This window comes from Streptomyces sp. NPDC007907 (assembly GCF_042959365.1).
In the GTDB taxonomy this organism is placed as follows: Bacteria; Actinomycetota; Actinomycetes; order Streptomycetales; family Streptomycetaceae; genus Streptomyces; species Streptomyces indiaensis.
The window spans coordinates 1-57,369 of the sequence record NZ_JBIBKR010000002.1 but is presented as its reverse complement, the minus strand read 5'-3'; the positions used below and the strand labels follow the sequence as shown (position 1 = coordinate 57,369).

Below are 57,369 nucleotides of genomic sequence, written 5' to 3'. Positions count from 1 at the left end.
CTGAGACACCGCGTCACACCCTCCGGTGTGCGCTGCGTGCGACCTCGGCGTTCGAGCCGTCCTCCCGGTGCAGGGCATCTCTCATGTCCGTGACGTGCCCACGGAGCCTCCTCCTCCCCTGGTCGCAGGTGTCTCGACACGCGTTTGCCCCTGACCGCTTCGAGCAACCGCGAGCGAGGCCCCCATGTCCGCTTCCATCACCGTTACGTCCCTTGCGTTCGCCTGGCCCGACGGCAGTCCCGTCTTCGAGGGCCTGGACGTCGCGTTCGGCCCCGGCCGGACCGGCCTGGTCGGCGTCAACGGCTCGGGAAAGTCCACCCTGCTCAAGCTGATCGCCGGTGAACTCGCACCGGCCGACGGCACCGTCCGCGTGGCCGGCGAGGTCGGATACCTCCCGCAGAACGTCACGCTCGACACCACCCTGCGCGTCGACGAAGCCCTCGGCATCGCCGCACAGCGCGCCGCCCTGCACGCCATCGAGTCGGGCGACGCCTGCGAGGCGCATTTCGACACCGTCGGCGACGACTGGGACGTCGAGGAGCGCGCCCTCGCCACCCTGGGCGAACTCGGCCTGGGCCACGTGGAGTTGGACCGCACCATCGGCGAGGTGTCCGGCGGCGAGTCGGTCCTGCTGCGCCTGGCCGCGCTGCTGCTGCGCCGGCCCGACGTGCTGCTGCTGGACGAGCCGACCAACAACCTCGACCTGTACGCCCGGAGGCGGCTGTACGCGGCCGTCCAGTCCTGGCCGGGCGTGATGGTCGTGGTCAGCCACGACCGTGAACTGCTGGATCTCGTCGACCAGATCGCCGACCTGCGCTCCGGCGACATCACCTGGTACGGCGGCAACTACACCGATTACGAGGAGGCGCTGGAGATCGAGCAGGAGGCGGCGGAGCGCATGGTGCGCGTCGCCGAGTCCGACTTCCGCAAGCAGAAGCGCGAACTGGCCGACGCCCAGGTCAAACTGGCCCGCCGCAAGCGGTACGGGCAGAAGATGTGGGATCAGAAGCGCGAGCCGAAGATCGTCATGGGGGCGCGCAAGCGCGCGGCGCAGGAGTCCGCGGGCAAGCACCGCATCATGCACGAGGAGAAGCTCGCCGAGGCCAGGGAGCGGCTCGACGAGGCGGTGGAGGCCGTACGGGACGACGACGAGATCCGCGTCGACCTGCCGTACACGGCCGTGCCGCCGGGGCGGACCGTCCTCACCCTCCAGGATCTCGGGCTCCGCTGGGGCGCCCGGGTGAAGGGCGGCGTCGAGCTGCGCGGACCGGAGCGGGTCGCGTTGATCGGGCGCAACGGCGCGGGCAAGACCACGCTGCTGCGCACGATCACCGGCGAGCTCGCCCCGGAGTCGGGCGAGGTGCGGGCGCACGTCCCGCTGCGGTTCCTGCCGCAGCGGCTCGACGTCCTCGACGGGGAGCTGTCCGTCGCCGAGAACGTGGCCCGGTTCGCGCCGGGCGCGACCAACAACCGGGTCCGGGCGCGGCTGGCGCGCTTCCTGTTCCGGGGCGCCCGCGCCGACCAGAAGGCGGCGACGCTGTCCGGCGGCGAGCGCTTCCGGGCCGCGCTGGCCGCGCTGATGCTGGCCGAGCCCGCCCCGCAGCTGCTCCTGCTGGACGAGCCGACCAACAACCTCGACATGGCGAGCGTCCGGCAGCTCACCACGGCACTGGAGTCGTACGAGGGAGCGCTGGTCGTGGCCAGTCACGACCTGCCGTTCCTGGAGTCCGTCGGCATCACGCGCTGGCTGCTGCTGGAGGAGGGAGAACTGAAGGAAATCACGCCAGAGGCTGTCGGGATTCCCTCCTAGCGTCGGAGGCATGACCGACTTCGCACACGATGCCATCACCCTGACCGGAGCACGCGAGAACAACCTCAAGGACGTCACCCTCCGCATCCCGAAAGGCCGGCTGACGGTGTTCACCGGCGTTTCGGGGTCGGGGAAGTCGTCCGTCGTCTTCGACACGATCGCGGTGGAGTCGCAGCGCCAGCTGAACGAGACGTACCCGTGGTTCGTCCGCAACCGGCTGCCCAAGTTCGAGCGGCCGCACGCGGACGGCCTGGAGCACCTCACCCCGGCCATCGTCGTCGACCAGCGGCAGATCGGCGGCCATTCCCGGTCGACCGTCGGCACCATGACGGACGTCTACTCCGTGATCCGGGTGCTGTTCTCCCGGCACGGCACGCCGAGCGCCGGGCCGGCGACGGCGTACTCGTTCAACGACCCGTCGGGCATGTGCCCCGAGTGCGACGGTCTCGGCCGGACGGTGCGGCCCGACTGGGACCGGATCCTGGACCCGGACCGTTCCCTCGCCGACGGGGCGGTCCGCTTCCCGCCGTTCGCCGCCGGCACCTGGCAGGGGCAGGCCTACACCAACAGCACCGACCTGGACCCGCACAAGCCGGTCGGACGGTTCACGGCCGCCGAGCGGGAATTCCTCATGCGTGGGCGGCCGGGCAGCAAGGTCACCGTCAACGGCACCGGCGGCACCTGGACCACCGAGTACGAGGGGCTGGCCGTCCGCTTCGAGCGGCTGTACCTGAAGCGGGACCTGTCGGCCATGAGCCAGAAGACCCGGGACCTGGTGCGCGCGTACCTGGTGGAGGGCGCCTGCCCGACGTGCCCGGGAGCCCGGCTGAACGCGGCGGCGCTCGCGACCCGCGTCAACGGCCGGTCGATCGCCGACTGCACCCGCATGCAGGTCACGGACCTGATCGCCGTGCTGAAGGAGATCGACGACCCGGTGGCCGGGCCGATCGCCTCGGCCGCCGTCACCGCGCTGGAGCGCATCGAGGCGATCGGCCTCGGCTACCTCAGCCTCGACCGGGAGACGGCCACGCTCAGCGGCGGGGAGGGACAGCGTCTGAAGACGGTGCGGCACCTGGGCTCCAGCCTGACCGGGATGACGTACATCTTCGACGAGCCGAGCGTCGGACTGCACCCGCGGGACGTGGGCCGCCTCGGCGACCTGCTGCTGCGGCTGCGCGACAAGGGCAACACCGTGCTGGTCGTCGAGCACGACCCGGACGTGATCGCGCTGGCCGATCATGTCGTCGACATGGGTCCGGGGGCCGGGGCGGGCGGCGGCACGGTGGTGTTCGAGGGGACGGCACGGGAGCTGGCGGCGTCCGGCACGCTCACCGGACGGTGCCTGCGCCGCGGTACGGCGGTCAAGGACGAGGTGCGGGAGCCCACCGGGGAGTTGTGGGTGAAGGGCGCCCGCCGTCACAACCTGCGGGACGTGACCGTACGGTTCCCGGTCGGTGTGCTCACGGCGGTGACCGGGGTCGCCGGGTCCGGGAAGAGCACCCTGGCCGGGGAGTTCACCGCGGCGCACGACGAGGCCGTGGTCGTCGACCAGTCGTCGATCGGCATCTCGGGCCGTTCCACCCCGGCGACCTACCTGGGCATCATGGACACGGTCCGCAAGGTCTTCGCCCGTGAGACGGGGACCGAGGCGGGCCTGTTCAGCTTCAACTCCGGCGGAGCCTGTGACACCTGCGAGGGCCGGGGCCTCCTCTACACCGACCTGGCCTTCATGGACCCGGTGACGACGACCTGCCACGCCTGCGAGGGGCGGCGCTTCAAGGAGGAGGTGCTACGGCTGACCGTGCGGGGCAGGTCCGTCGCGGACGTCCTGGAGATGACCGCCGAGCAGGCGCTCGACTTCTTCGACGACCCGGGCGCAGAGCGCCGGCTGCGCGCCCTGCGGGACGTAGGACTGACGTATCTGACGCTCGGGCAGCCCCTCTCCACCCTCTCCGGCGGCGAGAGGCAGCGGATCAAGCTGGCCACACGACTGCACCGGACCGGGGCGGTCTACGTCCTCGACGAACCGACGACCGGCCTGCACATGGCGGACGTGGAAGGACTTGTCACCCTGCTGGACCGGCTGGTGGACTCGGGCAACACGGTCGTCGTGGTCGAGCACAACCTGGACGTGGTCGCCCGCGCCGACTGGGTCGTCGACCTCGGCCCGGACGGCGGCCGGGACGGCGGCGCGATCGTCTTCGAGGGGACGCCGCGCCGGCTGCTGGAGGCGAAGGGGTCGTTCACGGCGGAGCATCTGCGGCGGGCGGTACGGCACCACCGGTGAGCCGGCGACGCGCCCCCGTACCACGCGACACCGGCCCGGCGGCGGGGGTGGAGGGGGCAGGGTCCGTGGGCTGAGCCGGTGTGCGGACGGGGTGCCGGGTCGCGGGGTGCGTTGCCGGGGCGTGCGGCGGGGTACCCGCAGGGGCGGTGGGTCGGTGGCCCGGCCCGCTCCGGCCGTCCTCGGGGCTGTCCTCTCCCCCGTTCGCCCTGCATGATGGTCGGCCGACGCCCCGATGGGCTCCGGTCGATCCCAGGGGCTCCGTCGGTGCGGTCCCGACACGTCCCATCCGATACGGAGTCACGCTCGTGCCCAGCAAGAAGGCCCTCGTCCGCCGCCCCGGTCCCCGTCTCGCCGAGGGGCTGGTGACGCACATCGAGCGGGAGCAGGTCGACGCCGGCCTCGCCGTCGAGCAGTGGTCGGCGTACGTGGAGGCCCTGCGCACGCACGGCTGGGACATCGTCGAGGTGGACCCGGCGGACGACTGCCCGGACGCGGTGTTCGTCGAGGACACGGTCGTGATGTACAAGAACGTGGCCCTGATCGCGCGTCCCGGCGCCGACTCCCGGCGGGACGAGACCGCCGCGGTCGAGGAGACCGTGGCCGGTCTCGGCTGCTCGGTGAACTGGATCTGGGAGCCGGGCACCCTGGAGGGCGGGGACGTCCTGAAGATCGGCGACACGGTCTACGTGGGACGGGGCGGCCGCACCAACGCCGCCGGCGTCCGGCAGCTGCGCGCCGCGTTCGAGCCGCTCGGCGCGCGGGTCGTATCGGTGCCGGTGAGCAAGGTGCTGCACCTGAAGTCGGCGGTCACGGCACTGCCCGACGGCACGGTCATCGGACACATCCCGAAGATGGACACGCCCTCGCTGTTCGGGCGCTTCCTGCCGGTCCCGGAGGAGGCCGGGTCGCACGTGGTGCTGCTCGGCGGTGACAAGCTGCTGATGGCGGCGAGCGCGCCGAAGACCGCCGAGCTGTTCGCCGACCTCGGGTACGAACCGGTCGTCGTGGACATCAGCGAGTTCGAGAAGCTCGAGGGATGTGTGACGTGCCTCTCGGTGCGGCTGCGGGATCTGTACGTCTGAGCGGACCGTGCCCCTCCTCTTCGCCCCCTCGACCTGCGGGTCCGGGGAGCCGGCGCGCGCTCCAGGGCGACCCCGCTGCTCAGCGGCCTTTACAGCACCCTTAACCTACGGCTTCGTAACCTACGCAGACGTAGCCTACGATGCCGTAGGTTGACCGCTCACCGCTCGAACGCTTGTCCCCTGGAGAGTCCATGACGATCACCACTCCCCACCTCGGCAGCCCGGCCGGCGCCTGGACCGACGCTCAGCTGCTGTACGCCCTGGAGGAAGTGGTCGAGAAGGAACTCAACCGGCATCTGAAGGTCGCCAAGGACTGGATGCCGCACGAGTACGTGCCGTGGACCGACGGTCGCAACTTCCCCGGCCTCTTCGAGGACGGCCAGGCCTGGGAGAAGGAGCAGTCCAAGGTCACCGAGATCGGCCGCATCGCGCTCGTCGTCAACCTTCTGACCGAGGACAATCTTCCCAGCTACCACCACGAGATCGCCTCGCTGTTCGGCCGCGACGGCGCCTGGGGCACCTGGGTGCACCGCTGGACCGCGGAGGAGGGCCGGCACGGCATCGTGATGCGCGACTACCTGCTCACCTCGCGCGCGGTGGACCCGGACAAGCTGGAGGAGTTCCGGATGTCCCACATGAGCGAGGGCTTCGAGTCGGACAACCGGCACTCGATGCTGCACTCGGTCGCCTACGTGGCCTTCCAGGAGCTCGCGACCCGCGTCTCGCACCGCAACACCGGACACCAGTCCGGGGACCCGGTCTGCGACCGCATGCTGGCGCGCATCGCCACCGACGAGAACCTGCACATGGTCTTCTACCGGAACCTGCTGAAGGCGGCCTTCGAGCTGGCGCCCGACCTGACCATGATGGCGGTGCGCGACGTCATCGTGAACTTCCGGATGCCCGGCCACGGTATGCCCGGCTTCGAGCGGGCCGCCGCGCAGATGGCGATCGGTGAGATCTACAACATGCGCATCCACCACGACGACGTGCTCCAGCCCGTGCTGCGGTTCCTGAAGATCATGGAGATCGACGGCCTGGGTCCCGAGGGCCGCAAGGCGCAGGAGGAGCTGGGCCTGTTCATGGGCGGTCTGGACGCCGAGGCGTCGAAGTTCGACGAGAAGCTGGCCGCCCGCAAGGCCCGCATGGCGGCCCGGGCCGGCGCCTGACGCCGACCGGCACCCCCGGAGACAGGGCCCCGGCCGCGACGAGCGGCCGGGGCCCTGTGCGTTCCGGCAGCGGACAGGGCGAACCCGGCCCCCGCTCCCGTGGCGGGGCCCCACGCCCGTGGTGGCTACCGCACGCGTCGCAGTTCCAGCCGCTCCTTCTCCGAAAGGCCGCCCCAGACGCCGAAGCGCTCGTCGTGGTCCAGCGCGTACTCCAGGCAGGCCGCGCGGATCGGGCACATACCGCAGATCCGCTTCGCCTCCCGCACCGAACTGCCGGGCTCGGGGAAGAAGAAGTCCGCCCCCGTCTGCGCGCACAACGCCTCTTGCTGCCATTCGAGTTCGGGCGAGGTGATGGTGTGGATGTGCATGACCGAGAGCGTCGCGGGCAGCGAAAAACGTTCGATCAACGCGCGATCAACAGCGCGTTCACGGCCCTCCGGCCGCTCGATGATCGCCCGCCGGACGGGACGGCGCACGGCGGCGCGCGGAAACCTCCCCCCTCACGTCCCGGCGGCGCTCCGGCGGCGTTCGTCACCGGGCGGTGCCAGACTCGGCAGTGCAGACGACGGGCCCCTGCGCGAGGAGGGCGACGATGCTCACCACCCGTTATGTCACCGGTGCTCCGAACTGGATCGATGTCGGCGCCCCCGACATCGACGGCGCCGCCGCCTTCTACGGAGCACTGTTCGGCTGGCGGTTCCAGCCGGGCGGCCCGGAGGTCGGGGGGTACGGCCTGTTCCGGCTCGGCGGCCGGACGGCCGCCGGAGGCATGCAGGCCACGCCGGAGCAGGGCCCGCCCTCCTGGACGGTGTACTTCCAGTCGCCGGACGCGGACGCCACGTCGCGGGCGGCCGAGCAGGCGCGCGGCGCGGTGAGGGTGCAGCCCATGGACGTCCAGGACCTGGGCCGGATGGCGATCCTCGCCGACCGGGCCGGGGTGACCTTCGGCCTGTGGCAGCCGGGCCGCAACAAGGGGCTGGAGGTCGTCCAGGAGCACGGCTCGCTGTGCTGGGTCGAGCTGTACACGGCGGACGTCCCGGCCGCGGCGGCCTTCTACCACTCCGTGCTGGGCCTGGAGACCTTCGGCGCGGACTTCGCCGGCGGTGCGTACACCACGTTCAACCCCGCCGGGCAGAGCGAGGGCGCCATGTTCGGCGGGGTCGTGCCCCTGGCGGACGACCCGGTGGAGGACGAGGCCTACTGGCTGCCGTACTTCGAGGTCGCCGACACGGACGCGACGGTCGCCAGGGCCGCGGAGCTGGGCGGCACGGTCCGCCTCCCGGCCACCGATGTGCCGTCCGTCGGCCGCCTCGCCAAACTCGCCGACCCCTACGGTGCCCGTTTCGCGGTGATCCACAGCGAGCCGCAGCAGGGCTGAGCCGACCCGGCGTGCCGTCCGGATCGCCCCGGCGGCCCCCGGGCCGGCCGGGGAGCGGGCCTCGCGCGAATGTCCGGGGGCAGAGCGGGGCGCCTGAGAACTCGGGTGTCCTCAGCCGTCGTGCGAGTGCCGCGGCGGGGGGCTTGTCGCGCAGATCCCCGCGCCCCTCAGGAGCCCGACGACGGCGCCACGGCACGGCGGAGCGCAGGCACCTCAGGCCGATCCGCGTCGCACCAGCGTCGTCGGCAGCACCACGCTGGACTGAGGTGCCCCGACGCCCTCCCGCGGGGCGTCGCGGTCGAGGCCGCGCAGCAGCAGGCGGGCCATCAGGCGGCCCATCTCCTCGATGTCCTGACGCACCGTCGTCAGCGGCGGGTCGGTCTGTTCGGCGACGGGCCGCATGTCGTCGAAGCCGATCACGGCCACGTCGTCGGGGACGCGGCGGCCCGATGCGCGCAGGACGCGCAGCGCTCCGGAGGCCATGAGGTCGTTGGCGGCGAACACCGCGTCCACGTCCGGGCACCGGCCGAGGAGCTCGCGCATCGCCTGCTCGCCGCCGGCCGGGGTGAAGTCGGACTCGGCGATCAGCCGTGGGTCGGCGTCCACCATGACGTCCCGGTAGCCGTCGAGGCGGTCCACGGCGGAGGTCTGGTCGAGGGGGCCGGTGATGTGCGCGATCCGGGTGCGGCCGAGCCCTGCCAGGTGCCGTACGGCGTCACGGGCGCCGCCGCGGTTGTCGCTGTCGACGTAGACGACGTCACGCCGGTCGCCGCTCCAGCCGGGACGGCCCCCGAAGACCGTGGGGATGCCTGCCCGCTGCGTCAGCTCCGGCAGCGGGTCGTCGAGGTGCAGGGAGAAGACGAGGGCGCCGTCGACGTGCCCGCCGGCGAGGTACCGCCCGACCCGAGCGTGGTCGTCCCGGCCCTCCGTGAGCAGCAGCACGAGCTGATTGTCGTGGGCGGTGAGCTCCTTACTGATGCCGCGCAGCTGGAGCGCGAAGAACGGGTCGGCGAAGACCCTGGTCTCCGGTTCGGCGACGACGACCGCGATGGCGTCGTGCCGTCGGGTCACCAGGGAGCGGGCGGCCTGGTTGGGCACGTACCCCAGTTCCTCCACGGCCTTGCGGACCCGCTCCACGAGGACGTCGCGCACGCCGTCCCCGCCGTTGACCACGCGGGAGACGGTGGCCCGCGAGACCCCGGCCCGGGCGGCCACGGCCTCCAGCGTGGGGCGTGGCGCTGTGTCGGTCACTTCGGGGCTCCTCACCTGCGGCTGCCGCTCAGGATAGCCCCGGCACGCAGCGCGGTGAGAGCGCTCTCGCCCCCCTCTGGGCAGCGCCCCTCAATGCTCACCCCCTCCGGGCAGCGCCCCTCAATGCTCCTGGCCGCCGTCCGTCGGCGCCGTCAGTGCTCGTGGCCTCCGCCCGCCGACGCCTCCCCGTGCTCGTGGCCGCCGCCCGCCGGCTCGTCGCCGTGCTCGTGCGGGTCGTGTCCCGGGATGGTCCCGTCCGGCTTCTTCACGAGGAACAGTCCCACCATCCCCATGTCGGAGTGGCTCTGCACGTGGCAGTGGTACATCCAGGCGCCGGCGCCGACCCCCTCCCCCGCGATCACCTGGAAGCCGAAGGAGTCGGCCGGGCCGGTGATCTTGTTGTCGATGACCTGGCTGGGGTCCTCGGGGCCGGTAAGGATGCCGGTGCGGTTGTCCGCCCAGCGGTGACCGTGCATGTGGAACGTGTGGTAGAACTCGCCGTGCGTGATCACCACGAACTCGACGCGGTCGCCCACCGTCGCCTCGAAGTTGGGCCCCGAGTGCGGCGGTCGGTTGTTGATGCGCATGTCGTTGAAGACGACGGTGTGCGTGCGGTCGGGCAGGACGTCGCCCTTGCGGCGGACGATGACCGCGCCGAAGAGGCCCTTCTGGAGCCCCACGGTGCCGTGTTCGGTGCCGACGACGTGGTCGTGGTAGTGCCAGTAGCCCGCGCTGCCCGAGCGCCAGGTGCCGTCCTTGCGGCGCCCCGGGGCGTGGGTGCGCCAGGTGTAGGTGCGGGTACCGCCCGGCTCCACATGACTGCGGTTCAGTTTCGTGCCGTCGCTGGTGATCTCGTAGTCGAGACCGTGGACGTGCAGGCTGACCTCCACATCCATGGTGTTCTCGAACTCGACGTGCAGGGTGTCGCCCTCGTTGAGCTCGATCAGCGGGCCCGGGACGCTCGCCTTTCCCTTCTCCAGGCCGTAGCCCATCTGCCCGTCGGGGAGCTTCTCGGCGTAGAGCTTGATGCGCTTGACCTCGCCTCCGGCGGGGGCCGTCTTCACCGGTCCGGCGGCGCTCACGGCCTCCGGCGCCACGGACAACGATGTCGCGACGGCCGCGCCGCCCAGCAGGACCCGCCGGTTGAAGCTGCGTCTGTCCATGCGGAACTCCCCACCCTGGTAAGGCATTTACGGAGGCGTACCTGTGATGAACCTGTGCGACGGTACCGGCCGCGCTCTCGTTTATCCACACTCAAGACAAAGTTGGTGCCATCCCGGTCATAGGTATTGGCGAGACATGCAAAGGGGTTTAGCTTCCTTGGCGGTGTTGCTGTGACCGAGGAGGTGCCCATGCACTTACGAGGGTTGAGCAAGTCAAGACGCGTCTGGGCGGCGTCCGTCGCCGCCGGGGTGGTGACCGCCGGGCTGCTGTCGGGCCCCGCCGCGACCGCGCGCCCTTTCCCGGAACCCCCGCTGACAACGATGTCGATCAAGTCGCCGCCGGGCGGCGCGAACGTACGGGTGCTGATCTTCCACGGTTCCGCGGCGGCCGGGGAGGAGTCGCCGGTGGTGGACGCCGGGATCGAGGCCATCGAGGACATCGGCCTGACGGGCCCGGCGAACCGCCGTTTCAAGGTGCAGGCCACCGCCGACGCCTCGGTGTTCACCGACGAGACGCGGCTCGGCCGCTTCAACGCGGTCGTGTTCCTGACCGGCGGGGGCGATGTCCTCGACGCGGAGCAGGAGGCGGGCCTGGAGGCCTACATGGAGGCCGGCGGCGGGTTCGTCGGCATTCATGACGCGGCGCGCGCGGAGCCGTACTCGGACTGGTTCACCGGACTGGTGGGTGCCCGTCCGGCCGCGTCGAGCCCCACGGCCGTCCAGCGGGCGACGGTGGAGGTGGGTGACCGCGGCCACCCCGCCACCAAGGGCCTGCCGATGCAGTGGAAGCGTCCGGACCGGTGGCTGAACTGGGTGAAGAACCCCTCCGGGGACGTGCACACGGTGGCCCGGGTCCGCGAGTCCACGTACCAGCCGGGAACAGGCTCCAACGGCTGGGACCATCCGGTGAGTTGGTGCCGTGACTACGACGGCGGACGCTCCTTCTACACGGGCATGGGCGGGACGGTGTCGTCGTACGACGAGACCGACTTCCGCGAGCATCTGCGCGGCGCGCTGATGTGGACGACCCGGCTGGAGCAGGCCGACTGCAAGGCGACCATCAACGCCAACTACGTGGCGGAGCGGCTGACCAAGCCCAACCAGCCAGGCCGGAACGACCAGATCGGCGAGCCGCACGGCATGGTCACCGCGCCCGACGGCCGGGTGTTCTACATCGGCCGGGGCGGCGCCGACTCCTCGCAGCCGGTGATCACCGACTGGAACAACCCGGACATCGGCAAGGGCAAGGGCGAGATCCACGTCTACGACCCGAAGACCAAGCAGGTCACCCTGGCCGGGGCACTCACCGTCTTCGGCAACAAGGGCGGCGGCGACGAGCTGGTCAAGGTCGAGGAGGGGCTGCTCGGCATCGAGCTGGACCCCGGGTTCGCGCAGAACGGCTGGGTGTACCTGCACTACACGCCGCACGAGCGGATCAACCGCGAGACGCGGATGGCGGAGCGGCGGGTCTCCCGGTTCACGCTCGACCGGGCCACGAACAAGCTGGACCTGTCCAGCGAGAAGGTGCTGCTGAAGTGGCCGGTGCAGATCCACAGTTGCTGCCACGCGGGCGGCGGGATGGCCTGGGACTCCAAGGGCAACCTGTACATCGCCACCGGTGACAACAACTCCAGCGGCTTCAGCTCCGGTTACTCGGGTAACAACCCGGAGCCGAACTACAAGGGCGTGTCCTTCGCGGACGCGCGCCGCACCGCGGGCAACACCAACAACCTCAACGGCAAGATCCTGCGCATCCACCCGGAGCCGGACGGGACGTACACGCTCCCCGCGGGCAATCTCTTCACCGGGAAGGAGCCCGACGAGGGCGGCGGCAAGACGCGCGGTGAGATCTATGTGATGGGCGTCCGCAACCCGGCGCGCATCTCCGTCGACAAGTCGACCGACGTGCTCTACGCAGGCTGGGTCGGACCGGACGCGAGCGCGCCCTCGACGACCTGGGGCCCGGCCAAGTACGACACGTTCGCCGCCATCACCAAGGCGGGCAACCGGGGCTGGCCGTACTGCATGGGCAACAAGCAGCCGTACCGGGACCGCAATCTGCCGGATCCGTCCAAGCCGCTGGGCTGGTACGACTGCGACCACCCGAAGAACGAGTCGCCGAACAACGACGGGCTGGTCAACCTGCCGCCGGTGACCGGCAACAACATCTGGTACGCGCCCTCGGGCGGCGGCCCGGACTACCCGCGCGACGCGAACGGCGTCCCGTCGTACAAGCCCGCGGAGGCCACCTACCGGCTGCCCTGGCTGAAGGGCGGCGGGCAGGCCGCGATGAACGGGCCGGTCTACCGGTACGACGGGGTCGCGGCCGACAGTGCCGTGAAGTGGCCCGCGTACTGGGACGGCAAGTGGTTCGTCGGTGACTTCTACGACGCCGACCAGCCGCGCAACGCGGTGCTCATGGACCCGAAGACGCAAGGAGACGGCGGTCTGCCCGTGCACGCGGAGTCGCTGAAGAAGATCGTGCCGGTCGGCAACGACGGCATCAGGAACCTGATGGACTGGAAGTTCGGTCCGGACGGCGCGCTGTACGTCCTCGACTACGGGCGCGGCTTCTTCACCTCCGACTCCAAGTCGGCGCTGTGGCGGGTCACCTACAAGGGCGGCGGGCCCACCCCGGCCGTCGGCCAGCTGGCGAGGGGGACCGAGTGATCCGGCAACGAAGAGTCTGGGCCGCCCTGCTGGCCGCCCTGCTGCTGATGCTCGGCGTGCAGGCACTGCCCGCCGCCGGGCAGCCAGAGACGAAGGCGGCCGCCGACCAGGTGCTGACCTGGACGGCCGGCAACGACATCGACAAGTACCTCTCGGCGCCGAAGACGGCGGTCGCCGGTGCCGCCACGATCGTCTTCGAGAACAGCGCGGCCACCGGCAACACCACGGGCATGCCGCACACCCTGACGTTCGTGACCAGCGACCCCGAGTTCAACAGCGACGTGCAGCTCAACATCCTGGCCAACCCCAACGACGCCCAGGGCGGCAGGCACACCGCCCAGGTGACGCTCACACCCGGCCGGTACTTCTACCACTGCACGATCCCCGGCCACGGCCAGATGCAGGGCATCCTGACGGTGACCGAGGGGACGGGCGGGGACACCACGGCGCCCGAGACGTCGGCGCACGTCAGCGGTACGCAGAACACGCAGGGCGAGTACGTCGGCTCGGCGAGCGTGGCGCTGCACGCCACCGACGAGGGCGGCTCCGGCGTCGAGCGGATCGAGTACGCGATCGGTGACGCGGGTGCCTGGCAGCCGTACACCGCGCCGGTCGTCGTCGATCGGGTCGGCAGCCACACGGTCCGCTACCGGGCGTTCGACAAGGCGGGGAACGTCTCCGCCGAGAAGAGCGCGCGGTTCACGGTCGTGGCGCCCCAGTCCGACGACACCACCGCGCCGGAGACCTCGGCGACGGTGAGCGGTGAGCGCGACGCCGGCGGGGCGTACATCGACATGGCGACGGTCACCGTCTCGGCCTCCGACACGGGGTCCGGGGTCAACACCGTCGAGTACGCGGTCGGGCCGGGAGCCTGGCAGCTGTACACCGGGCCCGTGATGGTCCACCAGGTGGGTGAACACACCGTCCGCTACCGGGCCACCGACAAGGCGGGCAACGTGGCGGCGGAGAAGAGCGTGCGGTTCACGGTCGTCGCGGCGCCACCCGCGGACACCACCCCGCCGGTGACCGGCGTGACCGTGGAGGGCACGAAGAACGCGAGCGGCGCGTACGTCAACAGCGCCCGGGTGACCGTCACGGCGACCGACGCGCACGGCTCGGGCGTCGACAAGATCGAGTACTCGCTCGACGGCGGGCCCTACCTGGCGTACTCGGCGCCGGTGGTGGTCGACCGGGCGGGTGCGCACACCGTGGCCTACCGGGCGACGGACAAGGCCGGCAACACCGCGGCGGCCCGCACGGTGACCTTCACGGTCGTCTCGGGGCAGGTCCCCGCGCCGGACTGCCCCGAGTACGACGAGCGGCTGACGGTGATCGTCGGCACGGTCGACTCGGGCGTGCGCAACCGCGTCACGGACAACCGGTGCCGGATCGGCGAGCTGATCGAGGACGAGAAGGAGTGGACGTCGCAGGCGCTGTTCCTCAAGCACGTGACCTCCGTCCTGGACGCGCTGCTGAAGGAAGGGGTGGTCGACGAACGGGAGTCCAAGGCGATCCGCAAGGCCGCCCGGCAGTCGGGCATCGGCAAGCCGGGACAGACCGAGGGCTACCGGGCGCTCTTCGACGGCACGGCGGAGTCCCTGGCCAAGTGGCAGCAGGTGGGCGGCGGTTCGTTCGGGCTGAACCCCGACGGGACGATCACCTCCAGCACCACCACGCCCGGCATGGGCATGCTGTGGTTCCCCCAGCGCACGTACGGCGACTTCTCGCTGAAGCTCCAGTGGCGTGACGACGCGCCGGGCACCGGCAACGCCAACTCCGGTGTGTTCGTGCGCTTCCCGTGGGTCCACGACCACCCGGAGGAGTCCCGCCCCGAGTGGGTCGCCATCAAGTACGGGCACGAGGTGCAGGTGCTCGACCGGCCCGACGGCGACATGTACAAGACGGGCTCGGTCTACGGGTTCGACCGCGTCGGTCTCGCCGGTGCCGGTGTCACCCAGAAGGGCACCTGGAACGACTACGAGATCCGGGTGGAGGGCCAGCACTACTCGGTGTTCCGCAACGGCGTGCTGATCAACGAGTTCGACAACACCGGGGGCCAGGAGTTCACCCCGCCTCGCTCGGACGACCCGGGCACGGACGGGCGGCGCTTCGCCTCCGGCTACCTCGGGCTTCAGGTGCACGGCACCACGGACGTGGTCTCGTACCGCGACATCCGGATCAAGGAGCTGTAGGAGGTTCCTTCTCCTTACGGGCCCTGCTCGGCTGTACCCGTCTGGGCTCCCCCGGCATCTTCGGATACTCGGGCGGGTACGGCAGGTCGCCCAGTCCGTGGTCGTGTTCGTCACGGCGGGCGAGGTCGAGCAGGGCTTCCAGGGAGTAGCGCTTGTCGTCCATGTCCGCGTGCACGTCGCCGAGTTCGGCGAAGCGCGCGGGCATGGTCGCGAGGTCGAAGTCCTGGGGGTGCGCGACCCCGACCTCCTCCCAGCGCAGGGGGGCGGAGACGGGAGCGTGCGGGCGGGGGCGTACGGAGTAGGCGGAGGCGATCGTGCGGTCGCGTGCCGTCTGGTTGTAGTCCAGGAAGATGCGCTCGCCCCGCTCCTCCTTCCACCACTTGATGGTCACCTGCTCGGGCATCCGCCGTTCCATCTCGCGGCCGACGGCGATGGCGGCGCGGCGGACCTGGGTGAAGGTCCAGCGCGGCTCGATGGGCACGAAGACATGCAGTCCCCGGCCGCCCGAGGTCTTGGGAAAGCCGCGCAGTCCGCCGAACTCGTCGAGCACCGCCCGCAGTTCGTGGGCGGCGCGGGCGGCGTCGTCGTAGTCCGTGCCGGGCTGCGGGTCGAGGTCGATGCGGAGTTCGTCCGGGTGGTCGACGTCGTCGCGGCGCACCGGCCAGGGGTGGAAGGTGAGGGTGCCGAACTGGGCGGCCCACACCACGGCTCCGGCCTCGGTGGGGCACATCTCGTCGGCGCTGCGGCCGCTGGGGAAGGTGATGTGCGCGGTCGGGATCCAGTCGGGCATGTTCTTGGGCGCCCGCTTCTGGAAGAAGTTCTCACCGGTCACGCCCTCCGGGTAGCGTTCCAGGGTGGTGGGCCGGTCGCGCAGGGCGCGCAGGATGCCGGGGCCGACGGCGATGTAGTAGCGGGCGAGGTCCAGCTTGGTGAAGCCGCGCTCCGGGAAGAAGATCTTGTCCGGGCTGGACAGCCGTACGGTCCGGCCGTCCACCTCCAGTTCCACCGCGTCACCCATGCTGGACACGGTAGGCGCAGCCCACGCACCTCGCATATCGGGCGGACCGGGGTGTATCAGAGCAGAATCGACCCATGGGTCCGCGGAGAATCTCTTATCCGCAGGTCAGGGCGCATTCCGCGTTCCTCTCACGGCGGTTCTCTCACAACTCCAGAGGGCTGTGAGCACGCGCGGTGACCACGTCCAGACGGCCCTCGGGCAGGGGCGCCACCGGATCAGCAATGGCACGTTGCTCAGGCGCGGGCCTGGACGATCAGGGTCCCCACCGTTCGAGGCCCCGACGGTGCTGGCAAGACCATCGCGCGCACGTCCATGTAGCCATGCTCCGCCAGCAGCTGCTCCCACGCGTCGGGCTCGTAGTCCCACCGCTTCACGACGAGCGGGTCCTCATCGTCGCCGCGCGGGATGTACGAGGCCTGGCAGCCGTAGCAGCCCTCCACAGGAGGCCGCTGCGAGAACACCAGCCGACCGCCTGGACGCAGCCGCTCACGTACAACTGGCAGCAACCGGGCCGGGTCGGTGAACCAGACGGCGCCGTACACCGAGTACACCGCGTCGAAGGTCTGCGCCGATTCCCGCAGGTAGCTGACAGCATCGACCTGGCGGAGGTCCAGGCCGGGCAGGTACCCCCAGCGCTCAGCGGCTGCGTGCAGCTGTGCGGGCGAGACGTCGATACCGACGGCGCGCATGCCGATCGCGGCCAAGTGCGCAGCGTTGCCGCCCTTGCCGCACCCGAGGTCCAGTGCGCGCCCCCCGGGCGGCAGGCGCAGAAGCTCAGCTCCCGGCCCATGGTCGGGGTACTGCGTCCAGTTGAACCAGGTGGTTTCGCCGCGGGCGTTCACGGGTCGGCGTTCGGGCCGCTGCCGCGAGTACGTGTCCCAGGCGATCGCCGTGTCCGTCACTCAAGCTCCGCTCGTCGGGCCAGCCGCCCGGTGGAGGCACCGGACGGCTGGAGTCTTGCATGGGTGTGGGGCTACGTGTTGGGGCTGTCGGTGCATCCGGCGTGGCACTGATGGCAGTCGGCCATGTCCGGCCACAGCTCCTCGTCAACGGCGTAGCCAACGGCCGTGATGGCGGCGAGGGTGCGCTCGCGGGTGGCCTGGGGGCCGCCGGGCGTCTCGTCGTTCTCGTCGGTCGGTACGTGGTGGACGAAGCGGCCTACGACCTCCTCGCAGAAGCGGGTGTAGTCGACGGTGTGCAGGATGAACGCATGCCAGCCGTAGTCGACCAGCTTGCTCGGGGCGAGGGACTGGCCGGGCTGGTTGCCGGAAGCGGCGATGAACGCGGCGGCCTGGCCGACGATGCGACGAGCGGTCGCCTCGGTGATCTCCGGGTGGTCGGCGGTGATGCGGCGGGCGAGCCGGTCGGTCACCTCAGGGTCAACCAGGGTGATCGGGTCGGTCGTGCCCACGGGACGTTCCAACGCGATGGTCACGTGCCTACTCCTCGTGTGGGACTGGTGCCTCCGGTTGGAGGCTCTAGACCCGCCCGCCCCAGTGCTCATGGGGTACAGGGCGAGCGGGGGCTTGGGCCGGTCAGGTGCTGCGGCGTGCCTGCCGGTACTCCGCGGTGAGGCGAGCGGCGGTGTCGCAAGGGAGGTTGAGGTTCGCGCCCTGCGCGTCTGTGGCCCGGCACGTCGGGCGCGTCAGGCAGTGATCCCATAGGGCGGCCTGCTCGGGCGTCTCGGCGAGGATCATCCGTGCACCTCCAGCGCGAGACGGCGCAGAGCGCGACGGGTGTCGCACAGGATGGGGTTGTCCACGCACTGCTCGCAGGCGCCGGAGTGCACGCCGTATGTGCGGAGCGCTGCAGCGCGTACGCAGTCAGGGCAGCCGCGGGGGAAGAGGGTCACCCCGTGGGGCCCGGGGCGCTCGCCGAGGTCGACGGCGGTCTCGATGGTGAGCCGGTTCTGGCACCAGACGCAGGCCGCGCCGCGGGCCTGTAACGCCGACAGACTGGCGACCTTGGGGAGCGGTAGCAGGGCAAGCGCGGAAGTCTCTGCGCTGCTGCTGGTGCGCGTCTCCCCTAGCACGAGGGCCTCCACGGTTGCGGTGATCCGACTCACACCAACGACCGTAGGCAGGCATAAACGGGTCGATCCGAGCTGACAGTTCGGGTGAACCAGAGGCTCGGCGGGCTTACACCAGACCGATCCGCACCGCGAGCTGCTCGGCCTGCCGGGCGTGCATGGCCCGGGCCCGGCGGATCACCGTCAGGACCAACTGCCGGGCGAGCGGCGTCCGGGCGAGATCCTCAGGGGCGATCGCCTCCAGGCCGAGGAGCGCGAGGAGCACAGCAGCGTCATCCCGGCGCTGACACGCCGCGACCTCCAGCCCGAACGTGAACTCTCGCTCCAGCGACGGCAGCCCGCTCGTGTCGATGGCGTCCGCTGTGTGGAGAGCCTCGCCCGTCTCGCCCGCCTCCATCTCGATGGAGACGGCGTGCAGCGCCACGTTCGTGGGCCCGAAGACCGTCCGGCCCACGTTGCTGGCGTCCGAGACCTCGCGGGCAGCCGGGGCAGCGTTTTCCCTCAGCCGCTCCCGCGCCTCCCACCACCGGCGCCGACGGGCGGCGGCCACCACCGCGACAAGCTGCAGAGCACCGCCCATCGCCTTTCGATCCGCCTCCGCTACCCGGGCGGCGGTCACCTGCTCGGCGGCCCGTAACGCCAACTCCTCGGCCTCGCCGGGCTGGCCCGCAGCGAGCAGCACATGCCCGAGGTTCCACTGGGCGGCGGCAATGCGCAGCGGGTCGTCGGCGTCCTCGGCGGCGCGCATCGCCCGGTCGGCGGCGAGGGTGGCCAGGTCGACCCGTCCGGTGCGGCGCAGGTACGAGCGGAGCAGGCAGTACAGGTCTGAGGCCGCGCGCAGTACGGCGCGGCGCTCTGCCTGGTCCGCTCCCGCCCGGGCGGCGCGCACGGCGTGCTCGGTGTCAGCGACGAGGGCGGGGAGCGTCTCGGCGGCCCTGGTGAAGCGGTCGCCTGCGGTCTGCCAGCTCTGCCACGCGGCCTCCACTCGGTTCCTCAGCTCGGCTGCCGAGATGGGCGGGGCGCTGAGCGCCGGGCCGTAGCCGAGGAGTGCGCAACCGACCGCGGCCTCGGCAGTGTCCGTCGACTCCTCCTCGGCCGGCGGCTGCTCCGACAGAAGCGCGGCCGTGGGTACCCCCAGCTCCTGCGCGAGGGCGTACAGGATGGGCAGCGACGGCACCTTGAGGCCCCGCTCGATCTGCGACAGGTAGTCGGGCGAGATACCGACCAGGCCGGCGACCGCGTCCTGCCGGCGCCCGCCGCGGTAGTGGCGGATCCTGTCCCCGATGGGGAGGTCTGCTGCAACCATGCGCCTGCTCCTCGCTGCTTGTTCCGAGCGTAGGGTGCCCGCTGCGTGGGGACCGGGAGTTCGTGAAGAGGGGAGGCACTGGTGCCTGAACTGGTGTTGTGGGACATCGACCACACGTTGATGGCGACTCGAGGACTCGGCGGCGAGCTGTGGGCCGAGGCGTTCGAGCAGGTAACCGGCGTGGCGCTGCGCGAGCAGGCCTCTGTGACCGGGTCGACGGAACGCGTGATCCTGCGGGAGACCGCGCGGCTGCACGACATCCTTTACAGCGACGACCTGTTCGGGCGGTTCGCTGACGCGCTCGGTGCCGTGCACGTCCGGCGGGCGGCCGAGATGCGCGAGCGGGGCCACGCGCTGCCGGGCGCTGCCGCGGCGCTCGCTGCTCTCGCGGACCGGGGCGTGCGGCAGTCCGTGGTGACCGGCAACGTCCGCCAGGCCGCCGAGGTGAAGCTGGCTGTGTTCGGTCTCGACGCCTACCTGCGGCTCAACGAAGGGGCGTACGGCGAGGACGGGGACGGGCGGCCCGAGCTGCTGCGTGCGGCCCTTAAGCGGGCGGGTGTGGCCTCGCAGGACGCTGTGTTCCTGGGAGATACCCCGGCGGACGTCGCAGGGGGGCGCGAGGCCGGCGTTCGAGTGGTGGCGGTCGCGACGGGCAAGACCTCGGCGAGCGACCTGCGGGCAGCTGGCGCCCACTTCGTGCTGGAAGGGCTGTCGGACACTGGCCGGGCTCTCGCCGCCATCGGTGTATGACGAACCGCTGCTGCGCGGCCTCGCTGGCTGCGCGGCAGCGATGACAGGTGCTCGATGGAAGGCGACCGCTAGTTCTTGGGAATCGCCCACTCAACGGTGTCGCGGTCTGCTCTGCCGTAGACGACGCTGTCGGGTCGGCTCCCACGCTCGATGTCGAATGTGATCTTGCCTCGGAGGCAGTCACCAGGGTTGACGGTGGCGCCGTTGGTTGCGTACTCGGGCTTGGGCACGCCGGAACCGCTGAAGATGGGGGCGTCCAGGCGCGTGTCATCAGGGAAGCCGAGCGCCCACGGCTCCTGAGAGACCGTCACGGAGCTGCTCTTTGAGTCCACACACACCTTCACTTCCAGCACGGCCCACTCCGGGTTCTTGGAGTCGGCGATGTCTTCCGGTAGGCCGACGTCGTCGGCGGGCTGGGTGTAGCTGAGGACGGTCGTGGTACCGCTGATCGGGCTGCCGTCCTCGTCGGTGTCGGCCCACTTCCAGCCGGAGCCGAACCGGAGCGGTTTGGGAGGCGCCGACGCCTCCGCAGGGGCCTTATAGCTGGCCGCTTGGCTGGGTTTGTCGGCGTTGCTCTGTGTGGTGCTGTCACCGTCGTTGCAGGCAGTGAGGGTGAGCAGCAGGACTGCAATAGCAGTGATGGCGCGGGTACGCATGATCCCCCTGAGGTGCTGTGTGTCGAGAGGGCATCATGCGTCCCGTAAAGAGCGCCGGTGGGGCGTGTAGCCGTGTTGTGACCCGGCGTTCGTATGAGCAGGTATCTACCGGCCTCTCATGCGTGCTCCAACTCGCAGTTCAGGCAGTAGGTGGCGTGCGTCAGGTTCGGGCAGCCAGGCGTAGCGCATACCGTCGACGGCGGGTCGCCGTCCCTGATACTGACCGACGTCTGCCCCCTCATGAGAGCCTCCAGGACGAGCCTCGCGTGACGCTGCTCGCGAGCCACACCGCGGTCTCCGATCAAGTCGTCCAGCGGTACGGGTCTGTCCGCCAGGTAGTCCTCGTGCAAGCTGCGGAGCAGCTTCCAAAGGGGTTCGTCCTCTCCGCCGTTGACCTTCAGGTCGTAGGCGGTGATGAGTGCGTAGATCCGCTCGTAGTCGTGACGTCCGATCGGACGTTCCTCCATGGTCATGCCCTGAGTGTGCCTGCCCGTTTCGGCAGTACCGGAAGGGGGGAGGCGCTGGACACAGCGATGCCCCGCCAGAGTCGGTCAGGCCTTAGCTGCCGTGCGGGTAGCTGCATCGATATCCCGCCTTCCACTCGGCGAGCGAGCGTGGATTCCAGGCCGCGCGTACGGGGCGCCCGGCGAGGGGGAACCAGTCACAGAACACGCCGTCCCACTGATCGGTGAAGTGCTCCCACCCGTACTCGCCGTCGCAGGCTGGCTGACCGCAACTCCCGCACACCACGACTTCGCCAGTGAAGTCTCGGAACCGGCCCCGCCAATGGCCCCCGTCGCACGCGGAGCCGGTCGGCGAGAACGGCAACGGGTACTCCTGCCGCACGCTGTCGAGGGCGAAGGAGCGCTTCCAGTCCATCCGGAGCAGCCCGACAGCGGCCGGGTACGCCGGGCAGAACACGCCCCTGTCTTGTTCGGCGAAGTGGCTTGCCCCCTGCGAACTGCGGTATGCGGGCTGGGCGCAGGCGCTGCAGATGTGGATATCCCCCTGGTAGGCTCCGATGCTCATTCCCGGCGCAGCGAGCTTGGGTGTAGCGGGCGCCGGAGTCGGCTGCGGCAGCGCGGATGTCTTGCTTCCGGCGACGATTTCGGGTCATCGGGGAGTCCTCCCTGGCGCGCCCACGCCCGCGCCGAAGCGAGGAGAAGTTTCAGTGATCGTGCGCGATTCGGAGAACCTTGTCCGCCTGCGGGGCGTGGGTGCTGGTCCGCGGGGATTCCGGCGTGCGCTGCCGCCTCGGCGGGAGCATACAGGCGTGCGGGGCCTTGTGGCGCACGACGCCGGTTGGATGGAGCGAACGAGCACCCCTCTAATCGCATGGGGTATGCGGTTAGAGGGCACTGAACTGCACTTTTGCGGTTGATGGCACTGGCTTGGCACGTCTCTGGATGCGTCTCGCGGGTCGGGGTGGTGCACTCGGTACAGGGGGTTGTCGGCTGGAGGTGCTATGGCTGGCAGCGAGAGAGGCCGTGGCCCGCGCTGGCGGGTGCGGCGACAGTGGGCGCGCATGGGCGTGTTGGGCCGCATCGTGGCCATCGCGCTGGGGTTACTGATTGCGTTCATCGTGTTGGGCGGCGCGCTGGAAGCGTGCGGGGCGACGGAGGACAAGCCCGAAGAGCCGCCTGTGACGAGCAGCGTGGACCCGTCGCCCCCTGCATCGCCAGATGCGACCGGGCTGCCGACCGCGGATACCGAGGTGCCTACGGTGCCCACCGCCACGGATACGGAGACCGAGACGGCGACCGAGGAAGCGACGTCGGATCCGCCAGAGAGCAGTCCGGCCGCGGATGTGTACTACGAGAATTGCGACGAGGCCCGGGCCGCCGGCGCAGCCCCCGTGTTTGCTGGCGATCCCGGGTACGGGCCGCACCTGGACCGTGACGGCGACGGGGTCGCGTGCGAACCCTGATCCGGCGCGGGAGCGGCTCCGAGAGATGCGCCTTTCACCCCCTCTAGGGCCACTACTTCGCAGGTCAGCGGCCACTACACCCCCCTATACGCGGGTAGCGGCCCCCCTCTAGATCCACTGGTGTGGGTAGAGGGGGGCCGCAGGGCGTTCCGGGGTCGGTTGTAGAGGGGGTGGGGGTCTACCGGGCGTCGAGCAGCTCGGGCGGAACGGCGGCCTCGAGGTCCTCGCGGCGGTAGCCCGCAAGGTTCTTCCCGCAGATGTTCACCTGCTTCGTCGTGCGCTTCACGCCCGCGTCCTCGAGCTCGCGGGCGAGACGCTCGGCGTCCCAGCGCCGTAGTCCTCGTCGAGGTTCTCCAGCCGCTGCAGCAGGTCGACGGTGTGCATGCGGGCGGCGTGCCGCATGACGGTGAGGCAGTCGGACAGCACCGCGGCGATGGACACGCCGGCCTGGTCGGCTGCGGCGGTCACGTCCTGGGTGGCGTCGCCGGTCAGCTGGTTGTGCTTCTGCCGCAGCGTGCGGCCGCGCTGGCACAGCTCGGCGAACCCGGGCCCGTCGAGGAAGTCGGCCCGCACGGTGACGAACGAGGCGGGGCCGGTGACCAGCCTGGTGCCCTTGTGCTCCTCGGAGAGGACGGAGGCGTCGGCGCCTTGGGCGGCCTTGCCCTTGCCGAGCACCATGTCGGACGAGGTCTGGTCGACGACCTGCGTCGAGTACCGCAGGGTGATGATCTCCCGCAGCTTGGTGGGCACGCTGTCGGCGTCGGGCCGTTGGGAGGCGAAGTTGCAGATGAACCCGGCCGCCGGGCCGCGCCGGGCGATGCGGCACAGGTCGTTGATGACCTGCTCGCGGTCGTCGCGCTCCATCACCGTGAAGTATTCCTGCAGCTCGTCGATCGTCACGAAGATGACCGGCAGGTTGCACTTCTCGACGATCCCAGGGGTCAGCTTGCCCTCAGGGCACACCGACACGGGCAGGCCGCGCAGCAGGACGAAGCGGCGCTCCATCTCCCCCAGCAGCTCCTTCAGCATGGCTTTCAGGGCGTCGACGGCGTCATCCTCGGCGCCCATCACCAGCCGGTGCGCTACGGCCTTCATGGGCATCCAGTCGGCGCCGCCCTTGCCGTCGGCGACCTAGTGCCGCACGTAGGGGTCGAGCAGACCGGCCGCGGTCATGAGGCGCTGCGTGAACGTCTTGCCCCGGCGCGGGAGGCCGCCGAAGAACAGCGACTGCCACATGACGGGCACGGTGATGCGGCCGGCCGGAGCAGGAGCCGTCAGCTTCTGCCTGAGGATCCCGCCGGGCGTCGTCTCACACTCGTCTCACACTCGTCTCACACACCTGCTCTCAGACGGCGTCGAATAGGCAGGTGACATGGGCTTTTGCGGACGCCACGCATAACAGGCGGACACCATGGACGACTCGTAGAGTCGACCCATGGATCTTCCGGTGATGCCCCCTGTCCTGCCGATGCTCGCCAAGTCCGTGGCGGCGATCCCCGAGGGCATGCAGTACGAGGCGAAGTGGGACGGCTTCCGGGCGATCGTGTTCCGCGACGGGGACGAGGTCGAGCTGGGCAGCCGCACCGGCAAGCCCTTGACCAGGTACTTTCCCGAGCTGGTGACAGCCGTACGGGAGAGGCTGCCGCAGCGTTGCGTGGTGGACGGGGAGATCGTGATCGCGCGCGAGGGGCATCTGGACTTCGACGCGCTGACGGAACGGATTCATCCGGCGGACTCCCGGGTGCGGATGCTGGCGGAGCGGACACCGGCTTCGCTGGTCGTGTTCGACCTGCTCGCACTGGGCGACGAGTCGCTGATGGACGCGCCGCTGACCGAGCGGCGGGAGCGGCTCACCGAGGCGCTGTCCGGGGTGCGGGCACCGGTGCACCTGGCACCGGCGACCACCGACATCGAGGTGGCGCGGCAGTGGTTCGAGGAGTACGAGGGGGCCGGTCTCGACGGCGTCATCGCCAAACCGCCCGCCGTGCGCTACCGGCCGGACGAGCGGGCCATGTTCAAGGTCAAGCACGAGCGGACGGCGGACGTCGTGGTCGCCGGGTACCGCCTGCACAAGAGCGGCCCCGTCGTCGGTTCGCTGCTGCTCGGCCTGTACGACGACCGGGGCACCCTCCAGCACGTGGGGGTGTCCGCCGCCTTCACGATGAAGCGGCGTGCCGAACTCGTGGAGGAGTTGGAGCCGCTGCGCCTGGACGATGCGAGCGGGCACCCGTGGGCCGCCTGGTCGGACGAGACCGCCCACGAGAAGGCCCGGCTGCCCGGGGCACCGAGCCGCTGGTCAGGGCGGAAAGACCTGTCGTGGGTGCCGCTGCGGCCGGACCGGGTGGCCGAGGTGGCGTACGACCACATGGAGAACGGGCAGCGTTTCCGGCACACCGCCCGTTTCCGCCGGTGGCGCCCGGACCGGACCCCCGAGAGCTGCACGTACGCACAACTGGAGGAGCCGGTCCGTTACGACCTGGCGCAGATCCTGGGCGTATAGCGGCGCATAGCCGCGCACAGCGGCTCACACGGCGCCGAGGGCCCGAGCCCTCACGGCTGCATGACGACCTTCACCGCGCCGTCCTGCTTGCGCTGGAACATCTCGTACGCGTGGGGGGCCTCCGACAGCGGCACCCGGTGGGTGGCGAAGTCGTCCACGCCGAGAGGGTCCTCGTCGGTCAGGTAGGGGAGGATCTCGTCGGCCCAGCGGCGGACGTTGGCCTGGCCCATGCGCATCTGGATCTGCTTGTCGAACAGGGTGAGCAACGGCAGCGGGTCCGCCATGCCGCCGTAGACGCCGGACAGCGAGATGGTGCCGCCGCGGCGCACCAGTTCGATCGCGGTGTGGAGCGCGGCGAGACGGTCGACGCTGAAGCGCTCGGCGATCGGGGCGCCCAGCTTGCGGGGGAGGACCGCCGCGGCGTTCTGCACCATGCGCGCGGCGGCGCTGCCGTGCGCCTCGGTGCCGACCGCGTCGATCACGGCGTCGGGGCCGCGGCCGCCCGTCCGGTCGCGGATCGCTTCGACGAGTTCCTTCTCGTCGTCGAAGGACCTCAGGTCGAAGGTCTCCACACCGCGTGCCTTCGCCCGGCGCAACCGGTCCGGGACGAGGTCCACGCCGAACACCTGTTCCGCGCCCTGGAGCCGGGCGACGCGGCAGGCCATGTCGCCGATGGGGCCGAGACCGAGCACGGCGACGCTGCCGCCCTTCGGGACGTCGGCGTAGGCGACCGCCTGCCAGGCGGTGGGCAGGACGTCGGACAGGTAGAGGAAACGGTCGTCTGCCGGGCCCTCGGGGACCTTGATCGGGCCGAACTGCGCCTGGGGGACGCGCAGGTACTCGGCCTGGGCACCCGGCACCGCGCCGTACAGGCGGGTGTAGCCGAACAGGGCGGCACCCATGCCCTCGCCCCGCACCTGGGTGGTCTCGCACTGGGTGGGCAGGCCGGTCAGGCACATCCAGCAGTTGCCGCAGGCGATCTGGAACGGGACGACGACCCTGTCCCCCACCTGGAGGTCCGGGACTCCCGCACCGACCTCCTCGACGATGCCCATGGGTTCATGACCGAGGATGTCGCCCGGGGTCATGAACGGGGTGAGCACTTCATACAGGTGCAGGTCGGACCCGCACAGCCCGGTGGAGGTGATGCGGATGATCGCGTCCGTCGGCTCCTGGAGCGTCGGATCGGGCACGTTCTCCACCCGGACGTCCCGCTTGCCCTGCCAGGTCACTGCCCTCATCGCCTCGCGCTCCCTCCGTCGGCGTGCGCGTCGGTCGTACGGCGCCGTCCGGGTACCCGGCCACCCCGCGCTGAACCTTGAGCCGATCGGCGGACGCGGCAAAGACACCTCCCCACCTGGATCGATCGACTATGGCCATCGATGTTCAGATAAGCGCACAATCAAGACACATCGAGGACATGGGGGCGCGGTGGCGACGGTGAGCATGGGGCGAGGGGCGCACGGGCGGCGCGCCACGAGGGCGGCGGCGCTGCTGGCAGCCGCGGTGACGACCGCCCTGGCGGCGGGCTGCACCGACGGGAGCGGACCGGGCGACGACGGCCGTGGAGCACCGAAGGACTCGCAGCACAGCACGTCCCCCTCGGCGACCGGGCCCTCCGCACTCGCCGTCAAGATCGACAACGCCGCCGCAGCCCGCCCGCACACGGGCGTCGAGGCCGCGGACGTGGTCTACGCGGAGCAGATCGAGGGCGGGCTGAGCCGGCTGATCGCGGTGTACGCGACCCGGCTGCCGAAGTCGGTCGGGCCGGTGCGCAGCGCGCGCGAGTCGGATCTGGAGCTGCTGCGCCAGTTCGACCGGCCCACGCTCGCCTTCTCCGGAGCCCAGAAGAAGTTGCTGCCGCTGGTCGACAAGGCGCCGCTGCGGGCGGAGACGCCGGGAAACGCCGCCGACGCCTTCTTCCGTGACACCGACCGGCCCGCCCCGCACAACCTCTACCTGAAGCCCGGGCGCATCGTGCCCGAGACCCCGGGCGAGGCCGCCCTGACCACCGGTTTCCACTACGGGGCGGCGCCCGCCGGCGGCACGGCGACGGCGTCCCGGACCGTGCGCTACCCGGCGGCCCGCTTCAGCTTCACCTGGTCGGACTCCCGTGACCGCTGGCTGGTCGGCATGGACGGCACACCCGCGACGACGGCCGACGGCGAGCGGATGACGGCGGCGACGGTCGTCGTGCAGTACGTGAAGGTGCGCGCCTCGTCCTTCCGGGACTTCCTCGGCAACAACACGCCGTACACCGAGACGGTCGGCTCGGGGAAGGCGCAGGTGCTGCGCGACGGGCGGGCCTGGGACGTGAACTGGAAGCGGGCGAAGCCCGCGGACGGGACCTCGTTCACCACCGGCGACGGCACACCGGTGAACTTCGCCGAGGGCCAGGTGTGGGTGATGTTCGCCGAGGCGCATTGACCGGCCCCGCCCTCCAGATGCCCCGCATCAGCGGGGCGTCACCACGGGCTCCCCGGGATGACGGAGTCCCTCGGCCGCGTCCGCGACCCGCCGGATGAGATCGAAGAACACCGTCCGCTCGTCGGCGGTCAGCGGGGCGAGGAACACCTGGTTCATCCGGGCGGTGCGCACGGTCAGTTTGCGATGCGTGCGCACCCCCTCGTCCGTCGGACGCAGCAGCGAGCGGCGGCCGTCCTGGGGGTCACGCACCTTGTCGAGCAGCCCGCGCCGGCTCAGCCGGCTGATCACCTCGGCGATGGTGGACCGGTCGAGTCCCACCCGTTCCCCCACCGTGCGCTGGTCAAGGCCGGGTTCGCCGACGAGGGTGTTGAGCACCGCGTACTGGGGCGACGTGATCTCCTCGGAGACCATCGCGTTCCACAGCAGGTAGTGCGCCTGCTGGAGCCGCCGGGCCAGGTGCCCGGGGTGGGTGGTGAGGTCCGCAACCGCCATGGACATTCCTCGCTTGGTTCGTTGGTGCGCTCTGTTCGTTGGTGCACTGAACAATACGCAATACACCAACCTCCGTCTTCCGGTCACACAGAGGTTCACTGCCGGATCCACGGAGGTCTTGACGCCCCTCCGACGTGGTGACAGCGTGAGGAGCAGCTCGCGGAAATGCTCAGTACCCTGATGAATCTGGTTGGGTCGCTCGGAAGAGATGGGGCTTCTCGGATGGACAAGGTGGTCGCCACGGCCCTGGAGGCGGTGGCCGGCGTACCGGACGGCGCGTCGCTCGCGGTGGGCGGTTTCGGGCTGAGCGGTGTGCCGAACGTGCTGATCGGGGCGCTGTACGAGCGCGGCGTGGCCGGATTGTCGGTGGTCTCCAACAACTGCGGGGCGATGGAGTCGGGCCTGGCGGTGCTGCTGGCCGCCGGCCGGATCGCCCGGGTCACGGGTTCCTACATCGGCGCCAACAAGGAGTTCGCGCGGCAGTACCTGGCCGGGGAGCTGGAGGTCGAGCTCATCCCGCAGGGCACACTCGCCGAGCGGTTGCGGGCCGGCGGCGCCGGGATCCCCGCCTTCTACACCCCGGCCGGGGTCGGCACGCAGGTGGCCGACGGCGGACTGCCCTGGCGCTACGACGGTCAGGGCGGGGTCGGCCTCGCCTCACCGCCGAAGGAGGTCCGGGAGTTCGACGGCACCGAGTACGTGCTGGAGCGGGCCATCCGTACCGACTTCGCCCTGGTGCGGGCCGCGCGCGGCGACCGGCACGGCAACCTCGTCTTCAACAAGTCCTCCCGGAACTTCAACCCCCTGGCGGCGATGGCCGGGAGGGTCACGATCGCCGAGGTGGAGGAGCTGGTGGAGCCCGGCGGGATCGACCCGGACGCGGTGCACCTGCCCGGCATCTTCGTGCAGCGGGTGCTCGCGCTCACCCCGGAGCAGGCGGCGGACAAGAGGATCGAGCAGCGGACGGTGAAGTCCTGATGGCCTGGACACGCGAGCAGATGGCGGCCCGGGCCGCGCGGGAGCTGCGGGACGGCCAGTACGTCAATCTCGGCATCGGTCTGCCCACGCTCATCCCGAACTTCCTCCCCGAGGGCGTGGAGGTCGTCCTCGAATCGGAGAACGGCATCCTGGGCACCGGGCCCTACCCCACGGAGGACGCCGTCGACCCGGACCTGATCAACGCCGGGAAGGAGACGGTGACGGTCCTGCCGGGCGCCTCCTTCTTCGACTCGGCGCTGTCCTTCTCGATGATCCGGGGCGGGCACATCGACGTGGCCGTGCTCGGCGCCATGCAGGTGTCCGAGCGGGGCGACCTGGCCAACTGGGCCGTCCCCGGCAAGCTGATCACCGGCATCGGCGGGGCCATGGACCTGGTGCACGGGGCCCGTACGGTCGTCGTCGTCATGAGGCACACCGCCAAGGACGGCTCGCCGAAGATCCTCACCGAGTGCTCCCTGCCGCTGACCGGCAAGGAGTGCGTGAACCGGGTCATCACCGACCTCGGCGTCCTGGACGTCACCGACGACGGGCTCGTGCTGGTGGAGACCGCGCCGGGGGTCACCGCCGGGGAGATCGTCGCCCGGACCGACGCCGGACTGACCGTGCCGGAGGGTTTGCGGTGAAGGACGTCTCCATCGTCGACGCGGTCCGCACAGCGGTGGAGTTGGTGTGGCCGCATGTGCATCGGGGTGGGGCAAGGGCTCGCCCTCGTTCTGGAGCGCTGAGCGATGCGCGCGGCTGCGGGCCGTGCGTGGCCGGTCGCGCAGTTCCCCGCGCTCCAGACGGAGCACGACCCTCAAGAACCTTCAGGGACTCTCATGACTCTCACTCAGCACGACATCGACCAGGCGATCGCGGCCGAGCGGGCCGCGTACGAGAAGCGGCTCGCCGACGGCGGACCCGTCGAGCACCAGCCGCGCCGCGACTACGCGCCGTACCGCTCCTCGGTGCTGCGGCACCCCTGGCAGCCGCCGGTCACCATCGACGTCAGCAAGGACCCCGAGCTGGTGGAGCTGTCCTCCCCCGCCTTCGGGGAACGGGACGTCACCGAGATCGACAACGACCTCACCCGGCAGCACGACGGCGAACCGATCGGAGAGCGCATCACCGTCTCCGGACGGCTGCTGGACCGCGACGGCCGCCCCGTGCGCGGCCAGCTCGTGGAGATCTGGCAGGCCAACTCGGCAGGCCGCTACGCCCACCGGCGCGAGCAGCACGACGCCCCGCTGGACCCCAACTTCACCGGCGTGGGCCGCACCCTCACCGACGACGACGGCCACTACCGCTTCACCACCGTCCAGCCGGGCCCCTACCCCTGGCGCCAGCACGTCAACGCCTGGCGGCCGGCGCACATCCACTTCTCGCTCTTCGGCACGGCGTTCACCCAGCGGCTCGTGACCCAGATGTACTTCCCGGGCGACCCCCTGCTCCCCTACGACCCGATCATCCAGTCCGTGACGGACGACGCGGCCCGGCAGCGGCTGGTCGCGACGTACGACCACAGCCTGTCGGTGCCGGAGTTCTCGATGGGCTACCACTGGGACATCGTGCTGGACGGCCCGCAGGCCACCTGGATCGAAGAAGGGCGCTGACCGGCCATGACGAAGATCGACACCAGCCGGCCCGACAGCGTGCTGCCCACCCCGTCGCACACCGTCGGCCCGTTCTACGGCCACGCCCTGCCGTTCCGCGGCGGCGAGGACATCGCACCCCTCGGGCATCCGGACACCGTCACCGTGCACGGTCACGTCACCGACGGCGGGCGCGCCCCGCTGCCGGACGCCCTGATCGAGCTGTGGGGCCCGGACCCCGACGGCAACCTGCCGACGGCCGACGGTTCGATGCGGCGTGACCCGGCCTCCGGAGGCTTCCTCGGGCGCAACGGCGTGGAGTTCACGGGCTGGGGACGCGTCCAGACCGACGCGAACGGCCACTGGTGCGCCCGCACCCTGCGGCCGGGTGCGCGGGGGCGCAACGCCCCGTACCTGAGCGTGTGCGTGTTGGCTCGCGGGCTGCTCGTGCACCTGTACACGCGGATCTACCTGCCGGACGACGCGAAGGTGCTGGCGGCCGACCCGCTGCTGTCCTCGCTGGAGGACCCCCGCCGCGACACGCTGATCGCGACGGAGGAGGGGAACGGCACATACCGTTTCGACATCCGCCTTCAGGGCGAAGGCGAGACGGTCTTCCTGGAGTTCACGTGACGGCGCATCCCGGTGACACCGGCCTGCTCGCCCCCGGCTGGGCCGACTCGGCGGCCTCCTCGGCCACCGGCGACGAGGCCTACCTGCGGGCCCTGCTCGACGCGGAGGCCGCGCTGACCCGCGCCCAGGCGGCGACCGGGCTCGCCCCGGCCGAGGCGGCCACGGCGGTGACCGAGGCGGCCGGTGCCACCGTCTTCGATGTCCGCTCCCTCGCCGAGCGCGCCCGTGCGGGCGGCAACCCCGTCATCCCCCTGGTCGCCGATCTGACCGAGGCCGTTGGCGAGTTGTACGGCCCCTACGTCCACCGCGGCGCGACCAGCCAGGACATCATGGACACGGCGACGATGCTGGTCGCCGGGCGCACCCTGGACGTGGTGCTGGCCGACCTCGCCCGCACCGAGCAGGCGCTGGCCCGGCTGGCCGCCGAGCACCGCGACACCGCGATGCCGGGGCGGACCCTCACCCAGCACGCGGTGCCGACCACGTTCGGGCTGAAGGCGGCCGGGTGGCGGTCGCTGGTGCTGGACGCCCGGGACCGGGTGCGAGCCGTCCGGGAGTCGCTGCCCGCCCAGCTCGGGGGCGCTGCGGGAACGCTGGCGGCCTTCGGGGCGTACGGCGCGTGCGATCCGGCCGGGCTGCCGGAGGCGTACGCCCGGGAACTCGGCCTGCGGGCACCCGACCTGCCCTGGCACACCCTGCGGACTCCGGTCGCCGACCTCGCCGGATGCCTCGCCTTCACCACGGGCGCGCTCGGCAAGCTCGCCGCGGACGTGCTCACCCTGTCGCGTACCGAGATCGCCGAGCTCGCGGAGGGCAGCGGCGGGGGCTCGTCCGCCATGCCGCACAAGTCCAACCCCGTGCGGTCCACGCTGATCGCCTCCGCCGCGCGGCGGGCGCCGCAGCTCGCGGCGATCCTGTACGGGGCGATGGCCGCGGAGGACGAACGCCCGGCCGGGGCCTGGCACGCCGAGTGGGAGCCGCTGCGGGATCTGCTGCGGCTGGTCGGCGGGGCCGCCCGGGACGCCGCCGAGCTGGCGTGGGGGCTGCGGATCAGTCCGGACGTCATGCGTGAACACCTGGACCTCACCCACGGGTTGATCGTCTCCGAGCGGCTGTCCGCCGAGCTGACCCCGGTACTGGGCCGGGCCCGCGCCAAGGAGCTCCTCACGCGCCTGGCCTGCGAGGGACGACCGCCGGCCGAGGCGCCGGAGTTGGCCGGGGTGGACCTCGACCCTGCTCATTACACGGGCTCCGCCGGAGCCCTCACCGACCGTGCTCTGGAGCGACATTGACCCTCCTGAACCACCGCGCCGAAGGGCCAGCCTCCGCTCCCCCGCTGCTGCTCGGCCCCTCGCTCGGCACGTCGTACGCCCTGTGGGACGGCGTGGCGCCCGAACTGTCCATCACCCACCGCGTGGTGCGCTGGGACCTGCCCGGGCACGGCGGTTCGGCGGCCGGTCTCATCCGCGCGGGCGCGAGCGTCGGTGACCTCGCCGGACGGGTGCTGGCGCTCGCCGACTCGCTCGGCATCGAGCGGTTCACGTACGCGGGTGTCTCGCTGGGCGGGGCCGTGGGGCTGCACCTGGCGGTGCACCATCCGCAGCGGCTGTCGTCGCTCGCCGTGATCTGTTCGTCGGCGCACTTCAACGGTTCCAGGCCCTGGGAGGAGCGGGCCGCGCTGGTCCGGCGCGAAGGGCTCGCCGGGCTGGCCGAGAACGCCGGCGCGCGCTGGTTCGCCGGCGACTTCACCGTGCCCCGCCTGGTCCGGGACCACCGGGACGCCGACCCGGAGGCGTACGCCGCCTGCTGTGACGCGCTGGCCGCGTTCGACCTGCGGGAGCGGCTCCCGGAGATCACCGTGCCGACCCTGCTGGTCGCCGGCCGGGAGGATCCCGCGACTCCACCCGCGCACCTGCGGGAGATCGCCGACGCCGTGCCGGGCGCGACGCTCATGGAGCTGCCGGGCGCCTCCCATCTGGCGCCGGCCCAGTGCCCGGAGGCGGTGCTGACCGCTCTGCGCGCCCACTTCGGCCAAGACGCCCGGCGGGGCATGGCGGTACGGCGCGAGGTGCTCGGCGACGCGCACGTCGACCGGGCCCAGGCCCGGCAGACCCCCTTCACGGCGCGCTTCCAGGACTTCATCTCCCGCTACGCGTGGGGCGAAATCTGGACCGACCCGACCCTGTCGCACCGCGAACGCAGCATGATCACCCTCACCGCGCTGGTCGCACACGGCCACTACGACGAGCTGGCCATGCACATCCGCGCGGCCTGCCGCAACGGCCTCTCCCCGGAGGAGATCGGCGCGGTACTGCTGCAGACGGCGGTGTACTGCGGCGTGCCCGCGGCGAACTCGGCGTTCGCGACGGCCCAGCGGGTGCTGGCCGAGGAGGCCGGCACCTCGTGAGAGCTGCGGGGCGGGACGGTGACCGGCCACGCAAGACGGCGGGGCGGTGACCAGAGCCACGCGGCGGGCAGGGCGGTGATCGGACCCACACAGGAGGCCGGAGCGGCGATGGTCGGACCACGGGACACCGAGCGGCGATCTGACCCGCGCAGGGCGGCGGGTCGCGCGCGGCCGTCGGGCGATTGCCCCGGGTGTGTGTCAGGCCGGGCCGACGCCGGTCCCGAGCGCGGCCCGCGCCCGCTCCGCCAGTCCGTCGGCGCCGCACGAGACCGCCAGGTCGAGGCCGCGATGCAGATCGGCGGCCGAGCGGGCCGCGATGCCGAACTCGATGCGGGCGGCGGCGTGTTCGTACTGGCAGGGCGAGGCCTCGAGATAGGTGACGGCCTGGCCGTAGAGCCGGACCGCCCGCTGCCCCGTCTCCAGGTCGGCGGCACAGCGCAGGGCTTCTCCTATCGCGGTGTCGGTGCCGAAGCGCTCGGCCTGGCGGCGTACGTCCACGGCGAGCCGGGCGGCCCGGGCCGGGTCCTCGGTGCGCAGGGCGCGGGCGAGGTCGGCCGCCCAGGGAACGAGCACGGGGTTGTGGTGGCCGCGGGCCGCCGCCGCCTTCTCCGCGGCCTCCAGTTCGTTGATGCCGTCCTTGGTGCGGCCGACGGCCAGCAGCAACCGGCCGCGCACGGATCGCGGGTCGGGCAGGACGATGGTGGACGGGTAGGGCGGCGCGAAACCGTGCCGTTCGGCGATGTCCCAGGCCTGCTCGACCTGACCGCGGGCCAGCAGGGTGTCGACCAGGCTGCACGTCGCGGACCAGTACAGGGGCAGACCCCGGCCGACGCGCTCGGCGAGGCGCAGCGCCTCGCGCAGGGACGCCTCCGCCTCCTTCAGCCGGCCCCGCCTGCGGTGGCCGATCCCCACGTAGGCGTGGGCCAGGGCGAGGTGGCCGCCACTCCAGCCGGCCGTCTCGTAGGCGCGCAGTGCTTCGTTGTAGAGGGCTTCGGCGCGGTCGAGGCGGTCGGTGAAGCCGTACGCGTTGGCCAGCATCAACAGCAGCTCTATGCCCCACTCGGTGTCGGTCCAGCCGAGCCCCGGGGCGAGCCGGCCGTTGACGAGGGCGCGGTCGCACAGTTCCACGACCTCCTCGGCGTTCTCACCGTGCATCAGGGCGTCGAAGCCGCGCAGGATGAGCAGGGCGCGTTCGGAGTTGTCCCGGCCGGTGCAGGTGCTCGCGAGGTCGGCGAGCCGCTGGGAGCGGCCGGGTGAGGTGGCCTCCCCCGCGTGGATGCCCTCCCACATGAAGTGCACGGCCTGCAGCCGCATCCGGGCGGGTCCGGGCTGGAGCCGGGCGGCCTCCGCCTCGACCGTGCGGACGGCCTCCTCCAGCTGGTTGTTGTGCAGGAGTGCCTGGGAGAGCCGGAAGACGGCGTCCACCCGCTGGTCGCCCTCGAGGCCGGGCATGCCGAGCGCGGTCCGCAGGTGGCCTATGGTGCGGGCGGGCGCGGTGAGGAACGTGGCCTCGGCGAGTTCGTAGAGGACGTGCGGGTGGGATTCGGGCCGCGGTGGTTCCTTCAGGGCACGTTCCAGGCAGCGGCGGGCCGCGTCGGGGGCGCCGACGGCGAGGTGCTCGCGGGCGGCCTCGCGCAGTTGCCCGACGAGTTCCTCGTCGTCGTCCGGGTGGACCTCCAGGAGGTGGCGGGCGGCGGCCGCGGCGCCGTGTCCCTCGTCGGAGACGATCCGGGCGGCGATGCCGTGCATGGCGGTGCGCAGGGCGTCGGGGATGGAGTTGTAGACGGCGGTCGCGATCAGCGGGTGCACGAACTCCAGGTCGCCTTCGGCGCTGCGGCCGGCCGCCGGGTCGGGCGCGGTGAGGATGCGGGCGGTGCGCAGCAGTTCGGCGCAGCGGCGGGCGTCGTTCGGTCGCAGGGTGGCCAGTTTGGCGACGAGGTCGACGGAGATGCCGGTGCCGAGGATCGCGGCGGCCCAGGCGAACCGGGTGGCGTCGATGCCGAGTTCCTCCAGGCGGGCGACGAGGCCGCCGCCGCGGGCCGAGCGGTTCAGTTCGCGCAGTTCGCCGGCCCGGGCCTCGACCGGTTCGAGTTCGCTGTCCTGCACCTTGGCGAGGAGTTCGACGGTCTCGTAGGGGTTGCCGGCGGTGACGGCCCAGACCTCGCGGCAGAAGGCGGCGTCGGCGTGTTCGCCCAGGGTGGCGCGGGTGAGTCCGGCGGTGGCGTCCGGGGTGAGGGCGCTCAGGGTGGTGGCGGGGCCGTCCGCGGCTGCGGCGACGGCGTCGAGGTGGCGGGCGCTCGCGCCGGAGACCTCCTCGGGGCGGCGGGTGACGACGACCAGGACGGACATCTCGTCGAGCCGCTCGGCGAGTCCCGCGAGCCAGTGCAGGGTCTCGTGGTCCGCCCAGTGGGCGTCGTCGATCAGCAGCACCAGCGGCCAGTCCCGGCGGGCGAGCCGGCGTACGGCCGCGACCAGGCCGTCGCACACGCCCTGCGGGTCGGCCTGCCGGTCTCCGGGGTCCGCAATGCCGAGGGCGGGGCCGGCGATGTCGTACCAGTCGCCGAGGTACTCGCGGGCCTCCTCGGGCAGCATCGACACCAGCGCCGGCTGCAGCAACTGCCGTACCACGTTGAAGGGGACCGACCTGAGGGTCTCGCCGCCGCGCGCCGACCACACCGTGCAGCCGCGTGCTTCGGCGATGCGGCGGGTTTCGGCCAGCAGCGCGGTCTTGCCGAGTCCGGCCTCGCCGCGGAAGACCAGCAGTCCGCCGGTCGAGGAACGGTCCGTGCACAGGCGGTCGACCGCCCGCTCGACGGCGGCGACCTCCTCGTCGCGCTCCCACAGGGAAGCCGAGGCGGCGGCCGTGGGCCGTACCTCCGTCATCCCGCTACCTCCCCAAGTCGCCCGAACGACGTACAGATGTCGAGCGTAGCCGTCCCATTGCCCGAGTGGAGGGTGGTCGCGGCACCTCTTGCCGTGACGGGTGACACCGAGTGCAGCCGGGCGACGCACTTGTCCCGTCACCAGCCGCCTTGAGGTCAACGGCGGGCAAAGTCACCAGAGGTGACGTTCCCTCAGCAGTGCGGAGCATGCGGGTCCGTTGCCACGGCTGCCAGTGCCGGGAGTACGGATCCGGCGTCCGCGGCTGCCGGGTGGCGATCACCGAAGCGCGGTTCGCCGTGTCGTGGGCCGGTGGCGGGGGACGAGGCCCCGGCGAGGGCGCTGCGTCGCTTCGCGCTCCCCCTCCCCCTCCGTCCCGCCGGAGCGGCGCTTTTCGGCCGTCCGAAGGAGCGAGGGGGCGGGCGGGGCCTGATGCGACCGGTGGTGGAACAGCCGGTTCCGACTCCTCTCATGCCTCTTTCACCGACGCCTCTTACGGTGGGGGCATGACGGAGACTCCTCCCGGGTGGTACGCCGACCCCGGACAGACAAGTGACGGGCCCGCCACCGAGCGCTGGTGGGACGGCAAGGCCTGGACGGACCGCATCCGCCCGGCACAGCCGCCCGCGACCTGGGGTCCCCCGACAGGCCCGGCGTCCAGGGGCGCCGCACCCACCGACCAGTCCCCTGGCGGCATGGCGCCTGCCTCGGCCGAACCCGAGGTGCAGGGGGCCGGAGGGCCGACCGGCGCGGCGTCGCCGACGAACGATGGGGCGCCGGAAGCCGGGAAGCAGGCGGGGACCGAGGCGCCGGGGGCCGGAGAGCCGGGCGGCGCAGGGTCGCCGGGGGCTGGGAAGGCAACCGCCGCCGAGGCTCCTGGCGAGCCCCGAGCCGACGGGCAGACGGACGATGCCGGGCAACCGAGCGGCGCCGGGCAGGCAGGTGCCTGGGGGCCGGGGGCCACCGGGTACCCGAGTGCTGCTCAGCAGCCGGGATTCGGCGGCCAGCCGGGATCCGGCGGCCAGCCAGGATCCGGCGGCCAGCCGGGATTCGGCGGGCAGCCCGGCGGTGCCTATCCGGCGGCTGCCGGATATTCCGCCGCTCATCCCGCCTACCCCACCTATCCCGCTGCCCCGCCGGGCAGGCAGGGGCGGCGGTTGCGCACAGGGGCCGCCGTCGCCGCGGCCGTGGTCGTCCTCACCTGCATCGGTGTGGGCGTGTACGCGCTGGCGGAGGACGGCGGCAAGGGCGGTTCGCCCACCTCGCAGGTGCCCGGCGGGCCCGGCGCGCCCGGGGGCCAGGGCGGTACGGGCGGGCCGGGGGGCTCCGGCGGGTCCGGCGGGGACGGGGGGTCCGGTGGGCAGAGTCCGCGGCCCGAGCAGTCCCAGCCGCCGAAGATCAGGAGCGGGTCGGTGACCGACACGGTCAGCGGCATCAGTCTGCCGATACCGAAGGGCTGGTACGGACAGCAGGCCAACGCCGGTGCGCAGGTGACGTCCGACGACTCCTACAAGTGCCCCGGCGACACCTCCTCGACGTGCACGAAGGGCGGCGCCTACTCGGCCCCGGCTCTTCTCCTCGGCACCAAGGGCGCCACCGCCGAGGAGATCGCGAAGGCGGACATCGCGAAGAACGCCGAGGAGTCCTACGGCGGCAAGTCCTACGGCGGGATCACCTCCCACGACGTACTCGACTCCAAGGCCGTGACCGTGGCCGGGCAGCGGGGCTACCTGGTCCGCTGGAAGGCCGTCACGAGCAAGGGCGCCGACGGCATCGTGGAGTCGCTCGCGTTCCCCTCCCCCGCGAACACCAAGCAGATGGTGGTCGTGCGGTTCGGCGTCGACGCGGACCAGAAGGAGGCCGTGCTGGACGAGATCACCAAGGGCATCAAGGTGTCCACGGGCAGCGGCAACGGCCAGGACGTCTGACGCCCCTGACCCGGACGCCGGTCGGCCGGGTGGCGCGCCCCCGCCGCTCACAGGGGCACCCCACCCGGCCGGGGGTGCGCGCCGCCCCCGTCCCCACGGGTCGGCGCGGTCGGGTCACCGTCCGGTCATCCGGCGGACGGCGGCCCGGGTCTCAGGTCAGGCCGAGTGCCGGCAGCACGGCGGCCTCCACGAAGCGGACCAGGTAGTCGGGGTCGGCCCACTCGCCCTCCAGGACAGGCCGCACCCGCAGGACCCCGAGCAGCTGGGCGGGGATGTACTCCAGCGCCGGATGGTCGGCCGGCACCTCTCCGCGTTCTACCCCGCGGCGGATGATCTCCTTCAGCGCGGCGATCTCCGGCTCGACCAGGGTCTCGCGCAGCGCACGCTGCAACTCCGGGTCCTGGCCCGCGGCATGGGCGAGCGCCTGCAGCAGCTTGGTGTCCCGGCCGGACAGCTCGCCCGCCGCCCGGGCGGCCTCGCGCAGGTCGTCGGCGAGCGAGCCGGTGTCGATGCAGCGCGTCCGCCGGTGGGAGCGCAGCGCCGCCGCCACCAACTGGGGCTTGGTCTTCCACTGGCGGTAGAGCGTGGACTTGCTGCACCGGGTGCTCGCGGCGACGCCTTCCATGGTGACGGAGTCGTAGCCGCACTCCCCCAGCTGTTCCAGGACGGCGTCGTAGAACTCCTGCTCACGCTCCGGCGTGATCTTGGAGCGGCGCGTGGCACCGACCGGCTCGGGCCGGTCCGCAGCCTGCGACGTCATGGCGGTGCTCCTGGTTTCGGTAGGCGGCCGGAAAATTCCCGGCCGACGGTGTGTCGTACGTCTATCGATACGCCAGTGTACCGGTACGCAGCCGTATCGGTACACTAGCGTATCGGTACGCTCTCGTACCGATAACAGCACCACCGTCACCGAAGGGGCCGGGGGATGAATGCCCGCACCGAGCCTGCGCCGGCGGGGTCCGACGCGATAGCGCGACCGCCGCTCGTCCGGGAGCTTCTGCTCGTCGCAGGGCTCTTCCTCGTCTACAAGTTCGGCCGGCAACTGGCCACGGGCCACACCGGTGAGGCCCTCCGCAACGCGCACCGCGTGTGGGACGTCGAGCGGGCGGTCCATCTGCCCGGCGAGGGGGCGGTGCAGTCCCTGCTGCTGCACGGCGACGGCCTGGCGCACGTCGCGAACACCTACTACGCGGCCGTCCACTTCCCCGCCACCGTCGCCTTCCTGGTCTGGCTCTACCTGCGGCGGCCGGTCCACTACGTCTGGGCCCGCCGGGTGCTGGCGGCGGTCACCGCCGCCGCGTTGGTGCTGCACCTGCTGTTCCCGCTCGCCCCGCCCCGCATGCTCGCCGCGACCGGCCTGATCGACACGGCGCGGGTGTACGGGCCGTCGGTGTACGGCGACCCCGCGACGGACTCGTTGTCGAACCAGTTCGCGGCGATGCCGTCCCTGCACTTCGGCTGGGCGCTGATGGTCGCGGTCGGCCTGATCGTCGCGACCCGCTCACGCCGGCGTTGGCTCTGGCTCGCGCACCCCCTGCTGACGTTGCTGGTGATCGTCGGCACCGCCAACCACTACTGGCTCGACGCGCTCGTGGCGGCGGCCCTGCTCGGGCTCGCGCTCGCCGTCCTTCACCTGCCGCACCGCACGGCGAGCACGGCCCGGCGTGCCCGGAGCGGCCTCGTACCGGCGCAGCGGGACGAGCGGGCACTCGCGGGGGCCGGCCGATGAGCGCCGTCGTGATCGCCGTCGCCCTGTCCCTGGTCTCCGCCGTCGCCTATGCCGCCGCCGCGGTCGCCCAGGAGCGGTTGGCGTCCCGTTCCCGGGGCGCGGGCACGCTGCGGCTGCTCGGCACCGGGGCCTGGTGGTGGTCCGTCGGGCTGAACGCGTCAGCCGCGCTCCTGCATGTCGTCGCCCTCCGGTACGGCCCGCTGACCGTGGTCCAGCCGCTCGGCGCGCTCACCCTGGTCGCGGCGGTGCCGATGGGGGCGCGGCTGGCGGGCCGCCGGGTCAGCGCGGTCGAGTGGAGGGGCACCGCGCTGACGCTGCTGGGGCTGGGCGCCCTCCTGGTGACGGCGTCCGGTCCGGCGCCGGACGACGTGCTGAGCGTTCCCGAGGCGCTGACGGTGGCGGGTGCCACGGCGGCGCTCATCGGGGTGCTGTCCCGGCCGGGCGCCCGCCCCGGGCTGCGGCACGCGTCCGCGTCCGGTCTCGCCTCCGGGGTGGCCTCGGCCCTCACGCAGACGGTGACGGTGGCCGCGACGGACCGGTCCGGGCCGGTGCTGAGCGTCCAGGTGATCGGCGTGGCCCTGCTGGTGGCGGCGTTCGCGGCCGGCGGCCTGCTGCTGTCGCAGACCGCGTACCGGGGTGGGCTGGGCGGCCCCCTTGCGATGGTGACCCTGTCGAACCCGCTGGCCGCCGCGGTGATCGGCCTGTCGCTGCTGGGCGAACGCCTCCAGGGCGGTCCGGCGGGCATGCTGCTCGCACTCGCCGGGGCGGGCCTGGCGTCGTGGGGCGTGGTGCTGCTCACCAGGGCGGCACCCACGGCCTCCCCGGTGGACCACGACCGCCCGGTGAACGATGACCAGCCGGTGAACGCGGACCGACCGGTCGACGCGGACCGACCGGTCGACGACGACCATCCGGTGGCCGCCGTCCTGGCGTTGGAGCCCGGCTCGGCCGCGGCCGAACCGGTGCTGGTGCCCCGGCCGCACGAGCCGGGGCACCTCGCTCCCGCTACGCGGTGATGATCGCCGGGTCGCTCACCCCCGGCTGCCCGTTCTCGACGTGTCCCGCGAACCTGCGCAGGAACGCCTTGTCGCCCTCGGCGGTGACGGTCAGGTCGTACCAGCGCCGGCCTGCGGCGAGGTCCACGGTCCGGCACACCTTGGCCCCCGGGCGGACGGTGACGGTCGAGGGACGGCCGCCGTAGCCGCTCACGAGCTTCAGGCGGGCCGTGCCGGAGCCCTTGTTGGTGAAGGTCAGCTCGATGTCGTCGCCGGTGTGGCGGGCCGTGACCTCGCAGCCGGCCGCCCTGTTCGAGCCCTTGAAGACGCGCACGAAGCCGTTCGGGCCGTGCACGGTCAGGTCGTAGGAACCTCCGGAGTACGCCGAGTTCCAGGTGTCGGAGAGCGTCTTGCCGGCCTCGGTGGTGTACGTCCAGGGGCCGTCGGTGCGGTTGCCGGACGTGACGTGGAAGGCGCCGCCGGCCTTCGCTCCGGAGGCGAAGGTGAGAGTGAGCTTCCCGGTCGCCGCGTCGACAGAAGCGTCCACGTGCGGGGCGTACTTCAGCGGCCGGGTGCGGCGCAGACCGCGTTCCTGCCGGGGCATGCGCGGGTCGGCCGGTGGGACGGGCTTGTAGTCGGGGTGGCGCTGACGGTCCTGCGGCTCGTACGCCTCGGTGCCGGGCAGCGGGGCCGGGCGGGCGTCCTTGCGGGAGAAGTCGAACGCGGACGTGAGGTCACCGCAGATGGCCCGGCGCCACGGCGAGATGTTGGTCTCGCGCACACCGAAGCGGCGCTCCATGAACCGCAGGATCGAGGTGTGGTCGAGGGTCTCGGAGCAGACGTAGCCGCCCTTGCTCCACGGGGAGACGACCAGCATCGGGACCCGGGGACCGAGGCCGTACGGGCCGGCCGTGTTCTTGGCGTCCCCAGGGAAGAGGTCGAGGGAGACGTCCACGGTGGACAGGCCGCGGGAGGCGTCCTTCGGGGGCAGCGGCGGCACCACGTGGTCGAAGAAGCCGTCGTTCTCGTCATAGGTGATGAACAGGGCGGTCTTCGACCAGACCTCCGGGTTGGAGGTGAGCGCGTCGAGGACCTGCGCGATGTACCAGGCGCCGTAGTTGGAGGGCCAGTTCGAGTGCTCGGAGAAGGCCTCGGGGGCGGCGATCCAGGAGATCTGCGGCAGCTTGCCGGCCTTCACGTCCGCCTTCAGCACGTCGAAGTAGCCGTCGCCGGCCTTGGCGTCGGTGCCGGTGCGGGCCCTGTCGTACCAGGGGTCACCGGGCTTGGCGTCGCGGTACTTGTTGAAGTACAGCAGCGAGTTGTCGCCGTAGTTGCCGCGGTAGGCGTCCTGGATCCAGCCCCAGGAGCCCTTCGCGTCGAGGCCGTCGCCGATGTCCTGGTAGATCTTCCAGGAGATGCCGGCCTGCTCCAGGCGCTCGGGGTAGGTCGTCCAGCCGTAGCCGAGTTCGTCGTTGCCGAGGACCGGACCGCCGCCGGTGCCGTCGTTGCCGGTGTAACCGGACCACATGTAGTAGCGGTTGGGGTCGGTGGAGCCGATGAACGAGCAGTGGTAGGCGTCGCAGACGGTGAAGGAGTCGGCGAGGGCGTAGTGGAAGGGGATGTCCTCGCGGGTCAGGTACGCCATGGTGGTGGTGCCCTTGGCGGGCACCCAGCGGTCGTACTTGCCGCCGTCGTAGGCCTGGTGGCCGTCGGGCCAGGAGTGCGGCAGGCCCTCCAGGAACTGCATGCCGAGGTCGTCGGCGTCCGGGTGGAACGGCAGGATCTCCTTGCCGTCCTTCTCCTGGTGCCAGACGGGTTTGCCGTTGTCGAGGGTGACCGGGCGGGGGTCTCCGAAGCCGCGGACGCCTCTCAGGGTGCCGAAGTAGTGGTCGAAGGAACGGTTCTCCTGCATGAGGACGACGATGTGCTCGACGTCCTCGATCGACCCGGTGCGGTGGTTCGCCGGCAGGGCGGCGGCGCGCTGGATGCTGGCGGACAGGGCACTGAAGGCCGTGGTGGCACCCGCGAGTTGGAGAAAGCGGCGCCGGTTGACTTCGGACATGAAGGACAGACCTCTCATCCTGAGGTGCGGGATGGCCGGAACGTGACGGAATCTGCGCGGAAGGAGTGTTTCAGGGACACCAAACGCCAAGGAAGGGGCGCGTGACACTCGTGTGAAAGTCGCCGGTACGGACGGTGTGCCGAGGCATTGCCGGGGGAGGGTGAGGGGCGTGACAGAGACGCAGACGGTTTCCCCGCCGACGAAACGGCCCGTTCGCCGGCTCCTCGTCGCCTCCGTGGCAACGCGGTCGAGTGGTACGACCGGTACGCCTACACGTTTCTGGCCACCTACATAGCCGCCCAGGTCTTCCGAAGAGCGCGGACAACTCGCTGGTGCCGCTGCTGTCCACGTTCGCGGTGTTCGCGGTCGGCTTCTTCATGCGGCCGGTGGGCGGGCTGCTGATGGGCGCCGTCGCGGACCGGCACGGGCGGCGGGCCGCCCTCACGATCACCATCCTGCTGATGGGCGGCAGCAGCCTGCTGGTCGGGCTCACTCCGACCTACGCGTCCGTGGGTGTCCTGGCGCCGGTGATCCTCGTCCTCGCCCGGCTGCTGCAAGGGCTCTCCGTGGGCGGTGAGTTCACGGCGTCGACGACGTTCCTGGTCGAGTCGGCGGGCCCGGGCCGACGGGGGCTGTTCTCCAGCCTCCAGTACGTGTCGACGACGGTGGGGCAGCTGGTCGCCTTCACGTGGGGGGACCCCCACCGGCCGCCGTCCCCCGCTGCTTTTCTTCGGTCTGGGCTTCGCGCTGCTCGCGGTGCCGCTGCTGCACGCCCTGCGCGACTCGTTCGCCGTGCTGTTGCTCGTGCAGTGCGCGGGCATGGCGCTGTTGACCGGCTTCACCTCGATCAGCGCGGCCGTGACGCCGAGATCTTCCCGCCCCGGGTCGGCGCGGCGGGCATCGGCTTCCCGTACTCCCTGACGGTGGCCCTCTTCGGCGGCACGGCCCCGTACGTGGGCACGCTGTTCAAGGAGCAGGTGCACGCGGGGCTGTTCCCCTGGTACGTCGCGGTGATCTGTCCGGTGTCGTCGGTGGTGTACCTGCGGCTGCCGGAGACGGCTCACGCACCGCTGCGGCGGTCAGGGGGCGCGCCGTCGGGGACCGGCTCACCGTCCTTGCCGTCGGCCTCGTGCGGCTCCTCGTGCGGTCCGGCGCCGTTGGGTGACCCTGCGGCGGGGGGCGGCGGGCCCTCCTTCACGGCGACCCGCTCGGGGTCGACCACGGCGTCGGTGGTCCTGCCCACCTCCGACAGCGTCATCTGGGCGCGGTCGTCGACGAGCCGGGTCACCAGGTGCTGCGCGGCGCCGAAGGCCGCGGCCCAGGCGAGGACCTGCGCCCTGCTGTCGAGGTCGCTGAGCCCCGGGACGAAGGCGCCGCGGATCAACAGCAGCCCGAGGAAGGCCGACAGGGCGCCGGTGGGCAGCTTCAGCACCGCCGACGCCAGGGGCAGCATGTACGGGGAGTCGGTGCCCCGGATGCGGCGCAGCGAGGCGATGACGGTGAGGGCGGCACCGGCGAGTCCGGCGATCTCGACGGTGAGGATGTCCGTGGGGCCGGCCAGTCCGCTGGGGTCGGTGTCGGCCCGCTCGTTGTGGAACTCGGCGGTGGGGCACACGACGGTGACCGTGCCTCCGGAGCCGCCCGAGGGCGAGAAGCACAGGCTCAGCGAGCTGGGCGAGAACCATCCGTAGAGGGCCAGGTTCACCACCCCGACCAGTACGAGGAAGGTCGCGGCCCAGAGGATGTTGCGCAGGCTGCGCACCCGGGCCAGTTCGTCGTCGAGGCTGCTGTACGCGGCGTCGAGCGCCCGGCCCATGAGATCCCGGTCGCTCGGGCTCACGTCGCCGGAGATGATGGACCGCATTCTCAGGGCGAGCCGCACCCGGCGCGGGTCGTCCGCGTCCAGGTGATCCTTGACCAGGGCCATGACCTCACTGGCGCGGCCCGCGGCTTCTTCGTCGGAAACCAGTTGAATGAGCAACACCTCGGCGTTGCGGATATTCGAACACACCCCCTCCCGGGCCGCCGACCCCGACCACGGCTTCCGCCATCCGAAATCCTCGTCCGCGGCCGCGCGGGCTTTGTCGAGATGTCCCCGCATTCCTTCGATGAGCGCTGTCCGGTCTCCGCGGACCCGTCGGGTGCTCTCGTGTTCCAGTTCCGCCTCGAGATAGGCGATACGCGCTCTGGCCCGTGCGCGCCAGGCGGTCCGGGGCGGGCCGGCACGCGGCCCCCTCGTGGCCCGTCGGCGCGTACGGGCGGTCCTGGTCTCGGTGCCGGTCACTCGTACACGGCGGGTACGTGCAGCCTGTCCCAGGACTTGCGACCCGGCGTGCCGTCGGCGTCCGGGCCCCTGAAGCCGAGCTTGTGCTGCCACTTCGCGTACGACTTCCGGTCCGCCTCGCTCCACTGCGAGTCGGGTCCGCCGGCGTACGCCGAGCAGCCCTCCTCGATGAGGCGGTACCCCATGGCCTCGATGACGGGACTGGTCACGGAGGACTGGAAGAAGTCGGCACCCGGGAAGGGTTCGTACTCTCCGTTCATCTCCGGCGCCCTGACACGAATCTTCTGGTTCGGGAAGATGATGTCCGGATTCTCGATCTGGGGATTCCATTCGAGAATCTGGCCCAGTGTCACATGGAACATGGACGCGATCTTTATGAGGGTGTCACCATACTTGACTACGTAGAATTCCGCTGCGGTTCCCATATGTCCACGATAAATGCATCGCCCGTCATCGAGAAGTCGAGAATTCCGTTTCGCTTTCACTTTTTGACGGGGCAAACAGAATGGGCGCCTGAACCAGGCCGAAGCCCGTCAGACGCCCCTGCGCGCACGCGCCCGGACCCGGAAGAGGCCCGCTCGACGCCCCGTTATCCGCCCACGGTCCGCCGGCTCGAGGCCTGCAGCTGCGCATCGAGGTTCTGGGCGAACTGCGACCAGGTCTCGGCGTACTGGCGGGCCAGGTTCATCACCAGGGCACCGCAGTGCGGCGGGACCGCCGCGGTGAGCTCGGTCCACTGCTGCATGCCGACGGCGTTCTGGTGCAGCAGGCGCAGCAGGTTCCGCCCCTCCTCCTTGTGGCGCAGGGAGGGGTCTCGCAACAGCTTCTCCAGCACGTCCTGGGGGTCGCTTCCGCCCCGGTCGTCCGCGCGTCCCGCGGGCAGTGAGCACACCACGCCGGCGGGCTGGGCGGCCTCGTCCTGACGGGCCTTCTGTGCGCGTCGGACGACCGGATCCTGTCCGGCCCGCAATCGTCTTCGGACATCGCTCACGGTCGCCGGAGACAGGCCCGCCAGGCGCGCGATCTCCCGCAGCGAGGCGTCCGGGCGCTCGTCCATCAGCTCAGCGGCGCGCCTGCGGCCCTCGTCGCTGCTGAGCGGACGGATCTTGCCGTCCCTGCCCACGCGCGCGTGCAGGTGCAGCACGTCGTCGTACTGCCGGCGGATGGCGGCCACGGTCTTGGCCCCGAGCCCGGAGGCGCGGGCCACCGCCCGGTCCGACAGGTGCGGGTGGGATCTGACGATCTTCGCCGCCGCGGCCCGCCGGTCGGCCTGGGAGAGCGGCAGGCCGTGGGTCACGTTCGCCTGCACGGCACGCAGGAACGCCTCGTCGGCACTGCCCTCGAAGAACTCCACGCCGATGGTCCGCTGTCCCCTGACGAAGGCGGCCATCAGGCGGTGCATGCCGTCGATGACGTGCAGCGTGCGGCGGTCGACGAGGATGGGCGGCAGAGGCCCTTCCACCTCCGCCAGGCGGGCCACGTGCTCCGCGTCCGGCCCGCGCGAACGCAGGGAGATGCCCGGCAGGATCGAAGTGATGGGGATGTCCTGCACCGCCGGCGGACTCACCCGCGCAGGCCCGGAGGACGTCGTCGGGCCGGCGTCGCGGGCGACGACTCCGGTGGCGGCCGCTCCGGTTAAGTCCGCGGCCGAGGAAGAGTGAGGGACGCCGATCATCTGATTCATTCTGTCCACCCCGTTGACTGACAGCTCACAGAATCTGACTTGCGCCGCGACCGGTCGGCTCAGCACCACCGGTCCGCACGACCGGAACGGACCGGTTCACGGCCCGGTCCGGAGCCCGGGCACACCCCACTGGAGGAATCTGGAATTCCGTGCATCTCCCCCCGTTCTGAGATGTCGCCCGCGCCTGCACCACCAATGCTCACGCGTCACTCTGGTCATTGTCGAGCCCTCAGATAGAGGAACGCGACATTCACAGAATCCGTCATGAGCCGTTCATCTCAACGCTCATGACGGCTCATCAGTTCCCGTGGGCGCTCACGTCACGGTGCTAGTTGCCACCGCCCGGAGCGATCAGACCCGTCTCGTAGGCGAACACGACGGCCTGGACGCGGTCGCGCAGGTCCAGCTTCGACAGGATGCGGCCGACATGGCTCTTGACGGTGGTGGGACTCAGGAACAGCCGTTCGGCCAACTCGGCGTTGCTGAGGCCCGTCGCCAGCAGGCGGAGCACCTCCAGTTCACGCGGCGTCAGACCGGACAGGTCGCGGTGCGGTGCGACGGTCTGAGGTTCGTCGGGCACGGCGAAGCGCTCGATCAGCCGACGGGTGATCGTGGGCGCGAGGAGGGCGTCACCGGACTGCACCATGCGCAGGGCGGACACCAGGCGTTCGGGGGTGACGTCCTTGAGCAGGAAGCCGCTGGCGCCGGCCGTGAGCGCGGCGTAGACGTACTGGTCGAGGTCGTACGTGGTGAGGATGATGACCCGGGTCTCCGGGGGACCGTCACCGCCGAGGATGCGCCGGGTGGCCTCGATGCCGTCCATCACCGGCATCCGGATGTCCATGAGGACGACGTCGGGCCGCGTGCGGCGCACCGCCGCGACGGCCTCGGACCCGTCGGCGGCCTCGGCCGCCACCTCGATGCCGTCCGCGGCCAGGATCATCTTGAAACCTGTGCGCACCAGGGCCTGGTCGTCCGCGATGACGGCGCGCAGCGGCGGCCGCTCCCCGCTCATGCCGCGTTCCTCGGGATGCGCGCGGCCACCCGGTAGCCGCCGTCCGGCGTCGGACCGGCCGTCAGTTCGCCGTCATACACGGCCAGTCGCTCGCGCAGCCCCATGTGGCCGCGGCCGTTGCTCTCCACCGGCGGGGCGTCCTTCCCGCCTCCGGTGTCCGTGACCTCGATCTCCAGGCAGTCGTCGGTGTATCCGATGGCGACGGACGCCTCCGCGCCGCGGGCGTGCTTGATCGTGTTGGTCAGTGCCTCCTGCACGACCCGGTACGCCGCCAGGTCCACCCCCGAGGGCAGCGGTTCCGACGGCAGCGACACACCGACGCTCACGGGCGTGCCGGCGGCCCGTACCCGGGCGACCAGCGCGTCGAGCTGAGCCAGCCCCGGCTGCGGTTCCAGGCCGTCGGGTCTCTCGTGGTCCGGGGCCGCCAACAGGCCCATCACGTGCCGCAGTTCGGCCATGGCGGCCCGGCCGCCCGCCTCGACGGCCAACAACGCCTCCTTGGACTGCTCGGGGACCACGTCCATCACTTTGCGGGCCGCGCCCGCCTGGATCACCATCACGCTGACATTGTGGGTCACGACGTCGTGCAGTTCGGCGGCAATACGCGCACGCTCCTCCGCGACGGCCCGGCGCATGGCCTCCTCCTGGGCCTGCTGCAGCTCGGTGACCCGGTCCCGGCTGGTCGCCAGCCGCAGCTGCAGGAACCGGACGAGGCTGGCCAGCATCCCGGCCACCAGCAGCACGAATCCCGGGCTGGACCAGCCCGGGAGCAGGGGGTCGGCGTTGCGGAACGCGTAACCGGACAGCGCGGCGGCCATCACCAGGACGGCGATCGCCAGTATCCGGTAACGGCTGTACACGATGGCGCTGTAGGCGCCGACGACACAGGCCAGGACGGTGATCCAGGAGGCGGAGCCGCCGATGGCCAGTGCCGCGACCAGCACCGTCACGAACGTGGCCAGCGGGTACAGGCGCCTCAGACCGAGCGGCAGCGTCGACAGGATGACCATGGCCCAGGGGACGGGCGGGGCCTCTTCCTCCGCGGGCGCCTGGTCGGGGCCGGGCGAGGGCGGCGCGGGCACACCGGTTCCCACGTCGATCTTGGGTGGGTTCACATCCACCGGCCCGTTGCCGGGGTACCGCACCGCCACGAACAGCGCGACGGCGGTCAGCACGACCGCCAGCACCACGTCCACGCGCACCGCCCGCTTCGACTGCGGGGCGGACTTCGCCTCCGGGCGCAGCGCGTCGATGAGCTGGTGAAGCCGGCGGCACCGGTCTTGCGTCTCCATCCGTCCATTGTGGGGCGCCCGCCGCCCGGTCCGCGTCCACCTGTCTGATCAGGGCATTGCCTTCGAGGCCTACTCCTCAGGTAGGACTCCCCGGGCGAATCATCCGCTGGGAGGGGCCGATGTTGGTTCCGCGGCCGACGCGCCGCGCGGGCGGCAGCCTCTAGGTTCACAGGGTCGGCAACGGCATGTGTCTCTCGCGATCGTAAGGACGGACAACCCGCATGAATCAAGTGATCGAGCTGGAAGGTGTGGCGAAGCGCTACGACACCGCCGGTGCGCCGGCGCTCGGACCGCTCACGCTCAGCGTCGCCAAGGGCGAGGCCCTTGCCGTGACGGGCCCTTCCGGCAGCGGCAAGTCCACGCTGCTGAACCTCATCGCCGGCCTGGACAAGCCGACCGAGGGCTCCGTGCTCGTCGCGGGGCGGCGGATCGACCAGTTGAGCGAGCACGCCCTCGCCAAGTTCCGTCGCGAGCACATCGGCATCGCCTTCCAGTTCTTCAACCTCCTCGACGACCTCACCGTCACCGACAACATCCAGCTCCCGGCCCAGCTCACCGGGACGAGCCGGCGCGCTGCCGCGGCCCGCGCGGGTGAGCTCATGGAGATGCTGGGCATCCAGAAGCACGCACGCGCCTACCCGGGCCGGCTGTCCGGAGGTGAGCGTCAACGCGTCGGTGTCGCCCGGGCGTTGATCAACCGTCCCGAGCTGCTGCTGGCCGACGAGCCCACGGGTGCGCTGGACTCCGCCTCGGGCGCGGAGGTCCGCAAGCTGCTGATCGATCTGCACCGCGGTGGCCAGACCATCGTGCTGGTGACGCACGACCTGGCACTGGCGGAGGCCTGCGCCAGCCGCACGATCCACCTGGTGGACGGTCACCTCGCCCTCGACACGTATGCGCAGGCCGTCCGATGAGCCTCTTCGGTAACGGCGCGCTGGGCCGGGTCGTGCGCTCCGGGGTCGGCCGGCGGCGGGTGCAGACCCTGGTGATCGCCGTGGCCACGATGATGGCCGTGGCCTCGGCCGTGGTGGCGGGGGCCCTGATGGTCGCCGCGGCCGCTCCCTTCGACGACGCCTTCAAGAAGCAGCAGGGCGCGCACATCACCGCGCAGTTCGATCCGGCCAAGGCGAGTGCTGCGCAGCTGGAGCGCACCAAGGAGCTGGCCGGCGTCACGGCGAGCGCGGGGCCGTACCCGTCCACGGCGTTCCGCCCGGTGGACCGGTCGGGGTTCCGGATGCCGACGCTGACGGTGGTCGGGCGATCCGGCGCCGACGCCGATGTCGACCGCGTGGAGCTGAAGTCCGGCCGGTGGGCGCACAAGCCCGGCGAGATCGTGGTCGACGCGTCCTTCCAGGGCCCCTCCGTCGACATCGGCTCCGCCCTGAAGACGTCGGACACCCCGAACGCCCCGACGCTGTCGGTCGTCGGGTTCGCCGTGTCGGTCGGCAAGTCCGCCGACGCCTGGGCGACCGCGGAGCAGGTCGAGTCGCTGGCGGCGCTGGGCAGCCCCCTCACGACCCAGATGCTGTACCGCTTCGACTCCGCGAGCACCAAGCAGCAGATCGTCGCCGACCGGGCGAAGCTCGCCTCCGCCGTGGACTCCGGGGCCCTGCTGGGCACGCAGTCCTGGCTGGACACCAAGCGGGCCGCGGATCAGGGCGCGGCGGCGACCGTCCCGTTCGTGATGGCCTTCGGCGTGCTCGGCATCGTCATGTCGGTGATCATCGTCAGCAGTGTGATCAGCGGTGCGGTCGGCACGAGTCTGCGCAGGATCGGCATCCTCAAGGCCATCGGTTTCACGCCTCGCGAGGTCGTCCGCGCGTACGTGGCGCAGGCGCTGATCCCGGCCACGGTCGGCATCGCCCTGGGTGTCGTGCTGGGCAACCTGCTGGCGGTGCCGCTGCTGGCGGACACGGAGTCGGTGTACGGCAACGTCTCGCTGTCGGTGGCCTGGTGGGTGGACGTCGCCGTACCGGCCGCCGCGCTGCTCGTGGTCGGGCTCGCGGCGCTGATCCCCGCACGGCGTGCCGGACGGCTGAACACGGTCGAGGCCATTGCGGTCGGCCGGGCGCCGCGCCCGGGCCGCGGCCAGTGGGCGCACCGGGCCATGGGACGGCTGCCGCTGCCCCGGCCGGTGACGTACGGGCTCGCCACTCCCTTCACGCATCCGGTGCGTGCCCTCGCGATGCTGCTCGCGGTGGCGTTCGGCACGGTCGCGGCGACGTTCGCGGTGGGACTGACCTCGTCCCTGAACGAGGTCGGCAAGTCGCAGGACCCCGAGAGCCGTGCCGCGGTCACGGTCACGACGGTCAGGATGAACAACATCGCTCCCCCGCCGCCCCCGCCTCCCGTGGGGGGCGACGCCGCGGCGAGCCCGTCTCCGGCGGCCCCCAGCCCGGCGGCCGGCTCGTCCAAGCCCAAGGTGGCCGACCCGGCGAAGGTGCGGGCCGCCGTCAAGTCCGAGGCGGGGCTGGAGTCGTACTACGGCAAGCTCCAGACGGAGGTCGCCGTGGCCGGGGTCTCCGGCGCGGTGGAGGCCAGCCTCTACGAGGGCGACTCGCGCTCCGGCAGCTACGAGATGCTCTCGGGGCACTGGATCACCGGGAAGGGCCAGGTCGTCGTGCCCACGCGCTTCCTGGAGCGGACCAGCACCAAGGTCGGCGACACGGTGCGGATGACGTTCGAGAAGGAGAGCGCCGACCTGCGGATCGTGGGTGAGTCGTTCGACACCTCCGGCAATGAGCTGGAGGTCCACGCGGACATGGCCAACTTTCCGTCGGCGCAGCCCGAGACGTTCCTCGTCGACGTGAAGTCGGATGTGTCGGCGGACGCGTTCGCCCGGAAGCTCGCGGCGGTGGTGCAGCCGATGGGCGGTGACGCCACGACCGTCGTGGAGTCGGAGCAGAGCGGCGTCATTCTCATCATGGACGCGATGGCGGTGCTGCTGACCCTCATGCTGATCGCCGTGGCCGGTCTCGGCGTGCTCAACTCCGTCGTCCTTGACACCCGCGAACGCGTCCACGACCTGGGCGTGTGCAAGGCGATCGGCATGTCGCCGCGGCAGACGGTGAGTCTCGTGCTCGCCTCGGTGTCCGCGATCGGCGTGGTCGGCGGGCTGCTGGGCGTGCCGGCGGGATACCTGCTGCACGGCGTCGTCATGCCGGTGATGGGGCGCGCGGTGGGCACCGGAATGCCGTCGCCGGTCCTCGACGTGTACGGGCCGGTCGAGCTGCTCCTGCTGGGGCTGGGCGGCGTCGTGCTGGCGATGCTGGGCGCGATGATCCCGGCCGGGTGGGCGGCCCGGGCCCGCACGGCCACGGCCCTGCGCACCGAGTGACGCAGGACGCGACACCGGCGGCATGAAAGGACAGCCCGGCCCCGAAAGGGCCGGGCTGTCCTCGTGCGTACGTGCTCCGAGCCGTGCGCGGCGTCGCTCGGGTGCGCCGCCGCACGGGCCGGGCCTCCGCTCGTCGGCGGGGGCCCGGCCGTCATCGGGCGGCCGTACGACGGCTCACACGCCGTCGGGCCTGCGCATGCGCCGCAGCGCGGGCCTGGCCTTCGGCCGCCGGTCGCCCTGGTCGGCGAGCCAGCCCGCGAGTGCGGCCGGCGTGGGCGAGGTGAAGACGGTACGGATCGACAGCTCCTCACCCAGCACCGTACGCACCCGGCTGACCAGGCGTGTGGCCAGCAGCGAATGACCGCCGAGGGCGAAGAAGTCGTCGTCGACACCGACCGTCGGCAGGCCCAGCACCCGTGCGAACGCCTCGCAGAGGATCCGCTCCTGTTCCGTGGCCGGTTCCCGGCCGGCTCCCGCCGGCGCGGCGACATCCGGCTCCGGCAGCGCCGCGCGGTCCAGCTTGCCGTTGACCGTCAGCGGAAGCGCGTCGAGGACCACGACCGCCGACGGCACCATGTACTGCGGCAGAGCCTGCGCGACGTGGTCGCGCACCGTCCGGCCGAGCGCGACGTCGTCGGTGTCCGACCGGTCGCCCGCGGGCACCACGTAGGCCACCAGACGCCTGTCGCCCGAGGCATCCGCGCGTACGGTCACCGCGGCGCGGGCCAGCGCGGGGTGTCCGGTCAGAACGGACGCGATCTCCTCCGGCTCCACCCGGAAGCCACGGATCTTCACCTGCGCGTCGGCCCGCCCGGCGAACTCCAGCCTGCCGTCGGCGGTCCACCGCACCCGGTCCCCCGTCCGGTACATCCGCTCTCCGGGCCCGGTGTACGGGGACGCCACGAACCGCTCGGCCGTCAGGTCGGGCCGCCCCACGTACCCGCGGGCCAGGTTGGAGCCCGCGACGTACAGTTCGCCGGCCACCCCGACCGGCACGGGGGCGAGCCGGTCGTCGAGGACGTACGCCCGCACACCGCTGATCGGGCCGCCGATGTCCGGGTCGTCGCCCACCGCCAGCGGCCGGGACATCGTCGCGCACACCGTCGTCTCCGTCGGCCCGTACGCGTTCACGAGCCGCCGCCCCGGCGCCCAGCGCCCCACCAGTTCCCTGCCCAGCGCCTCACCGGCCGAGACCAGGGTCGTCACCGGTGCCAGGTCCTCGGGCGCCATCTCGGCCAGGACCGCCGGCGGCAGGGTCACGTGCGTCACCGCGTGCCGGGACAGGACACGCGCCAGCCCGGGCCCGGGCAGCAGCTCGTCCGCCCCGGCCACGACGAGGCAGGCGCCGGACGACAACGCCACGACCACGTCCGACACCGCCGCGTCGAAGCTCATCGACGCGAACTGCAGCAGACGGCTCGATCCGTCCACGGCGAACCGGTCCGTCTGCGCGGCCGCCAGGTTCGCCAGTCCGGCGTGGGACACGGCCACGCCCTTGGGCCGTCCCGTCGAACCGGACGTATAGATCACGTAGGCCATCCGGTCGGGCGTTCCGGCCACCCGGGGAGCGGTCACCGGAGCCGTCTCCACACTGGCCGCCACCCCTGGATCGTCCAGGTTCAGCACCCGGGGCCCCGAAGCGGAGAAGCGGCCCGTCAGGTCGCTCCGCCCGACGACGACACCGGCCCCGCTGTCCGCGAGCATGAACGCCAGCCGCTCCCCCGGATACTCCGGATCCAGGGGCAGGTAGGCCGCCCCTGCCTTCCACACGCCGAGGATCGCCGCGATCGCCTCCACGCCTCGCGGCAGGCACAGGCCCACCACGGACTCGGGCCCCACCCCGTGGTTCCGCAGAAGGTGCGCGAGGCGGTTGGCCCGCGTGTCGAGTTCCGCGTACGACACCTCGGTCGTGCCGGCCACGACCGCCACCGCGTCGGGCGTCCTGGCCGCCTGCGCCTCGAACAGTTCCGGCGCCGTCGCCGCGTCGACCGGCCCGTCGGTGTCGTTCCACTCCGTCAGCACCCGCCGCAGTTCCTGCGCGGGCACCGCCTCGACGGCCACGAACCGTGTGTCGGGTGCCTCTTCCAGCGCGATGACCAGGTTGCCGAGGGTGGTGTGCAGCATGGAGCACAGGGCGTCGGCGTCCACGGAGGCCACCGCGTCGACGGTGAGGGCGAACCCCGTTCCGAGGTCGTCCACCGCCACCGCGACCGGGTAGTTGGTGCGTTCCCGGGTGAGCAGCAGGCTCACACCGTCCGGCATGGTGCCGCTGCCCCGCTCCGCTGCCCGGGCGGCGGCCTGATGGTGCCGGTAGTTGAAGATCGAGGTGAACAGCGGGCTGCCGCCCGGGACACCGCCCGCCCGTTGCGCCAGCGCCAGCGGGGCGTGCTCGTGCACGAGCAACTCGGCCAGCTGGTCGCGCAGTCCGAGCAGGGCATCGCCCACCTTCGACGATCCCACGCGTACCCGAACGGGCAGCGTGTTGATGAAGGGCCCCTGGACGCGGTCGGCTCCGGCCCCGGCGTTCATCCGGCCGAAGAGCACGGTGCCGAACACGACGTCCTCCCGGCCGCTGACCGTCGCGAGGACCCGGGCCCACGCCAGGTGGAACACCGTGGCCGGACTGACACCGAGCGACCTGGCCGTCTCGCGTACGCGGCCCGCCAGTTCGTCGTCGACGGACCACCGTGCGCGGTCCGCGTCGGTGCCGTCGCCGTGGACGTCCAGCAGACCGTACGGTGCGGTGGTCTCCTCTACGTCCCCGAGCAGGTCGCTGAAGTACCGCTCGTGCTCCTCCCTCGGCACCCCCAGCCGGGCCTGCGCCACGAAGTCCCGGAACGGGAGCGCCTCGGGAAGCGTGTCGCCCCGGCCCGACAAGAGCGCGCCCAGCTCTCTCAGCAGGGCTTCCTGACTCGTGTGGTCCCGAACGGTCTGGTGGATCCGGATGAGGCACACCCATCGGTCACCGCCCGGCAGGGCGGCGGTGTGCGCACGGATCAGCGGAGCACTGCTCAGGTCCATCCGGCCCCCGGCGTGCGCCAGCAACTGCCGTACGGTGTCGCCGCCTTCGGGATCGGCCACGAACCCCTCCACGGGCAGCCCCACTTCACGCAGCACCACCTGGACCGGCTCGCTCAGGTCCCGCCACAGGATCGCGGTCCGGTAGATGTCGTGCCGGTCCACCACCCGCTGCAACGCTCCGAGGAACGCGTCCAGCCGCTCCCTTGACTCCAACTCGAGCACGATCGGCAGCACATAGACGTCTCCGCCCTCCTGATCAGCGACCAGGTGGTGGAAGAGGATGCCTTCCTGCAACGGGGCGAGCGGGTAGACGTCGGCGATGTTGGCCGCGCCGCCCGGTATCTGCCCGACGACATGCTCCAGCTCGGCCTCGCTCAGCTCGACCAGCGGGAGCATGTCCGGGGTGATGTGCTCGGCGCCGTGCGGGATGCGGTTCTCCGGAACGTCGACCGTGTCCGGAGCCGCGACCCCTGCCAGGCCTGCGGGAGTGGGTGTCTGGAACAGCGCGCGGACCGAGAGAGACACGCCCCGGCTGCGCAGCTGCTCGACCAGCGAGACGGCCAGGAGGGAGTGCCCGCCCAGCGTGAAGAAGTCGTCGTCGACGCCGACCGCGGGCAGACCCAGCACCTGGGCGAAGGCCTGGCACAGAATCTCCTCCTGCACGGTTGCCGGAGGACGCCCCGTGCCGGCCGTCGCCGCCGCCCCATAGTCGGGGGCGGGCAGAGCCTTGCGATCCAGTTTGCCGTTGCCCGTCAGCGGCAGGGCATCGAGGACCACCACGGCCGCGGGGACCAGGTACTCGGGCAGACGGGCCGAAGTGAACTCCCTGATGGCTGCGGTCAGGTCTTCTCCTTCCGTCTCGTTGGTGACGATGTAGGCGACCAGGCGGACATCGCCGGGGGTGTCTTCGCGGGCGACGACTGCGGCCTGGGCGACCAGCGGGTGTGCGGCTACGACTGCCTGTACTTCGCCGGGCTCCACTCGATACCCGCGGATCTTCACCTGGTCGTCGGCACGACCGGCGAACACCAGCCGGCCATCGGCCGTCCACCGTGCGCGGTCACCCGTGCGGTACATGCGCTCGCCGGGTGAGCCGAAGGGGCAGGCCACGAAACGCTCGGAGGTGAGACCGGGCCTGCCCACATACCCGCGCGCCACCTGTGCGCCCGCCACATAGAGTTCGCCCACTACACCCACCGGGACTGGCCGCAGGCTCGCGTCCAGGACGTAGGTCTGTGTGTTGGCCACCGGGGAGCCCACCGGGATCACCCCGGCAGCCACATCCTCCGCGGTCAGCGCGGTGGTGGCCACGCCGACCGTGGTCTCCGTCGGCCCGTAGTGGTTGAACACAGCCGTGGCCAGCAGCTCCCCGACCAGCTCGGCGGAAGCCGCCTCACCACCCAGAACCAGCGACCGCACCGACGT

44 protein-coding genes and 3 pseudogenes are annotated in these 57,369 nt (G+C 71.6%); 24 read left to right on the top strand and 23 right to left on the bottom strand.

The features are described 5' to 3' along the window. Positions 1-184: 184 nt before the first annotated feature. From ACFZDI_RS06260 to ACFZDI_RS06245, 4 genes are all read left to right on the top strand, one after another. Positions 185-1,810, top strand: coding sequence for an ATP-binding cassette domain-containing protein (locus ACFZDI_RS06260; protein ID WP_391248136.1), 1,626 nt, complete (start codon positions 185-187; stop codon positions 1,808-1,810). A gap of 10 nt (positions 1,811-1,820) precedes the next feature. Beyond that, positions 1,821-4,097 carry an ATP-binding cassette domain-containing protein gene (locus tag ACFZDI_RS06255; RefSeq protein WP_391248134.1) on the top strand — a complete coding sequence of 759 codons (2,277 nt, stop codon included), beginning with the start codon at positions 1,821-1,823 and terminating at the stop codon, positions 4,095-4,097. 305 nt (positions 4,098-4,402) lie between these two features. Further along, positions 4,403-5,179: a dimethylargininase gene (gene ddaH / locus ACFZDI_RS06250; protein WP_234848673.1), complete on the top strand. Its 777-nt coding sequence runs from the start codon at positions 4,403-4,405 to the stop codon at positions 5,177-5,179. Positions 5,180-5,370: 191 nt separating this feature from the next. Beyond that, positions 5,371-6,348 carry an acyl-ACP desaturase gene (locus tag ACFZDI_RS06245; RefSeq protein WP_234848674.1) on the top strand — a complete coding sequence of 326 codons (978 nt, stop codon included), beginning with the start codon at positions 5,371-5,373 and terminating at the stop codon, positions 6,346-6,348. 125 nt (positions 6,349-6,473) lie between these two features. On the opposite strand, the gene ACFZDI_RS06240 is transcribed toward ACFZDI_RS06245, so the two are convergent. Then, positions 6,474-6,716 carry a WhiB family transcriptional regulator gene (locus ACFZDI_RS06240; protein WP_234848698.1) on the bottom strand — a complete coding sequence of 81 codons (243 nt, stop codon included), beginning with the start codon at positions 6,714-6,716 and terminating at the stop codon, positions 6,474-6,476. A gap of 224 nt (positions 6,717-6,940) precedes the next feature. Between ACFZDI_RS06240 and ACFZDI_RS06235 the strand changes: the two genes are divergently transcribed. After that, positions 6,941-7,726 (top strand): VOC family protein, encoded by a 786-nt coding sequence (locus ACFZDI_RS06235; RefSeq protein ID WP_391248131.1) that lies wholly within the window; start codon positions 6,941-6,943, stop codon positions 7,724-7,726. A 213-nt stretch (positions 7,727-7,939) separates the two neighbouring features. Here the strand turns inward: ACFZDI_RS06235 and ACFZDI_RS06230 are convergent, their stop codons facing one another. Continuing rightward, positions 7,940-8,977, bottom strand: coding sequence for a LacI family DNA-binding transcriptional regulator (locus ACFZDI_RS06230; protein ID WP_234848676.1), 1,038 nt, complete (start codon positions 8,975-8,977; stop codon positions 7,940-7,942). A gap of 152 nt (positions 8,978-9,129) precedes the next feature. Continuing rightward, entirely contained in the window at positions 9,130-10,140 is a 1,011-nt protein-coding gene (locus tag ACFZDI_RS06225) for a multicopper oxidase domain-containing protein (RefSeq protein WP_234848677.1), read from the bottom strand. A gap of 189 nt (positions 10,141-10,329) precedes the next feature. Here ACFZDI_RS06225 and ACFZDI_RS06220 point away from each other — a divergent pair, with 189 nt between their 5' ends. Together ACFZDI_RS06220 and ACFZDI_RS06215 are read left to right on the top strand one after the other, a co-directional pair. Beyond that, a complete protein-coding gene (locus tag ACFZDI_RS06220; RefSeq protein WP_391248128.1) occupies positions 10,330-12,810 on the top strand; it encodes a ThuA domain-containing protein in 2,481 nt (826 codons plus the stop codon). 47 nt (positions 12,811-12,857) lie between these two features. Beyond that, complete coding sequence (locus ACFZDI_RS06215) at positions 12,858-15,002, top strand: OmpL47-type beta-barrel domain-containing protein (RefSeq protein WP_391249464.1); 2,145 nt, start codon at positions 12,858-12,860, stop codon at positions 15,000-15,002. Here the strand turns inward: ACFZDI_RS06215 and ligD are convergent. The 6 genes from ligD to ACFZDI_RS06185 all read right to left on the bottom strand — a co-directional run bounded on the left by ligD (position 14,989) and on the right by ACFZDI_RS06185 (position 19,355). Then, the gene (gene ligD / locus ACFZDI_RS06210; RefSeq protein ID WP_234848679.1) at positions 14,989-16,020 is read right to left on the bottom strand and encodes a non-homologous end-joining DNA ligase; all 1,032 of its coding nucleotides are present in this window, start codon (positions 16,018-16,020) and stop codon (positions 14,989-14,991) included. The two genes, ACFZDI_RS06215 and ligD, sit on opposite strands and share 14 nt — an antisense overlap. Positions 16,021-16,253: 233 nt before the next feature. Then, positions 16,254-16,922 (bottom strand): methyltransferase domain-containing protein, encoded by a 669-nt coding sequence (locus ACFZDI_RS06205; RefSeq protein ID WP_391248126.1) that lies wholly within the window; start codon positions 16,920-16,922, stop codon positions 16,254-16,256. A 71-nt stretch (positions 16,923-16,993) separates the two neighbouring features. Further along, the gene (locus tag ACFZDI_RS06200; RefSeq protein WP_391248124.1) at positions 16,994-17,455 is read right to left on the bottom strand and encodes a glycine-rich domain-containing protein; all 462 of its coding nucleotides are present in this window, start codon (positions 17,453-17,455) and stop codon (positions 16,994-16,996) included. Between the two features lie 100 nt (positions 17,456-17,555). Further along, complete coding sequence (locus tag ACFZDI_RS06195; RefSeq protein WP_391248122.1) at positions 17,556-17,717, bottom strand: hypothetical protein; 162 nt, start codon at positions 17,715-17,717, stop codon at positions 17,556-17,558. Next, positions 17,714-18,085: a hypothetical protein gene (locus tag ACFZDI_RS06190; RefSeq protein ID WP_234848682.1), complete on the bottom strand. Its 372-nt coding sequence runs from the start codon at positions 18,083-18,085 to the stop codon at positions 17,714-17,716. Before ACFZDI_RS06190 ends, ACFZDI_RS06195 begins: the two co-directional genes overlap by 4 nt. 73 nt (positions 18,086-18,158) lie before the next feature. Further along, on the bottom strand, positions 18,159-19,355 hold the full coding sequence (locus ACFZDI_RS06185) for a helix-turn-helix domain-containing protein (RefSeq protein WP_391248120.1): 1,197 nt from the start codon (positions 19,353-19,355) through the stop codon (positions 18,159-18,161). Between the two features lie 81 nt (positions 19,356-19,436). Between ACFZDI_RS06185 and ACFZDI_RS06180 the strand changes: the two genes are divergently transcribed. Then, positions 19,437-20,105 (top strand): HAD family hydrolase, encoded by a 669-nt coding sequence (locus ACFZDI_RS06180; protein WP_234848684.1) that lies wholly within the window; start codon positions 19,437-19,439, stop codon positions 20,103-20,105. 68 nt (positions 20,106-20,173) lie between these two features. Here the strand turns inward: ACFZDI_RS06180 and ACFZDI_RS06175 are convergent, their stop codons facing one another. Then, on the bottom strand, positions 20,174-20,761 hold the full coding sequence (locus ACFZDI_RS06175; RefSeq protein WP_391248117.1) for a DUF1942 domain-containing protein: 588 nt from the start codon (positions 20,759-20,761) through the stop codon (positions 20,174-20,176). A 116-nt stretch (positions 20,762-20,877) separates the two neighbouring features. Then, the gene (locus ACFZDI_RS06170) at positions 20,878-21,234 is read right to left on the bottom strand and encodes a hypothetical protein (RefSeq protein ID WP_234848686.1); all 357 of its coding nucleotides are present in this window, start codon (positions 21,232-21,234) and stop codon (positions 20,878-20,880) included. Between the two features lie 1,052 nt (positions 21,235-22,286). On the opposite strand from ACFZDI_RS06170, the gene ACFZDI_RS06165 reads away from it, so the two are divergent. Beyond that, entirely contained in the window at positions 22,287-22,688 is a 402-nt protein-coding gene (locus ACFZDI_RS06165) for an excalibur calcium-binding domain-containing protein (protein ID WP_391248115.1), read from the top strand. Between the two features lie 178 nt (positions 22,689-22,866). Here ACFZDI_RS06165 and ACFZDI_RS06160 read toward each other — a convergent pair. Further along, positions 22,867-23,945 (bottom strand): annotated as a pseudogene (locus tag ACFZDI_RS06160) (cell division protein FtsK); the annotation flags it as partial. 178 nt (positions 23,946-24,123) lie between these two features. Between ACFZDI_RS06160 and ACFZDI_RS06155 the strand changes: the two are divergent. Beyond that, positions 24,124-25,188, top strand: coding sequence for an ATP-dependent DNA ligase (locus tag ACFZDI_RS06155; protein ID WP_234848689.1), 1,065 nt, complete (start codon positions 24,124-24,126; stop codon positions 25,186-25,188). A gap of 50 nt (positions 25,189-25,238) precedes the next feature. Here the strand turns inward: ACFZDI_RS06155 and ACFZDI_RS06150 are convergent, their stop codons facing one another. After that, the gene (locus ACFZDI_RS06150) at positions 25,239-26,429 is read right to left on the bottom strand and encodes a zinc-dependent alcohol dehydrogenase (RefSeq protein ID WP_234848690.1); all 1,191 of its coding nucleotides are present in this window, start codon (positions 26,427-26,429) and stop codon (positions 25,239-25,241) included. Between the two features lie 205 nt (positions 26,430-26,634). Between ACFZDI_RS06150 and ACFZDI_RS06145 the strand changes: the two genes are divergently transcribed. Next, positions 26,635-27,615, top strand: coding sequence for a DUF3048 domain-containing protein (locus ACFZDI_RS06145; RefSeq protein ID WP_391249462.1), 981 nt, complete (start codon positions 26,635-26,637; stop codon positions 27,613-27,615). A 27-nt stretch (positions 27,616-27,642) separates the two neighbouring features. Here ACFZDI_RS06145 and ACFZDI_RS06140 read toward each other — a convergent pair whose 3' ends face one another. Next, positions 27,643-28,107, bottom strand: a complete 465-nt coding sequence (locus tag ACFZDI_RS06140; RefSeq protein ID WP_391248112.1) for a MarR family transcriptional regulator — start codon at positions 28,105-28,107, stop codon at positions 27,643-27,645. 222 nt (positions 28,108-28,329) lie between these two features. On the opposite strand from ACFZDI_RS06140, the gene ACFZDI_RS06135 reads away from it, so the two are divergent. The 6 genes from ACFZDI_RS06135 (at position 28,330) to pcaD (ending at position 33,717) form a co-directional block, all read left to right on the top strand. Next, positions 28,330-29,085 carry a 3-oxoacid CoA-transferase subunit A gene (locus ACFZDI_RS06135; protein WP_391248110.1) on the top strand — a complete coding sequence of 252 codons (756 nt, stop codon included), beginning with the start codon at positions 28,330-28,332 and terminating at the stop codon, positions 29,083-29,085. Continuing rightward, positions 29,085-29,729, top strand: coding sequence for a 3-oxoacid CoA-transferase subunit B (locus tag ACFZDI_RS06130; RefSeq protein WP_391248108.1), 645 nt, complete (start codon positions 29,085-29,087; stop codon positions 29,727-29,729). The genes ACFZDI_RS06135 and ACFZDI_RS06130 overlap by 1 nt, the downstream gene beginning before the upstream one ends. Before the next feature lie 195 nt (positions 29,730-29,924). After that, complete coding sequence (pcaH, locus tag ACFZDI_RS06125) at positions 29,925-30,698, top strand: protocatechuate 3,4-dioxygenase subunit beta (protein WP_391248106.1); 774 nt, start codon at positions 29,925-29,927, stop codon at positions 30,696-30,698. 6 nt (positions 30,699-30,704) lie between these two features. Beyond that, positions 30,705-31,310: a protocatechuate 3,4-dioxygenase subunit alpha gene (pcaG, locus tag ACFZDI_RS06120; protein ID WP_391248104.1), complete on the top strand. Its 606-nt coding sequence runs from the start codon at positions 30,705-30,707 to the stop codon at positions 31,308-31,310. Beyond that, positions 31,307-32,602: a 3-carboxy-cis,cis-muconate cycloisomerase gene (pcaB, locus tag ACFZDI_RS06115; protein ID WP_391248102.1), complete on the top strand. Its 1,296-nt coding sequence runs from the start codon at positions 31,307-31,309 to the stop codon at positions 32,600-32,602. The genes pcaG and pcaB overlap by 4 nt, the downstream gene beginning before the upstream one ends. Next, on the top strand, positions 32,599-33,717 hold the full coding sequence (gene pcaD / locus ACFZDI_RS06110; RefSeq protein ID WP_391248100.1) for a 3-oxoadipate enol-lactonase: 1,119 nt from the start codon (positions 32,599-32,601) through the stop codon (positions 33,715-33,717). The genes pcaB and pcaD overlap by 4 nt, the downstream gene beginning before the upstream one ends. Positions 33,718-33,915: 198 nt before the next feature. Here pcaD and ACFZDI_RS06105 read toward each other — a convergent pair whose 3' ends face one another. After that, complete coding sequence (locus tag ACFZDI_RS06105; protein WP_391248098.1) at positions 33,916-36,600, bottom strand: AAA family ATPase; 2,685 nt, start codon at positions 36,598-36,600, stop codon at positions 33,916-33,918. Between the two features lie 503 nt (positions 36,601-37,103). On the opposite strand from ACFZDI_RS06105, the pseudogene ACFZDI_RS06100 reads away from it, so the two are divergent. Next, positions 37,104-37,241: pseudogene (locus tag ACFZDI_RS06100) on the top strand (DUF2510 domain-containing protein); the annotation flags it as partial. A 51-nt stretch (positions 37,242-37,292) separates the two neighbouring features. Continuing rightward, positions 37,293-38,525: a hypothetical protein gene (locus ACFZDI_RS06095; protein WP_391249460.1), complete on the top strand. Its 1,233-nt coding sequence runs from the start codon at positions 37,293-37,295 to the stop codon at positions 38,523-38,525. 151 nt (positions 38,526-38,676) lie between these two features. Here the strand turns inward: ACFZDI_RS06095 and ACFZDI_RS06090 are convergent, their stop codons facing one another. Next, positions 38,677-39,285 carry a TetR/AcrR family transcriptional regulator gene (locus ACFZDI_RS06090; RefSeq protein WP_234850014.1) on the bottom strand — a complete coding sequence of 203 codons (609 nt, stop codon included), beginning with the start codon at positions 39,283-39,285 and terminating at the stop codon, positions 38,677-38,679. A 165-nt stretch (positions 39,286-39,450) separates the two neighbouring features. Here ACFZDI_RS06090 and ACFZDI_RS06085 point away from each other — a divergent pair, with 165 nt between their 5' ends. After that, positions 39,451-40,254 carry a phosphatase PAP2 family protein gene (locus ACFZDI_RS06085; protein ID WP_391248096.1) on the top strand — a complete coding sequence of 268 codons (804 nt, stop codon included), beginning with the start codon at positions 39,451-39,453 and terminating at the stop codon, positions 40,252-40,254. Then, positions 40,251-41,270 (top strand): hypothetical protein, encoded by a 1,020-nt coding sequence (locus ACFZDI_RS06080; RefSeq protein WP_391248094.1) that lies wholly within the window; start codon positions 40,251-40,253, stop codon positions 41,268-41,270. Before ACFZDI_RS06085 ends, ACFZDI_RS06080 begins: the two co-directional genes overlap by 4 nt. Here the strand turns inward: ACFZDI_RS06080 and ACFZDI_RS06075 are convergent. Further along, complete coding sequence (locus ACFZDI_RS06075; protein ID WP_391248092.1) at positions 41,260-43,311, bottom strand: phosphocholine-specific phospholipase C; 2,052 nt, start codon at positions 43,309-43,311, stop codon at positions 41,260-41,262. The genes ACFZDI_RS06080 and ACFZDI_RS06075 overlap by 11 nt on opposite strands. Before the next feature lie 169 nt (positions 43,312-43,480). Here ACFZDI_RS06075 and ACFZDI_RS06070 point away from each other — a divergent pair. Next, positions 43,481-44,390 (top strand): annotated as a pseudogene (locus tag ACFZDI_RS06070) (MFS transporter); the annotation flags it as partial. Here ACFZDI_RS06070 and ACFZDI_RS06065 read toward each other — a convergent pair. The 5 genes from ACFZDI_RS06065 to ACFZDI_RS06045 form a co-directional block, all read right to left on the bottom strand. Then, positions 44,372-45,322: a hypothetical protein gene (locus tag ACFZDI_RS06065; protein WP_391249459.1), complete on the bottom strand. Its 951-nt coding sequence runs from the start codon at positions 45,320-45,322 to the stop codon at positions 44,372-44,374. The pseudogene ACFZDI_RS06070 and the gene ACFZDI_RS06065 sit on opposite strands and share 19 nt — an antisense overlap. A 269-nt stretch (positions 45,323-45,591) precedes the next feature. Further along, positions 45,592-46,020, bottom strand: a complete 429-nt coding sequence (locus ACFZDI_RS06060; protein ID WP_391248090.1) for a peptidoglycan-binding protein — start codon at positions 46,018-46,020, stop codon at positions 45,592-45,594. Positions 46,021-46,184: 164 nt separating this feature from the next. Beyond that, positions 46,185-47,147, bottom strand: coding sequence for a transcriptional regulator (locus ACFZDI_RS06055; RefSeq protein ID WP_391248088.1), 963 nt, complete (start codon positions 47,145-47,147; stop codon positions 46,185-46,187). A gap of 460 nt (positions 47,148-47,607) precedes the next feature. After that, complete coding sequence (locus ACFZDI_RS06050; RefSeq protein ID WP_361121286.1) at positions 47,608-48,294, bottom strand: response regulator transcription factor; 687 nt, start codon at positions 48,292-48,294, stop codon at positions 47,608-47,610. Next, entirely contained in the window at positions 48,291-49,586 is a 1,296-nt protein-coding gene (locus ACFZDI_RS06045; RefSeq protein WP_391248085.1) for a histidine kinase, read from the bottom strand. Before ACFZDI_RS06045 ends, ACFZDI_RS06050 begins: the two co-directional genes overlap by 4 nt. A 221-nt stretch (positions 49,587-49,807) precedes the next feature. Here ACFZDI_RS06045 and ACFZDI_RS06040 point away from each other — a divergent pair, with 221 nt between their 5' ends. After that, complete coding sequence (locus ACFZDI_RS06040) at positions 49,808-50,500, top strand: ABC transporter ATP-binding protein (protein WP_234850007.1); 693 nt, start codon at positions 49,808-49,810, stop codon at positions 50,498-50,500. Continuing rightward, complete coding sequence (locus ACFZDI_RS06035; protein ID WP_234850006.1) at positions 50,497-52,923, top strand: ABC transporter permease; 2,427 nt, start codon at positions 50,497-50,499, stop codon at positions 52,921-52,923. The genes ACFZDI_RS06040 and ACFZDI_RS06035 overlap by 4 nt, the downstream gene beginning before the upstream one ends. 174 nt (positions 52,924-53,097) lie before the next feature. Here the strand turns inward: ACFZDI_RS06035 and ACFZDI_RS06030 are convergent. Next, positions 53,098-57,369, bottom strand: a 4,272-nt coding sequence (locus ACFZDI_RS06030; protein ID WP_391248082.1) for an amino acid adenylation domain-containing protein, incomplete at its 5' end; no start/stop codon positions are given.

What these genes read in the sequence shown, in the direction of transcription:
- ACFZDI_RS06150 (WP_234848690.1), bottom strand. Translation starts at nt 26,429, where the DNA reads ATGAGGGCAGTGACCTGGCAGGGCAAGCGGGACGTCCGGGTGGAGAAC.
- ACFZDI_RS06255 (WP_391248134.1), top strand. Translation starts at nt 1,821, where the DNA reads ATGACCGACTTCGCACACGATGCCATCACCCTGACCGGAGCACGCGAG.
- ACFZDI_RS06185 (WP_391248120.1), bottom strand. Translation starts at nt 19,355, where the DNA reads ATGGTTGCAGCAGACCTCCCCATCGGGGACAGGATCCGCCACTACCGC.
- ACFZDI_RS06155 (WP_234848689.1), top strand. Translation starts at nt 24,124, where the DNA reads ATGGATCTTCCGGTGATGCCCCCTGTCCTGCCGATGCTCGCCAAGTCC.
- ACFZDI_RS06090 (WP_234850014.1), bottom strand. Translation starts at nt 39,285, where the DNA reads ATGACGTCGCAGGCTGCGGACCGGCCCGAGCCGGTCGGTGCCACGCGC.
- ligD (WP_234848679.1), bottom strand. Translation starts at nt 16,020, where the DNA reads ATGGGTGACGCGGTGGAACTGGAGGTGGACGGCCGGACCGTACGGCTG.
- ACFZDI_RS06140 (WP_391248112.1), bottom strand. Translation starts at nt 28,107, where the DNA reads ATGGCGGTTGCGGACCTCACCACCCACCCCGGGCACCTGGCCCGGCGG.
- ACFZDI_RS06095 (WP_391249460.1), top strand. Translation starts at nt 37,293, where the DNA reads ATGGCGCCTGCCTCGGCCGAACCCGAGGTGCAGGGGGCCGGAGGGCCG.
- ACFZDI_RS06050 (WP_361121286.1), bottom strand. Translation starts at nt 48,294, where the DNA reads ATGAGCGGGGAGCGGCCGCCGCTGCGCGCCGTCATCGCGGACGACCAG.
- ACFZDI_RS06130 (WP_391248108.1), top strand. Translation starts at nt 29,085, where the DNA reads ATGGCCTGGACACGCGAGCAGATGGCGGCCCGGGCCGCGCGGGAGCTG.
- ACFZDI_RS06060 (WP_391248090.1), bottom strand. Translation starts at nt 46,020, where the DNA reads ATGGGAACCGCAGCGGAATTCTACGTAGTCAAGTATGGTGACACCCTC.
- ACFZDI_RS06195 (WP_391248122.1), bottom strand. Translation starts at nt 17,717, where the DNA reads ATGATCCTCGCCGAGACGCCCGAGCAGGCCGCCCTATGGGATCACTGC.
- ACFZDI_RS06040 (WP_234850007.1), top strand. Translation starts at nt 49,808, where the DNA reads ATGAATCAAGTGATCGAGCTGGAAGGTGTGGCGAAGCGCTACGACACC.
- ACFZDI_RS06260 (WP_391248136.1), top strand. Translation starts at nt 185, where the DNA reads ATGTCCGCTTCCATCACCGTTACGTCCCTTGCGTTCGCCTGGCCCGAC.
- ACFZDI_RS06170 (WP_234848686.1), bottom strand. Translation starts at nt 21,234, where the DNA reads ATGACCATGGAGGAACGTCCGATCGGACGTCACGACTACGAGCGGATC.
- ACFZDI_RS06225 (WP_234848677.1), bottom strand. Translation starts at nt 10,140, where the DNA reads ATGGACAGACGCAGCTTCAACCGGCGGGTCCTGCTGGGCGGCGCGGCC.
- ACFZDI_RS06075 (WP_391248092.1), bottom strand. Translation starts at nt 43,311, where the DNA reads ATGTCCGAAGTCAACCGGCGCCGCTTTCTCCAACTCGCGGGTGCCACC.
- pcaG (WP_391248104.1), top strand. Translation starts at nt 30,705, where the DNA reads ATGACGAAGATCGACACCAGCCGGCCCGACAGCGTGCTGCCCACCCCG.
- ACFZDI_RS06085 (WP_391248096.1), top strand. Translation starts at nt 39,451, where the DNA reads ATGAATGCCCGCACCGAGCCTGCGCCGGCGGGGTCCGACGCGATAGCG.
- ACFZDI_RS06235 (WP_391248131.1), top strand. Translation starts at nt 6,941, where the DNA reads ATGCTCACCACCCGTTATGTCACCGGTGCTCCGAACTGGATCGATGTC.
- ACFZDI_RS06045 (WP_391248085.1), bottom strand. Translation starts at nt 49,586, where the DNA reads ATGGAGACGCAAGACCGGTGCCGCCGGCTTCACCAGCTCATCGACGCG.
- ACFZDI_RS06240 (WP_234848698.1), bottom strand. Translation starts at nt 6,716, where the DNA reads ATGCACATCCACACCATCACCTCGCCCGAACTCGAATGGCAGCAAGAG.
- ACFZDI_RS06220 (WP_391248128.1), top strand. Translation starts at nt 10,330, where the DNA reads ATGCACTTACGAGGGTTGAGCAAGTCAAGACGCGTCTGGGCGGCGTCC.
- pcaH (WP_391248106.1), top strand. Translation starts at nt 29,925, where the DNA reads ATGACTCTCACTCAGCACGACATCGACCAGGCGATCGCGGCCGAGCGG.
- ACFZDI_RS06165 (WP_391248115.1), top strand. Translation starts at nt 22,287, where the DNA reads ATGGGCGTGTTGGGCCGCATCGTGGCCATCGCGCTGGGGTTACTGATT.
- ACFZDI_RS06080 (WP_391248094.1), top strand. Translation starts at nt 40,251, where the DNA reads ATGAGCGCCGTCGTGATCGCCGTCGCCCTGTCCCTGGTCTCCGCCGTC.
- ACFZDI_RS06245 (WP_234848674.1), top strand. Translation starts at nt 5,371, where the DNA reads ATGACGATCACCACTCCCCACCTCGGCAGCCCGGCCGGCGCCTGGACC.
- ACFZDI_RS06175 (WP_391248117.1), bottom strand. Translation starts at nt 20,761, where the DNA reads ATGCGTACCCGCGCCATCACTGCTATTGCAGTCCTGCTGCTCACCCTC.
- ACFZDI_RS06135 (WP_391248110.1), top strand. Translation starts at nt 28,330, where the DNA reads ATGGACAAGGTGGTCGCCACGGCCCTGGAGGCGGTGGCCGGCGTACCG.
- ACFZDI_RS06035 (WP_234850006.1), top strand. Translation starts at nt 50,497, where the DNA reads ATGAGCCTCTTCGGTAACGGCGCGCTGGGCCGGGTCGTGCGCTCCGGG.
- ACFZDI_RS06145 (WP_391249462.1), top strand. Translation starts at nt 26,635, where the DNA reads ATGGGGCGAGGGGCGCACGGGCGGCGCGCCACGAGGGCGGCGGCGCTG.
- ACFZDI_RS06215 (WP_391249464.1), top strand. Translation starts at nt 12,858, where the DNA reads ATGCTCGGCGTGCAGGCACTGCCCGCCGCCGGGCAGCCAGAGACGAAG.
- ACFZDI_RS06105 (WP_391248098.1), bottom strand. Translation starts at nt 36,600, where the DNA reads ATGACGGAGGTACGGCCCACGGCCGCCGCCTCGGCTTCCCTGTGGGAG.